The sequence below is a fragment of the Thermosphaera sp. genome (genome assembly GCA_038827615.1).
In the GTDB taxonomy this organism is placed as follows: Archaea; Thermoproteota; Thermoprotei_A; order Sulfolobales; family Desulfurococcaceae; genus Thermosphaera.
The window spans coordinates 337,662-395,332 of the sequence record JAWBNK010000001.1; the positions used below are offsets into that span (position 1 = coordinate 337,662).

At 45.2% G+C, this 57,671-nt stretch carries 56 protein-coding genes, 1 tRNA gene and 1 pseudogene (2 of these 58 cut by a window edge); 15 read left to right on the forward strand and 43 right to left on the reverse strand.

What is annotated here, in order from left to right:
• Nucleotides 1-313, reverse strand: the 5' portion of a protein-coding gene (locus QXH45_02055) for a UbiX family flavin prenyltransferase (GenBank protein ID MEM2078024.1). It extends 287 nt beyond the left edge of the window; 313 of the gene's 600 nt are visible here — the first part of the coding sequence; it begins with the start codon at nt 311-313; the stop codon falls past the left edge of the window.
• A gap of 116 nt (nt 314-429) precedes the next feature.
• Here QXH45_02055 and QXH45_02060 point away from each other — a divergent pair, with 116 nt between their 5' ends.
• The 4 genes from QXH45_02060 (at nt 430) to QXH45_02075 (ending at nt 3,199) form a co-directional block, all read left to right on the forward strand.
• A complete protein-coding gene (locus tag QXH45_02060; protein MEM2078025.1) occupies nt 430-717 on the forward strand; it encodes a hypothetical protein in 288 nt (95 codons plus the stop codon).
• Entirely contained in the window at nt 717-1,592 is an 876-nt protein-coding gene (locus QXH45_02065; protein ID MEM2078026.1) for a class II glutamine amidotransferase, read from the forward strand. The genes QXH45_02060 and QXH45_02065 overlap by 1 nt, the downstream gene beginning before the upstream one ends.
• Before the next feature lie 31 nt (nt 1,593-1,623).
• Complete coding sequence (locus QXH45_02070; protein ID MEM2078027.1) at nt 1,624-2,736, forward strand: ATP-NAD kinase family protein; 1,113 nt, start codon at nt 1,624-1,626, stop codon at nt 2,734-2,736.
• 64 nt (nt 2,737-2,800) lie between these two features.
• Nucleotides 2,801-3,199, forward strand: a complete 399-nt coding sequence (locus QXH45_02075) for a translation initiation factor IF-5A (GenBank protein ID MEM2078028.1) — start codon at nt 2,801-2,803, stop codon at nt 3,197-3,199.
• 59 nt (nt 3,200-3,258) lie between these two features.
• On the opposite strand, the gene QXH45_02080 is transcribed toward QXH45_02075, so the two are convergent.
• Genes QXH45_02080 through QXH45_02095 form a run of 4 tightly spaced genes read right to left on the reverse strand, consistent with a single transcriptional unit; the run spans nt 3,259 to nt 9,178 of the window.
• Nucleotides 3,259-3,585: a hypothetical protein gene (locus QXH45_02080; protein ID MEM2078029.1), complete on the reverse strand. Its 327-nt coding sequence runs from the start codon at nt 3,583-3,585 to the stop codon at nt 3,259-3,261.
• Complete coding sequence (locus QXH45_02085; protein ID MEM2078030.1) at nt 3,560-4,495, reverse strand: carbon-nitrogen hydrolase family protein; 936 nt, start codon at nt 4,493-4,495, stop codon at nt 3,560-3,562. Before QXH45_02085 ends, QXH45_02080 begins: the two co-directional genes overlap by 26 nt.
• 5 nt (nt 4,496-4,500) lie before the next feature.
• Nucleotides 4,501-8,382: a reverse gyrase gene (gene rgy / locus QXH45_02090; protein ID MEM2078031.1), complete on the reverse strand. Its 3,882-nt coding sequence runs from the start codon at nt 8,380-8,382 to the stop codon at nt 4,501-4,503.
• A 46-nt stretch (nt 8,383-8,428) separates the two neighbouring features.
• Nucleotides 8,429-9,178 carry a KaiC domain-containing protein gene (locus tag QXH45_02095; GenBank protein MEM2078032.1) on the reverse strand — a complete coding sequence of 250 codons (750 nt, stop codon included), beginning with the start codon at nt 9,176-9,178 and terminating at the stop codon, nt 8,429-8,431.
• A 75-nt stretch (nt 9,179-9,253) separates the two neighbouring features.
• Here QXH45_02095 and QXH45_02100 point away from each other — a divergent pair, with 75 nt between their 5' ends.
• Together QXH45_02100 and QXH45_02105 are read left to right on the forward strand one after the other, a co-directional pair.
• Nucleotides 9,254-11,488, forward strand: coding sequence for a CDC48 family AAA ATPase (locus QXH45_02100; protein ID MEM2078033.1), 2,235 nt, complete (start codon nt 9,254-9,256; stop codon nt 11,486-11,488).
• A 23-nt stretch (nt 11,489-11,511) separates the two neighbouring features.
• Complete coding sequence (locus QXH45_02105) at nt 11,512-13,920, forward strand: tRNA(Met) cytidine acetyltransferase TmcA (GenBank protein ID MEM2078034.1); 2,409 nt, start codon at nt 11,512-11,514, stop codon at nt 13,918-13,920.
• A 169-nt stretch (nt 13,921-14,089) separates the two neighbouring features.
• On the opposite strand, the pseudogene QXH45_02110 reads toward QXH45_02105, so the two are convergent.
• Nucleotides 14,090-14,857, reverse strand: a pseudogene (locus tag QXH45_02110) (KaiC domain-containing protein).
• A gap of 75 nt (nt 14,858-14,932) precedes the next feature.
• Here QXH45_02110 and QXH45_02115 point away from each other — a divergent pair.
• Entirely contained in the window at nt 14,933-15,994 is a 1,062-nt protein-coding gene (locus QXH45_02115; protein MEM2078035.1) for an L-threonylcarbamoyladenylate synthase, read from the forward strand.
• 106 nt (nt 15,995-16,100) lie between these two features.
• Here QXH45_02115 and QXH45_02120 read toward each other — a convergent pair.
• Both QXH45_02120 and QXH45_02125 read right to left on the reverse strand, forming a co-directional pair.
• Nucleotides 16,101-16,175 (reverse strand) — tRNA-Val (locus tag QXH45_02120).
• A gap of 191 nt (nt 16,176-16,366) precedes the next feature.
• Entirely contained in the window at nt 16,367-20,542 is a 4,176-nt protein-coding gene (locus tag QXH45_02125; GenBank protein ID MEM2078036.1) for a S8 family serine peptidase, read from the reverse strand.
• 152 nt (nt 20,543-20,694) lie between these two features.
• Here QXH45_02125 and upp point away from each other — a divergent pair, with 152 nt between their 5' ends.
• Nucleotides 20,695-21,360, forward strand: a complete 666-nt coding sequence (gene upp / locus QXH45_02130; GenBank protein MEM2078037.1) for a uracil phosphoribosyltransferase — start codon at nt 20,695-20,697, stop codon at nt 21,358-21,360.
• 3 nt (nt 21,361-21,363) lie between these two features.
• On the opposite strand, the gene QXH45_02135 is transcribed toward upp, so the two are convergent.
• Together QXH45_02135 and QXH45_02140 are read right to left on the reverse strand one after the other, a co-directional pair.
• Nucleotides 21,364-22,104, reverse strand: a complete 741-nt coding sequence (locus QXH45_02135) for a nucleotidyltransferase family protein (GenBank protein ID MEM2078038.1) — start codon at nt 22,102-22,104, stop codon at nt 21,364-21,366.
• Nucleotides 22,105-22,149: 45 nt separating this feature from the next.
• Nucleotides 22,150-23,502, reverse strand: a complete 1,353-nt coding sequence (locus QXH45_02140; protein MEM2078039.1) for an MATE family efflux transporter — start codon at nt 23,500-23,502, stop codon at nt 22,150-22,152.
• Between the two features lie 147 nt (nt 23,503-23,649).
• Here QXH45_02140 and QXH45_02145 point away from each other — a divergent pair, with 147 nt between their 5' ends.
• Nucleotides 23,650-24,564 (forward strand): cation transporter, encoded by a 915-nt coding sequence (locus QXH45_02145; protein MEM2078040.1) that lies wholly within the window; start codon nt 23,650-23,652, stop codon nt 24,562-24,564.
• Here QXH45_02145 and QXH45_02150 read toward each other — a convergent pair.
• The 8 genes from QXH45_02150 to QXH45_02185 all read right to left on the reverse strand — a co-directional run bounded on the left by QXH45_02150 (nt 24,557) and on the right by QXH45_02185 (nt 31,533).
• The gene (locus tag QXH45_02150) at nt 24,557-26,272 is read right to left on the reverse strand and encodes a type II secretion system F family protein (protein MEM2078041.1); all 1,716 of its coding nucleotides are present in this window, start codon (nt 26,270-26,272) and stop codon (nt 24,557-24,559) included. The two genes, QXH45_02145 and QXH45_02150, sit on opposite strands and share 8 nt — an antisense overlap.
• Before the next feature lies 1 nt (nt 26,273).
• Nucleotides 26,274-27,974 carry a type II/IV secretion system ATPase subunit gene (locus QXH45_02155; protein ID MEM2078042.1) on the reverse strand — a complete coding sequence of 567 codons (1,701 nt, stop codon included), beginning with the start codon at nt 27,972-27,974 and terminating at the stop codon, nt 26,274-26,276.
• A gap of 9 nt (nt 27,975-27,983) precedes the next feature.
• Nucleotides 27,984-28,694, reverse strand: a complete 711-nt coding sequence (locus tag QXH45_02160) for an ATPase domain-containing protein (protein ID MEM2078043.1) — start codon at nt 28,692-28,694, stop codon at nt 27,984-27,986.
• Nucleotides 28,681-29,211 (reverse strand): hypothetical protein, encoded by a 531-nt coding sequence (locus QXH45_02165; GenBank protein MEM2078044.1) that lies wholly within the window; start codon nt 29,209-29,211, stop codon nt 28,681-28,683. The genes QXH45_02160 and QXH45_02165 overlap by 14 nt, the downstream gene beginning before the upstream one ends.
• 9 nt (nt 29,212-29,220) lie before the next feature.
• Complete coding sequence (locus QXH45_02170) at nt 29,221-29,697, reverse strand: flagellin (protein ID MEM2078045.1); 477 nt, start codon at nt 29,695-29,697, stop codon at nt 29,221-29,223.
• Nucleotides 29,676-30,590: a hypothetical protein gene (locus tag QXH45_02175; GenBank protein ID MEM2078046.1), complete on the reverse strand. Its 915-nt coding sequence runs from the start codon at nt 30,588-30,590 to the stop codon at nt 29,676-29,678. Before QXH45_02175 ends, QXH45_02170 begins: the two co-directional genes overlap by 22 nt.
• On the reverse strand, nt 30,583-30,858 hold the full coding sequence (locus QXH45_02180) for a hypothetical protein (GenBank protein ID MEM2078047.1): 276 nt from the start codon (nt 30,856-30,858) through the stop codon (nt 30,583-30,585). The genes QXH45_02175 and QXH45_02180 overlap by 8 nt, the downstream gene beginning before the upstream one ends.
• 63 nt (nt 30,859-30,921) lie before the next feature.
• Nucleotides 30,922-31,533 (reverse strand): archaellin/type IV pilin N-terminal domain-containing protein, encoded by a 612-nt coding sequence (locus QXH45_02185; protein ID MEM2078048.1) that lies wholly within the window; start codon nt 31,531-31,533, stop codon nt 30,922-30,924.
• 180 nt (nt 31,534-31,713) lie between these two features.
• Here QXH45_02185 and QXH45_02190 point away from each other — a divergent pair, with 180 nt between their 5' ends.
• On the forward strand, nt 31,714-32,070 hold the full coding sequence (locus QXH45_02190) for a hypothetical protein (protein MEM2078049.1): 357 nt from the start codon (nt 31,714-31,716) through the stop codon (nt 32,068-32,070).
• Here the strand turns inward: QXH45_02190 and QXH45_02195 are convergent.
• Nucleotides 32,035-32,682 (reverse strand): hypothetical protein, encoded by a 648-nt coding sequence (locus QXH45_02195; protein ID MEM2078050.1) that lies wholly within the window; start codon nt 32,680-32,682, stop codon nt 32,035-32,037. The two genes, QXH45_02190 and QXH45_02195, sit on opposite strands and share 36 nt — an antisense overlap.
• A 289-nt stretch (nt 32,683-32,971) precedes the next feature.
• On the opposite strand from QXH45_02195, the gene QXH45_02200 reads away from it, so the two are divergent.
• Nucleotides 32,972-34,510 carry an amino acid permease gene (locus QXH45_02200; GenBank protein MEM2078051.1) on the forward strand — a complete coding sequence of 513 codons (1,539 nt, stop codon included), beginning with the start codon at nt 32,972-32,974 and terminating at the stop codon, nt 34,508-34,510.
• On the opposite strand, the gene QXH45_02205 is transcribed toward QXH45_02200, so the two are convergent.
• The 4 genes from QXH45_02205 to QXH45_02220 form a co-directional block, all read right to left on the reverse strand.
• Nucleotides 34,496-35,077, reverse strand: coding sequence for a hypothetical protein (locus QXH45_02205; protein ID MEM2078052.1), 582 nt, complete (start codon nt 35,075-35,077; stop codon nt 34,496-34,498). The genes QXH45_02200 and QXH45_02205 overlap by 15 nt on opposite strands.
• Entirely contained in the window at nt 35,067-36,182 is a 1,116-nt protein-coding gene (locus tag QXH45_02210; protein ID MEM2078053.1) for a signal peptidase I, read from the reverse strand. The genes QXH45_02205 and QXH45_02210 overlap by 11 nt, the downstream gene beginning before the upstream one ends.
• Complete coding sequence (locus tag QXH45_02215; protein MEM2078054.1) at nt 36,179-37,468, reverse strand: hypothetical protein; 1,290 nt, start codon at nt 37,466-37,468, stop codon at nt 36,179-36,181. Before QXH45_02215 ends, QXH45_02210 begins: the two co-directional genes overlap by 4 nt.
• A 182-nt stretch (nt 37,469-37,650) precedes the next feature.
• Entirely contained in the window at nt 37,651-38,253 is a 603-nt protein-coding gene (locus tag QXH45_02220; protein MEM2078055.1) for a hypothetical protein, read from the reverse strand.
• 98 nt (nt 38,254-38,351) lie between these two features.
• Here QXH45_02220 and QXH45_02225 point away from each other — a divergent pair, with 98 nt between their 5' ends.
• Entirely contained in the window at nt 38,352-39,146 is a 795-nt protein-coding gene (locus QXH45_02225) for a hemerythrin domain-containing protein (GenBank protein ID MEM2078056.1), read from the forward strand.
• On the opposite strand, the gene QXH45_02230 is transcribed toward QXH45_02225, so the two are convergent.
• The 19 genes from QXH45_02230 to hsp20 form a co-directional block, all read right to left on the reverse strand.
• Nucleotides 39,143-39,421 carry a transcriptional regulator gene (locus QXH45_02230; protein ID MEM2078057.1) on the reverse strand — a complete coding sequence of 93 codons (279 nt, stop codon included), beginning with the start codon at nt 39,419-39,421 and terminating at the stop codon, nt 39,143-39,145. The genes QXH45_02225 and QXH45_02230 overlap by 4 nt on opposite strands.
• A 46-nt stretch (nt 39,422-39,467) precedes the next feature.
• The gene (locus QXH45_02235) at nt 39,468-39,911 is read right to left on the reverse strand and encodes a DUF1616 domain-containing protein (GenBank protein ID MEM2078058.1); all 444 of its coding nucleotides are present in this window, start codon (nt 39,909-39,911) and stop codon (nt 39,468-39,470) included.
• 77 nt (nt 39,912-39,988) lie between these two features.
• On the reverse strand, nt 39,989-40,477 hold the full coding sequence (locus QXH45_02240) for a DUF1616 domain-containing protein (protein ID MEM2078059.1): 489 nt from the start codon (nt 40,475-40,477) through the stop codon (nt 39,989-39,991).
• On the reverse strand, nt 40,474-42,108 hold the full coding sequence (locus tag QXH45_02245) for a DUF58 domain-containing protein (protein MEM2078060.1): 1,635 nt from the start codon (nt 42,106-42,108) through the stop codon (nt 40,474-40,476). Before QXH45_02245 ends, QXH45_02240 begins: the two co-directional genes overlap by 4 nt.
• The gene (locus tag QXH45_02250; GenBank protein MEM2078061.1) at nt 42,089-42,922 is read right to left on the reverse strand and encodes a hypothetical protein; all 834 of its coding nucleotides are present in this window, start codon (nt 42,920-42,922) and stop codon (nt 42,089-42,091) included. Before QXH45_02250 ends, QXH45_02245 begins: the two co-directional genes overlap by 20 nt.
• Nucleotides 42,909-44,657 carry a hypothetical protein gene (locus QXH45_02255; GenBank protein ID MEM2078062.1) on the reverse strand — a complete coding sequence of 583 codons (1,749 nt, stop codon included), beginning with the start codon at nt 44,655-44,657 and terminating at the stop codon, nt 42,909-42,911. Before QXH45_02255 ends, QXH45_02250 begins: the two co-directional genes overlap by 14 nt.
• Nucleotides 44,658-44,695: 38 nt before the next feature.
• Nucleotides 44,696-44,950, reverse strand: a complete 255-nt coding sequence (locus tag QXH45_02260; protein ID MEM2078063.1) for a hypothetical protein — start codon at nt 44,948-44,950, stop codon at nt 44,696-44,698.
• Entirely contained in the window at nt 44,947-45,633 is a 687-nt protein-coding gene (locus QXH45_02265; protein ID MEM2078064.1) for a hypothetical protein, read from the reverse strand. The genes QXH45_02260 and QXH45_02265 overlap by 4 nt, the downstream gene beginning before the upstream one ends.
• Nucleotides 45,630-46,280, reverse strand: coding sequence for a hypothetical protein (locus QXH45_02270; protein ID MEM2078065.1), 651 nt, complete (start codon nt 46,278-46,280; stop codon nt 45,630-45,632). Before QXH45_02270 ends, QXH45_02265 begins: the two co-directional genes overlap by 4 nt.
• A 4-nt stretch (nt 46,281-46,284) precedes the next feature.
• Nucleotides 46,285-47,226, reverse strand: a complete 942-nt coding sequence (locus QXH45_02275; protein MEM2078066.1) for a MoxR family ATPase — start codon at nt 47,224-47,226, stop codon at nt 46,285-46,287.
• 7 nt (nt 47,227-47,233) lie between these two features.
• On the reverse strand, nt 47,234-48,904 hold the full coding sequence (locus tag QXH45_02280; protein ID MEM2078067.1) for an archaeosortase/exosortase family protein: 1,671 nt from the start codon (nt 48,902-48,904) through the stop codon (nt 47,234-47,236).
• Nucleotides 48,905-48,995: 91 nt separating this feature from the next.
• The gene (locus QXH45_02285) at nt 48,996-49,445 is read right to left on the reverse strand and encodes a hypothetical protein (GenBank protein ID MEM2078068.1); all 450 of its coding nucleotides are present in this window, start codon (nt 49,443-49,445) and stop codon (nt 48,996-48,998) included.
• A gap of 79 nt (nt 49,446-49,524) precedes the next feature.
• Complete coding sequence (locus QXH45_02290; GenBank protein ID MEM2078069.1) at nt 49,525-50,154, reverse strand: hypothetical protein; 630 nt, start codon at nt 50,152-50,154, stop codon at nt 49,525-49,527.
• Between the two features lie 102 nt (nt 50,155-50,256).
• Nucleotides 50,257-50,556, reverse strand: a complete 300-nt coding sequence (locus tag QXH45_02295; protein MEM2078070.1) for a hypothetical protein — start codon at nt 50,554-50,556, stop codon at nt 50,257-50,259.
• A 12-nt stretch (nt 50,557-50,568) separates the two neighbouring features.
• Nucleotides 50,569-51,423: a hypothetical protein gene (locus QXH45_02300; protein ID MEM2078071.1), complete on the reverse strand. Its 855-nt coding sequence runs from the start codon at nt 51,421-51,423 to the stop codon at nt 50,569-50,571.
• A gap of 1 nt (nt 51,424) precedes the next feature.
• The gene (locus QXH45_02305) at nt 51,425-52,375 is read right to left on the reverse strand and encodes a PfkB family carbohydrate kinase (protein ID MEM2078072.1); all 951 of its coding nucleotides are present in this window, start codon (nt 52,373-52,375) and stop codon (nt 51,425-51,427) included.
• A complete protein-coding gene (gene udp / locus QXH45_02310) occupies nt 52,372-53,235 on the reverse strand; it encodes a uridine phosphorylase (GenBank protein ID MEM2078073.1) in 864 nt (287 codons plus the stop codon). Before udp ends, QXH45_02305 begins: the two co-directional genes overlap by 4 nt.
• Nucleotides 53,236-53,259: 24 nt before the next feature.
• Nucleotides 53,260-53,775 (reverse strand): metallophosphoesterase, encoded by a 516-nt coding sequence (locus QXH45_02315; protein MEM2078074.1) that lies wholly within the window; start codon nt 53,773-53,775, stop codon nt 53,260-53,262.
• Nucleotides 53,776-53,785: 10 nt separating this feature from the next.
• A complete protein-coding gene (gene hsp20 / locus QXH45_02320) occupies nt 53,786-54,340 on the reverse strand; it encodes an archaeal heat shock protein Hsp20 (protein MEM2078075.1) in 555 nt (184 codons plus the stop codon).
• 89 nt (nt 54,341-54,429) lie between these two features.
• Between hsp20 and QXH45_02325 the strand changes: the two genes are divergently transcribed.
• Nucleotides 54,430-54,852: a secondary thiamine-phosphate synthase enzyme YjbQ gene (locus tag QXH45_02325; GenBank protein MEM2078076.1), complete on the forward strand. Its 423-nt coding sequence runs from the start codon at nt 54,430-54,432 to the stop codon at nt 54,850-54,852.
• Nucleotides 54,849-56,024: a nicotinate phosphoribosyltransferase gene (locus QXH45_02330; protein ID MEM2078077.1), complete on the forward strand. Its 1,176-nt coding sequence runs from the start codon at nt 54,849-54,851 to the stop codon at nt 56,022-56,024. The genes QXH45_02325 and QXH45_02330 overlap by 4 nt, the downstream gene beginning before the upstream one ends.
• Before the next feature lie 5 nt (nt 56,025-56,029).
• Here the strand turns inward: QXH45_02330 and QXH45_02335 are convergent, their stop codons facing one another.
• On the reverse strand, nt 56,030-56,701 hold the full coding sequence (locus QXH45_02335; protein MEM2078078.1) for a hypothetical protein: 672 nt from the start codon (nt 56,699-56,701) through the stop codon (nt 56,030-56,032).
• A 66-nt stretch (nt 56,702-56,767) separates the two neighbouring features.
• On the opposite strand from QXH45_02335, the gene QXH45_02340 reads away from it, so the two are divergent.
• Nucleotides 56,768-57,671, forward strand: the 5' portion of a protein-coding gene (locus tag QXH45_02340) for a hypothetical protein (protein ID MEM2078079.1). 74 nt of this gene lie beyond the right edge of the window; 904 of the gene's 978 nt are visible here — the first part of the coding sequence; its start codon is at nt 56,768-56,770; the stop codon falls past the right edge of the window.

The following is a 57,671-nucleotide window of genomic DNA, read 5'->3' on the forward strand; positions in this document are numbered from 1 at the left end:
TACCGTTCGAAATCTTTGCTATCGTGTTGAGTGATGCTGGAACTATCACCATGTCCGTGTTTATGAGCCTGCTACTGCTAGCAAGGGGGGAGTCGATTTCAAACTCCGTGTAAACCTTGCTTATACTCGGAGTGTTATCGAGTAATTCTCCAAGTTTGATCCCTAACTCCTCCTCGGCAACCTTCTCAGCCGACTGTGTATATATCACGAATATTTCCGAGTATTTTTTCTTCAACAAGTCAACGCTTTCAATTAGTTTCAAACCATAGATTATGCCGCTGGCCCCTGTTAACCCTATGACGAGATTTGGCATGAGACATCAATCCTGCGCGGGTTCATCACTCAATCAGACCTTTCGAGCCCTATCATCTATGACTAATCTATAAGCATCCGAAAATATAAAATCATGAGTAGTGAGGTGTCGACGCTTTGATCACGCCTAAGGGGATCTCCGTTAAACTTTTAAATAAAATCCTGGAGGAACTCAATCAGAGGGGAATATACGCAGAAAGACACTCATACAGTATTAGAATGATGTTCAAGGGTAGATTCGTTGCAAGCCTCCACCTGTACCCTGGCTTTAATCAAGGCGTCCTAAGGGTTTATGGAGATAGTGAAGAGATAAATCAGTTCATTGTTAACGTAGTTGGGGAGTTGCTTAATAAGTATCTAAAGGAGTTAGAGCTGATCGTGGAGAGAAAACACCTTGTTTATTAGTGAGGACTTCATTAACTATCTCGGTGAAGGATATGTGCAGAATTCTCACCGGATGGCTTAAGACCGGGGACTTCGAGTCCCTAAGAATTATCCTTGACTCTTTCATCAAGGGTAGCGAGCACGATGGGTATCTTGAAAAGGCGAGTGGGGGTAGGTATTCATCACACGATGATGGATGGGGTATCGCGGCGGTCGGTTTAGCCGGGGGGAAGCCCAGCGTTGTCTATCACAAAATGCTTAACCCGATTTTCGATGCTGACAGCATTAAGATGATCAACCTCATAGAAGCCAGACTGAAGCGTTATGATGAAGTAGCCTTCATCGTTCACTCGCGTAAGTCTTCGAGGTTTGAGCCTTATGGCGGGGATTACCTTCACCCATTTATTCGGCTATTCGAGAATGGAGCCGGATGGTTTGCGCACAATGGGGGAGTAGACAAGGTTAGAATAGCTGGCATGCTGGGAGTTCATCCATGGACTAGGGTGGACTCGGAGCTCTTAGCCTATTATCTAATGAATAGTGTCGAAGAATGCTTACTCGAGGAAAAGGATGTTGACAGATGCGTAATCAAGTCTTACGAATCATCCCTTGACTACGTACCTCCGTGTAGCGGCTTGAATACGGGATTACTTCTATTGCTTGGAGATAAACCATATCTATACACGACTCATTTCATTGGGAGACCTTGTGAGAACCAGTCTTTGATTGACTACTTCAGGATGCTTTTACTACAAGTTGGAGAATCCTGGGTCGCCGCATCCATCACTCTTGCAGACTACCTGCCTCAGCACGCAATGATCGCCAAGACGATAATTGTTGATCCAGGTCTATATAAGTTGTCCAGCGAGGGATGGACTAGACTGGTGAAATATTAGTCTGATAAGGGGATTAAGAGGATAAAGTCCCATGAAAACCTTCTCCATAGGGTTCATAGTGAACCCTATTGCAGGAATGGGAGGTAGAGTCGGGTTAAAAGGAACAGACGGCAATGCATACAAGCTCGCTGTAGCGAGAGGCGCTCAGCCCGAATCACCCTACAGAGCCCTCTTATTCCTCAACAAGATAACATGTAACAATTTTCAAATAATTTCAGCCCCGGGGATAATGGGGGCTGAGGAAGTCCTTCAAAGTAGGCATAGGGATAAGCTGAGGAAAGTCGTAGGAGATATCGGCGATGAGACCACAGCAGAGGATACGCGTAGAATAGCCAGGCTCATAGTTAGCGAAGGAGTGGATATCCTAGTTTTCGTTGGAGGTGATGGAACGGCAAGAGACATTTTAGATAGTGTAAATCAATCAGTCCCTGTCCTAGGAGTTCCCAGCGGCGTTAAAATGTATAGTAGCGTATTCGCGGTCACCCCAGTGGTAGCGGCAAACCTTCTCGACTCTTTCTTGAGAGGCGAGGCCAGCGTGGTTGAAAGGGAGGTCTTGGACATTGATGAAGATGCCTTCCGCAGGGATGAGCTTATCATCAGGTTATATGGTTACTTGAAGACGATTTTTCACCAGGGTATGACTCAGGGCGGTAAGACTTTGTATTCTAGCCTCGACGACGAGGAGAATAAGAAAGCCATTGCGGAATTCTTAATCGAAAACTTAATGGATGATGTCGTGTATGTTTTAGGGCCAGGTTCCACGGTGAAGGCGATATCTAAGGCGTTAGGTATAGATTACACTTTGCTAGGAGTAGACGTTGTATTGAATAGAAAGTTGATAATCAAAGATGCGTGGGAAAAGCACTTGTTAGATTTGCTTAACAAATACGGTAAAGTGAAAGTTATTGTTACACCCATCGGAGGTCAAGGCTTCATATTCGGGAGGGGCAACCAGCAGTTTTCTCCACGGTTCCTAAAACATCTAGATAAGGAGGACATTATAATTGTATCAACAGAGTCGAAGGTGAGAGAGTTAAAACATCTTCGAGTCGATACTGGCGATCCCATGGTTGATGAAAAGCTGAAGGGATTCTACAAGGTTATAGTAGACTACAACAGGTATATTGTTATGAAAGCAATTTGATGAAAACCTTTTAATAATCATAAATCAATAATATCCAAGGATTACACTGTTCGGTGAGCGAAGGATGAGCAAGAACTATGAAACCCTTGGGAACTTGAAACCGGGTAGTTTTATTATCATCGATAATGAACCGTGCAGGATTGTCGAGATTTCAAAGGCGAAAACGGGAAAACATGGAAGCGCAAAGGCTAACGTAGTAGCAATCAGCCTTTTCACCGGTAACAAGAAAACACTCGTTGCGCCCGCAGACTCTCAAGTAGAAGTCCCAATAATTGATAAAAGAGTGGGACAGATTATCGCCGACATGGGAGATATGTTTCAATTGATGGACATGGAGAGTTTTGAAACATTTGAAATTGAAAAATCCTCTATTGAGGAAGAATTACGTGGTAAATTAAAACAAGGAAGCGAAGTAGAATATTGGATCGTAATGGGCAAGAGGTTAATAGTGAGGCTCAGGTAGTCGTAGAAAAGTTGTTATGATATTAATAGATATCGATTCGGTCAGTCGATAGAGTTTTTCTATCTAAGATCGGGGATGAATCCCGGCCTTTCAGCTAGGCTAATAATGGGTATTGAGACACCTGGCTTTGGCTGTTTCGTGAATTCGAATTTTTCATCGCTTGTTGAGACTACGACGTAATTAGCTTCGCTCAATCCAGGATATTCCGTAGGATCTAATATGAAATAGTAGAATAACGGTATTCCATAATACTTGTAGTAGTCCCTGAAGACGCCTAGGATTCCCAAGACGATCTTCCCTTCTTCTCTGAACTTAACGATGTATGTCAGTGCTTGCGGGCTAATTGTCGAGACCGCTAATCTAATCAAATCGTTCAGTGAACTCACTCTTACTGGGAGCACCTTCTCTTCCATATTCCCACTCAAGCTTTAACAAATCTCTAAGGAAGCTAAATAATCTGTGCCTATACGAGTTTTTACCATCATTATAAGCTTTATGTGGCTCTTCTTTTAGGATGATAAGGGATGGAGTAGCTTCATCGTGCATCCAAACTAACTCTCCTTTTGAAATAATTACTGAAGGAGTCGCATGGATTACGTTTTCTTCACTGTTGATTACGAATCCGCCTGGAACGATTACTTTTTGGTCGAACACGTAGGATAATGCTTTGGCAACTTCTACGATTTTCTCAAAAGGACTGGGGAATGTTGAAGTCGAAAATATAATGGTTGAAGCCCCGAGAATTGAAAATCCTCTCATTAATTCTGGAGTTAGTATCTCATTCTCGTGCAATACGCCGCATGAGCAGGTGTTTAACTTAAATACGGATAATCTCTTGCCTGGGCTAAAACCAATCTTCTCCTCCAGCGGGCTTAGGAATATTTTCCTTTGGGCTATGGGGTACTCTCCTTCAGAGTCAGAAGAGTATAAGAGTGTTGAATGATAAATACTGTGCCCAGAGACTTCAACTATGCTAGGAAGGATGATATTGACTCCATATACGTTTGAAGCGGATTTGAACAATTTTTGCACTACGTGAGTTTTAGGAATCCCGAAGCGTTTCTTGACTTCCAGCTTGTTCAACAATGCTAAGCCTTGGAAAGAGGTGAGAGGTCCATATGGAAGCGAGTGGGGGAAGATTATAGTTTTTACATTAAGTTCGCTTGCATAAAACACGAGTCTTCTAGCTAGATCAATGTTACGAGTGAAATTTTCAACCATCACTGGAATATGTGCTATAGCCATCTTAGAGAAAGAGGCATCCTCGGCTTCTATTACTTGAAAGTCCGTGTTCAATCGGCTCACGCCCCTTTCCTGCAAATCTCAGCGTATTGTTTTTCAAGCTCATTGTTTATGGGGTTCTCAAGAATTTTATCGCGGAGTTCTCTATGCAGTCTTCCGAGAACATCTTGATAAGCAGTTTTCCCCTCTTCAATCTCTTTCATGTCTTTTTCTAGTTTTCTAGTGGTTTCAACACTGACTACGTCCCCGAAGTTTTTGACGAGAAAATCATGGATTAAAATCCCTCTTTCGGTTGGCCTCAGTGCCTTTAGTTTCTTCGTAGCCTCAACGTACCTCCTGTCGAGGAGAGTCTGAATTACTTTGGCATAAGTGCTCGGCCTACCGATACCTTGCTCTTTCATCCATCTAATTACATCGTGGTAACGAGCTAGAGGCGGCTTTACTTCAATAATTTCTTTAATAGTTCCAATGCCCTCTGTAACAGGGGTCTCGATTCTAATATAAGAGTATGTGTCGAGAAAACCGTTCTCGATGATTTCAATGTATCTTTCGATCAATGCTTCTACACCATTGAGTTCCACGCTAAGTATTTGTTTCCGTACAACAGCAGGCTTCATCTGACTCGCTATGAAACGCCTGAAGATTAAATCGTATACGAGAAAATGTTGCTTAGTAAACCTACCAGTTAAGACGATAACCCCCTCCCTGACGAGCTCCATTAACCTGTCTGCATCAATCGGTCTAGTAGGACGAATCGCCTCGTGCGCACCGCCTGCTCCCCATGTCCTCGGATTAAAAAACCTCTCGAAACCCGTACCGTACTTTTCCTCTAAGTATTGGCGAGCTATTAGAACCCCAGCTTCGCTCACCCTTGTGCTATCTGTTCTGTGGTAAGTTATCAAACCCATCTCGAACAGATCCTGTGCTATTTCCATGGTCCTGGTGGTTGTTAAACCCAGGGTTTTAGAAGCCTCCTCCAGCAAGCTGTCAGTAGTGAATGGTGGTAGCGGATTCACCGTTTCCGGCACCTCATCAACAACTCTTACTCGTATTGAAGGGAATTCCTTATTCCTTTTTCTTCTGAGATTAGGGTCTTCGAGAAAGATTGATATGCCTGAATTAACTGCTTGATCCCTATTTAAGGTGAAGGCCAGTTCGACCCCATCCTTCTCTAAAACTACTTTGTACTTGAACAACTCCTTCCTGCTTTTTTCGAAATATCTCTCTATAACATACCCGAGAACTGGTGTTTGAACCCTACCAGCGCTTAAATTCCTATTTTCTATGCAACAATCAAAGCCTTTATCCCTGAGGTGTTTTATGCAATAAGATAACCATCCATATTTTTGAACTTTCTCCGATAGCGAGAAGCCGATCCACCTGTCCTCAACTCTTCTAACAATCTGTGCCCCGACTAACCGTGTATCAAATGGTCTCGGATTTCTTATAGCATCTAGAATGGCCTTACGAGTTACTTCGTGAAACTCTATTCTTCTGATCTCCCTAGCGTATGGTTCTAAAAGAACTCTCAGATCCCACCCTATTTTTTCTCCCTCAGCGTCTGGATCGGTACCTATTAAAACCACGTCTACCTCCCTAGCTAGCTCTTTCAAAGCTCTCAATACGTCTAATTTTCTATTGATAATTCCTAATCCGCACCTTGGGCACGCATTCACTTCGTCAACAAATTGATGGCCGTTTCCACACCTTTTAATGTCAGTGTACACTGGAACATAAATAGAGTCGAATGCTTTTACGCCGTAGTTTTCATTAATATCGGTAACAAGGTCGTAGACGTGTCCACCGCTCGCAATAATCGTTAAAACATAATCACCTATCGTGACCTCATATGCTTGGAGATTTTTTCCGAGAACTCTAACACTTGGCTTCCCGAAAAAGTTCGCAATCGTCTTCGCTTTATTGGGTGATTCGACGATTAGAAGAGCTGATTTTATCAAATCAACCGTACCAGAGATCCGGTGTTCTCCACGTAGGATTTTCCCTACCATTCTTCTTTCTTCACTAATTTCTTCTGCGATTTTGGCAAAATCTAGTTCTTCAAGTTTTGATATAGATAATCCTTCGAAAATCCATCTCAACCTTCTATTAAGGCCGTTCAACAACCTTCTATCATCAACTATTATTATGGACAATCCCTTCGTAATGCCGCCGGGGTAAAGCCTCGAAGACCTTCCACTGGCTTGAATATAAGTGGCTATGTCTGGTATCAGTAAATACTGTCTATTATTCTCCTTGATAAACCCAATGTCTTCGAGTTTTGAAAGTTTTTCCCACGTCTCCTCCTTATTTAACAGATCACGGGCTATCTCATATGCTTTGAGAAGATCCCTTAGCAACGGTGTCTCCTCTACGGGCTCGCCTTTTATTTTTTTACTGAAATCTTCTCTTAGTCTGAATAAAGCTCCTTGGCTCAGCCTCCTAAGCCTGCTTGCCAGCCTCCCTATCAGCACCTCAACATCTCTTCTAGCTTCTTCGGGAAATACCTCCCGCAATGTTCCGAGTATCTTGACTAAATCCCTCGGGTGAATCTCCTCTAGAGAGGTGCTTATCTTATGTCTGGGGACCCCTAAGAAAACCACATATTTAACCCTTTCGGGCAGGTCAACTCCTCTAACCATCACCCCATAGTAAGTTGCCACTCCTACTAGACATTTGAGCTTCCCCGAAGCGAAATCGTTCAAAACCTCGGCACTTTTCCTAGCATGGAATGATTCGCATTCGAAACCAGCGTCGCGAAGCTTCTCCGCCACTTTCTCGGCATACTCTATTCCTTTGTCTATGGGTACGAACACAAGGAAACCGTCTTTCAAAACCTCAGCAATATTGATCAGAGACCTCTCGACATCCTCGGTTTCGACATAAGCATCTATTATATTTCTGATAGCCTCTGGTTTTGAACCAGCTTCAAAATCAAGGAAGACTTTAAACAGCTTGGGATATATTCCCCTCGGCCTCCCAGTGGCGCTGTTAACGACTAACGTGGTATTTATCCTAGATTTAATCTCCTCTATTTTTCTTGACAACACCTCTATTTCATTGATTATAGTGGGTTTTTCCTCGCTTGAAGCATATGCTAGTTTTTGGCGAAGCTTGATGAGGTTCAACCCGTCATCAATGGCCCCCTCAGGCACCCCTACGAGAGCGAGCACCCTTCTAACAGCTCTCCCGCTCTTAAGGACTGCGTCAACATCATCCATGATTATAAGACTGAAACCCTTATCCTTTAAGAAGTCAAAATACTTGTGAAAGAAAGCATTTGTCGACAGTAAAATGTCGAAATCACCATTTGTTAAACGCTGAATCAATGCATCCCGAAGTTCTTTCTTCAATTTCCCGTGTGGAACAAGGATTCTTATGCAGTTGTCGGCAGATTCTTCACTACATATATTCAAACCAACGTTGCTAGCGAAAAACCTCAGTTTCGACTCTGCTTGATAAAGAATAGGTAATGTAGGAAAGACCAGGTAGATGCGTCTGCTCTCCCCGTTTTCCTTTGCCTTGACCGTTAAGTACAAAGACATTATTATGGAGAAAACGGTTTTCCCCGTACCGGTTGGGGCAATTATGCTAAAAGATCTCTTCTTGAAGATTCTTCTCGCCCAACTTCTTTGCGCACTCCATAGAGTGTTTCCATTTGTTGCTTTTTCAAAAAACCTTTCAAAATCTTCCAGAGTCTTCTCCTCGCGGATTATCTCTGTTAATCCTAACGGTTCTTGCAGTTTTTCGTAGTAGGCTTCTATTACATCGCCGTAGCTATGTGTTTTTTTCTTACGGAGTTTCCTTAAGACCTTTTTGAAAGCAGTTTCATCTAAACACTTCTCACATGGAGCTTTATGCAAAAGCCTATAATCGCTTATTTCCCTCCCACAGTTAGGGCATGCGTGGCGGTAAATTCCATAAGGATGCTGTAAATCGCTCATGAACAATCATTCCATGTTAAAAACCACGCTGGAGAGGTTTTAAATCTTATTCTGAAACTAAGTAGTACCTCTTTGTCTTTAAGACTCTATCGGGGTATACAACAACTCCTTTATCTGTTATCTCGAAAATATGTCGCTTCATACTGTGTGCTGTCCCCCTCATCTTCCAAATTATCATGCTTCTAACTAGTTCTCCATCCACTTCATCAAGATCTAGCCTGACAATGCCGTCTGCCGCGTGTTCAACGCCCGGACCACCGAAACCCCTTTCAGTAACTGATACTTGCGACACCAGGATCGCTGTTGTCCCCATTCCTGATAGAACTTTTTTCAATTGCAAAACTACTGATCTAGCCACTGCCGGCTTGGTAAGATATAGCGTTGATACACTGTCAACGACGACTCTGGCAGCGTTTACTTCTTTAACAGCCGTCCTCAACACGTCAATAAGCTCGTTCACATCATCTGGGTCCTTCACCACATATTTTTCCCTTTTAGCCGCCTCCCCCACACCCCCTGTAAAGGCATCAATGATCGCAAACCTCCCCTCAGCTTCGAACTGTTTTACATCCCAGCCAAACTGCTTCATGTTAACTCTGACTTGAACGGGGTGTTCTTCAAGCGAGACGTATATACCATTTTCTCCCAATTGTAGACCATTCCAGAGATACTGTGTTGCCAATATTGATTTGCCCGTTCCAGGACCCCCGCTGAGCAGAACGACATTTCTCTTAGGTATTCCTCCGCCTAAAACCGTGTCAAAACCGGGGATTCCAGTTTTAACTCTCTCAACCATGGACATCATCATTGATAATATTATTGATGACTGTATTTAAGTATTGACAAAAATAGTAGAATATTGGTGTCATTAATGCCGACTCAGGGGAGGAGTGATAAGGAGATTCGGTTAAGAGTTGGTGAAGCGAGACAAAGGGATGTCGGGAGGAAGATCGCTAGAGTAGATACCTCAGTGATGAAGGCTTTGGGGCTTAGCGTAGGGGATTTCATAGAGGTGATAGGTCCTAAGGGTAGTGAGGTGTTGAAGGTTTGGAGAGCTTACCCTGAAGATGAGGGAGCCGAGTTAATTAGGATTGATGGATATGCAAGGAAAACCATAGGTGTTTCTCCAGGGGATTACGTAAAGGTTAAACCTGTAAAAGTCGAACCAGCCTCTAAGATTGTTCTTGCGCCTGTTGGTAGACTTCCAATAATGGGTGATTTATCGGAGTATATCAAGGACAGCAAGATTGGAGAACCAGTTAGAAGAGGGGAAATTGTCGAAATACCTATCTTTGGAATGACTGTAAGGTTCGTTGTAGTAAGTACTCAACCGGCTCCTATAGTCTATGTAACGGAGAAGACGTATGTTGAAGTGAAAGAGGAGCCGGTTAGACCTGAGGCGATAGCCGAGGGAGTGCCCAAGATTACTTGGGAAGATATTGGTGACTTAGAAGAGGCTAAGCAGAAGATTAGGGAAATAGTTGAACTCCCCCTTAAGAATCCCGAATTGTTTGAGCACCTGGGTATAGAGCCTCCGAAAGGAATACTGCTCTATGGTCCACCTGGGACTGGTAAGACACTCCTCGCCAAGGCTCTTGCGAACGAGATAGGGGCTTACTTTGTAACTATTAATGGACCGGAGATAATGAGCAAGTTTTATGGAGAGTCCGAGGAGAGGTTGAGAAAGATCTTCGAGGAGGCTCAAGCTAATGCTCCATCAGTGATATTCATTGACGAGATCGATAGCATTGCGCCAAAGAGGGAAGAAGTAACTGGCGAGGTAGAGAAAAGAGTTGTCGCTCAGCTTTTGACCCTGATGGATGGTTTGAAGGAAAGGGGTAGGGTCATCGTCATAGGTGCTACTAATAGACCAGAAGCCTTGGATCCGGCTTTACGGAGGCCTGGGAGGTTTGACAGGGAGATAGAAATCCCACCCCCGGATAAGAAGGCCCGGAGAGAGATCCTTGCGGTTCATACTAGGAACATGCCTTTAAGCGAAGATGTGGATTTGGACAAGATCGCTGAGATAACGCACGGGTACACTGGCGCGGATATAGCTGCGCTTGCCAAGGAAGCTGCAATCAGCGCGTTGAGAAGATTCATGCAGACGGAGGGGGTAGAGATCGGTCAACCGATTCCCGCGGATAAACTCTCTAAACTTAAAGTCACAATGAACGACTTCATAACCGCCATGAGAAATGTGCAACCATCTTTGATTAGAGAAGTATTCGTGGAAGTACCTGAGGTTAGATGGAGCGATATAGGAGGATTGGAGCAGGCAAAGCAAGAGTTGAGGGAAGCCGTAGAATGGCCTATGAAGTACCCTGCAGTATTTGAGAAAATGGGGATTGAACCTCCGAGAGGCGTATTACTGTTTGGTCCGCCAGGTACTGGTAAAACACTATTAGCTAAGGCCGTCGCCACGGAGAGCGGGGCAAACTTCATCACTATAAGGGGGCCAGAGGTTTTAAGCAAGTGGGTTGGAGAATCTGAAAAAGCCATCAGACAGGTGTTCAGGAGAGCTAAAATGGTCTCTCCTTCCGTTATATTCTTTGATGAAATAGATTCCATAGCGGGCCTGAGAGGTACGGATCCGAGCGGCGTTACGGATAGAATCGTCAATCAGCTTCTAACGGAGATGGACGGCATACAGCCACTTAGGAAAGTAGTAGTGATCGCTGCCACAAACCGGCCCGATCTTCTAGACCCCGCACTGCTTCGACCAGGGAGGTTCGATAGGCTTGTTTACGTCCCTCCACCAGACCTAAGCGCCCGGGTTGAGATATTCAGAGTTCACACCAGAAAGACCCCGCTGGCCGATGATGTTAACCTAGAAGAATTAGCGAGAAAAACCGAGGGCTATACTGGCGCGGACATTGCTGCCGTTTGTAGAGAAGCAGCCATGATGGCTATAAGAGAATCGCTAGCCAGCAGCGACAAGCCATCGGTGAAGAAAGTTGAAATGAGGCATTTCATAGAAGCTTTGAAGAAGGTGCCGCCATCTCTATCTAGAGAAGACATCGAGATGTATGAGAAATTGGCTAGGGAATTGAAGAGAGTTAGCGGTAGTGGACCCGTGAGAAGAGTTTCCCTTCCATACGGCTAGAGTCCTTCTAAAGGTGTCGTTTATTGCCTGAGAAAATACCTGCATCTTTTTTAAAAGTGCTTACCAGTCATGGAAGGATAGTAAAGATCCTCGTCGAAAACCGTGTGAGAGTGCTATACGTTCTCAGTGGGAAAAATCCTGAAAAAATGGCCGTCATAACTGCGAGGCTTATACAATATCATTCTAAGCAGTGGAAAAAACTAGCTGATAAAGAGTTAACTGGGTTATACATTTATCACGACGAGTTTCCAGATGCGGAGACGATGAGAAAAATCTTTGCGGAGTTAATGGAGGATTTCAAACCGGTAAAATTTCAATTCAGTGTTTACGAGAAAAGCGAGAAGTTCTTGGGAATGACTTTCAGTTTCCTAGTGATGGATTTAACTAAGGATCTGAAGCCCAACGATCTTGGAAGGTTAGTGGGCATCGTTGAAGGAGGCGGGCTGATAGTACTTCTAGCGCCTCCATGGCAGGGCTGGGAAGAGATGAAGACTATTTTTAAAGTAGGATTAACAACTCCTCAGTATCCGGAGCCTAGGCATGTATTTATTTCTTGGTTTAAAAAGCAGTTACTCAAGCACGGTGGGGTATGTATCTACGATGTTGATAACAACAAGCTAATTAAAAAACTAGACGTTAAAATAGATTCGCCGGCGGAGAGAGGGAAAATTCAGATACCCTCCGAGACCTTGTTTCCGAGAATTATCTACGAACACGCTCTAACTCAGGATCAAGTGAATGTGATAAAACTGATGGAAGCATTATATGAGAAGCCGAAGAAGAATGAGAAAACAGTCATTATTTTAACAGCTGATAGGGGAAGGGGAAAGAGCTGTTCTATTGGAATAGGAATAGTCGGCCTTATTCATTTATTACGGAAGGTTAAACCAAAGCCGAGGGTATTGATCACTGCTCCTGAAGCGAGCAACGTTCAATCGCTAATAATGCTCGCAAAGAAGGTTCTTGACTCCATGGGTTACAAGTATGATGAGATTAAGCGGGATGGCAACATAATCGAGTTGAGAAGCGATAAATTCAGCATTGAGTATTGGGAGCCTGTAAATATCCCCAAAATACGTGGAGACATTGTCATAGTCGATGAGGCTGCAGGAATTCACGTTCCAATGTTGCACAAAATATGGGAGGCGCATGACAGGCTGGTCTTCTCCTCGACTATTCATGGCTACGAGGGAGCCGGCAGAGGATTCACTATTAGGTTCTTGAAGAAGATAAGAAGCGATCCTAACACAAAGCTTATCGAGTACGAAATGGTCGAGCCGATTCGGTATGGGAACAACGACCCAGTTGAAAGATGGCAGTACGATACTTTGTTACTTGATGCCGAGCCCGCGGAGCTCACTGCCGAGGATCTTAGTGCAATAGAACGCGGCAACTTGGTTTACGTCAAATATGATGCAAAGGAGTTGTTTGAGAATGAAAAAGAGCTTCGAGAGCTTTTCGGCATATACGTTCTAGCCCACTATCGTAACGAGCCAGATGATTTGGGAATGATCGCTGACGCCCCCCACCACTTGATTAGAGCAATTAAAACTAAAACAGGTAAGATAGTGTGCGCCATTCAACTGGCTGAGGAGGGACCCGTGGATGATGCCACTGCCTCGGAATTGTTGAAGGGTTCGAAAATACCTGGAAACATAATTCCTGATAGATTTCTTAAACACTTGAGAATGATAGATTTCGCGAGAACAAGAGGGTGGAGAATAGTCAGAATTGCAACACACCCCAGTGTTCAGGGAAAAGGTATTGGTTCTTGGGGGCTTAGAGAACTGGTAGCAGAGGCGGAACGGATCGGGTTAGACTGGGTTGGCTCAGGGTTTGGTGTGAGCGAGGAGCTTCTCAGGTTCTGGATTAAAAACGGGTTCATCCCTCTACACATAAGCCCCGATAGAAACCCTGTGAGCGGAGAATACACGGTTTTGGTATTGAAACCGTTATCGAAAAATGTGGAGAGACTGGTCCTTCATGCAAGGGAAGAGTTCAAATGGAAGTTGGTTAACAGCTTGCCCGTTAACTATAGGGAGATGGAGCCCGAGATCGCTTATTTGTTCCTAAATAGTGAGCCATTTTACAATATTGATCTTAAGACGCTTTTCACACCGATACAGTTGGATAGACTGTGGACATATTGCCTCGGCCCAATGACTTTCGAAGCCGCTGCGGACTTAATGTTCCTCTTAGGCAGAAATCATTGGTTCATCCCGCCGGAAAAAAGGCCTAAACTGAATAGACTAATGGAGCTTCTCTTGATCGTTAAAACTCTCCAGGGAGCTTCGTGGGATGAAGCATCAGTCTTGTTAAAGACCAGTCCTAAACATCTTCAAAAAGAGGCTCATGAGATAGCTTGCATCTACTTCACCTATATCACGAACGTTAGAAAAGAAGATTATCGCCCAGGAGTTAGAATAGACTGAAGTTTAATGATGAAGTAGTTTTAAAACCGCATGGTTGATCTGGTTCTAAAATCGCCCTCGAGGAACTAGAGGATGGTCACGACGCGTTCCCTGAAGGGTTTTTACCTTCCCTCCATTGAACATCCTTCAAGACCTTACTCACAGAAGCGGTTTCCACTGTATGAGCAACTCAGTAGTGGAGTTCCCCATCGTAATAGTATGGTGAGGGACTCAATTTTCTTAAACTTTCCCCAGAGACTTCGACAGGACTTAATACAACAATGCCTTCCCCATCTCGTATATCTATTTCAAAAACTCTCCTATCATGGTTCGTCTGCCTCATTTTCTCTACTAGGATGAGCCTCCTCAGAATTCCGTTAATGATGGCCTTTCTAAACCGAAGTATCCCATCCGCAACATGCTCGATGCCAAATCCGAAGCCTAAGGCCGATGATACAGCGTATTGTGCAGTAGCCACTATTGTCAGGTCCCATTTAGCTAGCGCTCGTTTCAACATGTAACTATATTTTCGAGCCATCACAGGCTTATCCAGCCAGAAAGCACTCATCGAATCTATTACGAGCCTCGCATGACCTGGCCCGAGGTATTTCTTAGCTTCTATTATCTTGGAGACCAGTTCCTCTATATCCAGGTCCTTTATGCTCCACACATCTCCATACTCCCACATTAGGGCATCTATGACGACTAATTCTCCCCTCATCAGAGGCTCCTTGAAATCGAAACCAAGTCTCTCTGCCTGCAGTATAATACTGTCCCTAGATTCTTCCGTGGTTACATAGATGCATTTCTCGCCGAGCTCCAAACCTTTAGCTACAAATTGTATTGAGAAGATGGTTTTTCCAGTACCAGGCTCCCCCACGGCAGCAATGGTAAAACCCTTTGGAATGCCCCCTTCCAACAGCTCGTCGAGCCCTTTGACACCAGTCGATAGTCTCTCCGTTCTTGCTCACCCCAGTTAAATAGTTTCCTTAACACATTATTATTGTTAAACGGGGGCTCTGCATTGACGATAGTGTTTAAGCTGAGAATAGGATCTCCGGATTCATTCGCAATAGAGTATGCAGCAAACGTATTGAAAAAGGAAGGTCTCGTGGCCTTCCCCACGGAAACCGTGTATGGGTTGGGAGGAATAGTGTGGAGTGAGCGCGCAGTAAGAAGGATTTTCGAAGTGAAAGGTCGTCCAAGCGACAATCCACTCATAGTTCACATATCTTCAATGGAGATGCTTGAAAGAGTTGCTTCAAGAATTCCCGAAGAAGCATATATGCTGATAAAGAAGACATGGCCCGGACCTTTGACACTAATCCTGCATAAGAGCTCTGAGATTCCGAGGATCGTAACGGGAGGGCTTGAGACTGTTGCTGTTAGAATGCCTTCTCATCCGGTTGCACTAGAACTAATCAATCAAACCAACGAACCGGTAGCGGCCCCAAGCGCTAATTTATCTGGGAGACCCAGCCCCACGAGCGGTAGACACGTGGTCAATGATTTACTCGGGAGGATTGAAGTGATCCTTGATGCTGGTGAAACCCTATACGGGATTGAATCAACCGTTGTCAACATCGTCACAGACCCCCCGGTGCTTCTACGTCCCGGGGCGGTTCCCGTAGAAGAAATCGAGAAAATCCTGGGGAGGAGGATAGTTGTACCTGGTTTCGCTAGAGGGATGGAGGCCGTTGAAAAGGCTTTGTCTCCAGGCATGAAATATAGGCATTACGCTCCGGCGGCTAAAGTAGTCTTAATAGAGGCATCAAGCTATGAGAGAACGTGCCTCTCCAAATTAGCGGATATTGTGAGAGTTTTTATCGCCTCTAAGACCCTGGAGAAGCCATGTGTAGCTATACCGGTCGACTCCCTTGAAAACTATGAAAGGATCAGTGTTAAAATATTCACTATGGGGGATAGGAACAATATCTATGAAGTAGCTAAGAGCCTCTTCTCAGTACTGCGCGCAGCAGACGAGGAAAAGTGCGACCTACTCATCGTCGAAGGTATACCGGAAGAAGGGTTAGGATTGGCAGTTATGAATAGGTTGAGGAAAGCGGCCTCCGAGAGATTCATCGTAGAGTGTTGAACATTAGCACCACTTTAGGTAAAAGAAATTAATGATGCAGATCAACCTTCAGGAGTAGTATATAGTGGAATAACCCAGAATCTAAAGATCACTTAGATACTGCAAGTGGGCCCGCGGGGATTTGAACCCCGGTCCTCCGCCGTGTGAGGGCGGCGTCCATACCAGGCTAGACGACGGGCCCCTGAGACAGTTAAGTAATGGTTAAGTCTAATAAATTTTTCAAGCAAGATTTGTAATCCCGGTCATAGCAGTCAACGCTGCAGCACGTATATTATATTACCTCTTAGCGATCACGGGAACGCTCAAAGGAGGAAGAGTAAGTATGTTGGGGCTTATATGCTAGGGGAGGAAAAAAAAAGTTTGTTTTTCCACTTAAATGTCTAGTCTTAAGTATATGGGTATCTCGTACCATTCGAAGTACACGGTTGGCGTCGTCACATTCAGCCATCCTACCGTGGTCACTGGATACTTCATTAAAGCGGATAACGGGATGATGTAGGATCCTGGTGGAGTTTCACTCGTGTAGGATATCGTTGTTGTAAATCTGAACCTGTTCGGAGTCACCGATGGATATCCAACGTTAATGTCCAGGGATACAATGGAGGGGTCGCTCACATAGTACATGTTTTCCTCAGTTATCGGCTTGAATAATACCTCCCCATAGTAGTCGATCAATTCGGGTTGCAAGTCGAGTGGACCTGTGATTATCACTGTGTAGTGTATCTTTCCTGTAGCGGGATTGTGGATCTTGACTGAGGAGAGTGATACCGGTAAGAGTTGAATCGTGAAAGGCTCGATATATGAGACTCCGCTGAATTGAATGTTTCTCACGACAAGCCTGTATGATCCCGGACCGCTCATCGGACTTATAATGAACGATTCTCCTGGGGCAACGCTGTCCCAGAATCTTGATGGGTTGTAGCTACTGCTTCTTGTCGGGTCTAGTGATAACTCTGCTGCCAATTGCAAGCCGGGAGCAGTGAACTCGTAGACAGCAAATGTTTCATTGTCGACCATGTAGTATGTGTAGGGTCCATATAAGTGTACGTCGAGATTGCTTGCATATCTCGGGTTGTCATATGTGGGCCAGGAGACTCTAATACCTAGGGCCCACAAGTTCTTGAATGTCGGGGGCACTATGATCTTAAATACTCTCCAGTCGCCGGATTCATATCTCCATGTGTAGTCGAAAGCCCCTCTTAAATAAGTATTCTTCATTGGAGTAGACTCTTCGAACGGCGTTATCGAGACTGCTCTAGTGCTTCTAATCTCTATTGGTACAAAGAATGATATCGGGACGAGATATCTCAGTCCCCTGGTTTTTTCCTCGACAACAATGTACCCGCTATAGAATCCTGGCGTTGATGGAGCTTTTACCTGGACCGTGATCGTCCTAGACCCAGTAGTTAAAGTGAACCTGGAGGGGTTGAGGGATACGGCATCCCATCTCGTGTAATTATAACCTACTACTCTAGCCTTCACAGGTAGATCTCCTCTAAAGGTAGCTCCCGACACGCCGAGTCTAACGATAAGATATCTCGGGTACTCCTGCGGATCAACGTCCCTGTACGCCTTGGCGAGTCTTTCGATCTCGGCTATACTTCCCTCGAGGTCACCGTATTGAATTCTAACCGCGTTTGCACGCCTAATGTCATACATCATCCTAGCAGTTTCAGACCACGCGAAAACGCCATCCTTACTAAAATCTATCCAGTAGGCGAGCTCAACCACAGTTGTAGGAATCATTACGTTGAAGGCTCCTCCGCGTCCCCCGCTCTCGAAGAACTGGAATGGGAATACTACTTCAATCTCGAAATAGTCATACGATCTCAAAGTATCTAAGTCTAGTATCAAGTGACCGTACGAAGTAGCCGCGCTCACATTCAATACCAAGGACTCTCCGGTACAGTTAGATATTACTGTTGGGTTGAGGTTTGCAAGGCTTATATCACACAACCCAAGACTTGAGACCTGCTTGAGCACTATGGAGTATGCCTCGTATGATCCCGGGCCCTCTACAGTCAAGGGCCTAGAGGCTCTAGCGCCCGCCCTTATTGAAGGTATGAATATTTTCGGCTCGAACCATGTTTTGACAGGTAGGCTATCATACGCTATCGTGGGGTATGATGAAGATATCTCGGAGAGCATGTCGTTGAATATGCTTGTTGAATAGACTAATGGAGTATTGCCCTCCAACACGGATTTTACGGCTCTGAAGGCATTGACGAACCCAGCCCCCTGTGATAGCTCGTCAAACCCCATATCGGTGGCAGTGTTCATTAATACCGTCTTCAACAGGTGAGGAGGCACTCTCTCCCCGTACTTCGCCTTATAAGCGGACACCACTAGCGCCCCGACTCCAGCGCTCATAGGTGTAGCTTGGCTTGTACCGCTGAACAGGTTGTAGGCTAGTGTACCCGAGAGCATCCTAACACCATACACGTTGTTCAACGCATCCCACGTCCTACCAACCGCCCATGCAAAGGCTCCCACAGCCACTATGTCGGGTTTAACGACGCCTAGCTCCGTCGGGCCTCTATTGCTCCATGTGATTACTTGCCTACTTGACCCAGACCAGTTGTATCCGTATAGCGGTCTATAAGTGAACTCCGTGGCAGCCCCCACGCCTATTGCCAGCGTTGAAGATGCTGGAGTGGAGACCGTTCCGTAGCCTGGTCCACCGTTTCCTACCGCGGCAAAGTGCATTGTGCCTGAAGTCATTATAGTGTAGTCGAAGATGATGCTGGACGGGTCCATGCCGGTGTTCCATCCCCAGAGGGCCCATCCGCTAGAGCCGTATGAGTTGCTGGTTATGTCGACCTGGTGTTCCCCAATGTATTCCCATTTCCACGTGTAACCTTCGAAGGCTATCCACGGGTTGGCGAGCATAGCGGGCCACAGGTATATTGAGCCGTCACCGTATGGCGTGATGATGTCGAATCCGCTGAAGAAGTATATAGCGACAGCAACAGTTCCATAGTAGAGGGCTGGGGCAGCCGCGATCTTTACCCTGGGTGCTTGCCCAGCAATGCTTCTGACTCCATAGCCGGTCTGGGCGTAGAAGTCCCTTCCAGCCGCGGTGTTGGCACAATATGTGCCGTGGCTGTTGTAATCGTATTGTATCACCACATAGTCTCCTTCAGGGTCGAGACCCGGCCATACGTATGCGACTGGTTCACCCCTCCACGTCTCAGGGGCTAGATTAGGTATTGAGATGCCAAGAAGCGGGTCAAGCGGTAGAACGTTCGCCCTTATCGCTCCAATCTTATCAAGAATTATTGCAAATGATGCGTCGTAAACGTACCCAGCGAGTGTTCCGATGGAGAAGTCTGTAATTCCGTCGCCGTCTAAGTCCCTCGCTATTACTTCATTTCCATATCTTATTGCCTCTTCGTCAGCAAATGAGAAATCAGCCGTCGTTCCAAGGGTGCCGGGGAATGTTACGCTACACGGGGATGGTGAAAGGGCTTGCCTGACCAGGTAGAGAGCCGTTGTCGTATCAGCATACAGTGTATCATACACGCCATCTCCGTTGCTGTCGACAACTATTACTGGAACGGTTAGCCAAAGAGTGGTTGAGGAGCCGGCAACCGAGAAGGACATGTATTGTAGCATTAAACCGAATTTAACTTGGCCATACCTCATAATGTTTCCTATGTACCACGTCGAGTCGGACGGGAATGGAACCCAGATGCTCGCGCTTCTACAACCTGACACTCTCGCCCATAGTTGATTTGTCCACTTGAACACGTAATACGGGGGTTGGAAAACGTAAAGTTCTGAAGCATTCACGTAGATGTATCCATCGCCCACATCTTGCGCTACAACAGGGGTCAGTACTAGACCCAGGCTACTTACGTCGAATACTAGCGGAAGACCATACTCATCCCTTGCAATAGCTTCTAACCCGAGCCCGGGCGACCCATAGTCCACGCCAGTGTCGATTATCGCTAGCTTAACGTCTTCTCCCATGATGTTATAGTTGGACCAAACATCGATCGCTCCAGTAATGTTTAACGTGTAGTGATAGTTCGAGAAGTCCATCGGCTCGGAGTCCCCGCCCTGTAGAGGCGCCTCATCTATATAGGTCTCCATCTGTTTCATTTCCTTATTTATTAAGGCGTCGATCCTGACGTCGGGTAGAATAGCCAACACTCCAGGAGTTCTTGATAGAGGTTCAACCTGGTCCCTAACAATGACTGCAAACACTATGTTGTAAATATGCGTTGGGAATGCTCCTATAATGCCTCTGGTCTTTCCTTTCAACACGGTGAGAGGAGTGTTCTTCTCCAACACTATGATGACGCGGCCCGTATCTATTCCACGATTAACTATGGTAAACTCCTCTCCAACCGGTGTGAAAGACAGTAAATCCGAATCCTCCGCGTATGCTCCAATAGACCAGAACGAATCCTCGAACAAGACTGGACTCACATATGTTTTTCCAAATCCCGACGACCTTGGGACGATTGTTGAAGATGCCGGCGTCATCGGAGTGATTAATCCAAGTAGGAATATTATAGATATTAATACAAGTATTCTTTTCATGAATTATCCCTCTATACACCCACCACATAATTCATAGTAAACCTTGTAGTATTTAAGCATTAACCAAGGGATCCCTGCTGAAAACTCGGTTTTTCCGGCTACAATAGTGGAAAACTTTTTAATCTCTCAACTTGATACCCAGGGATGGGTTCATGTTCGAGGTTCAGCTGGTAAACAGGAAGTATGCGCAACACATCCTCACACTACTCCGAAATAAGGATTCATCCCAAATAGAGTTTAGAAAGGGATTGGTTAAACTCGGCAGGATCTTGGGGATGGAGATAGCGGAGGATCTCGAATCAGAGGAGGCCATCGTTGAAACACCTCTTGGAGTCAAAGTGAAAGGCGTAAGAATAAAGGACATGGATAACACCATTATTGTTACGGTCCTAAGGGCTGCTTGGCCGCTGACAGAGGGGCTTATAAAGGTATTCTATAATGCGAGACAAGGGGTTATAGCTGCTAAGAGAGTTGAGGAAAAAGGTATGCAAAACTACGGGTTTGAAATAGATGTCTCCTATGTGAAAATGCCTTCGGTAACCTCCAACGACGTAGTAATAATAAGCGATGTAATGGTTGCTACGGGCTCGACCCTGGCTAGAATTCTCGAGGAGATATTAAAGAAAGGAAAGGCGAAGAAATATTATATTGCCTCGGTACTCACGACTCCTCTCGCTGTTGCAAGGTTGAGAGATAAGGCAGATGAACTCGGCATCGATTTGAAAATGTATGCCATATGGATGGATCCCGAGGTTAATCAGAAGGGCTATATCGTCCCAGGGCTCGGCGATGCTGGAGACAGGGCTTTCGGATCTTGAACCTTAGATTTCGAAAAGTCTTGAAAGATGGTGGTTGTCTAGCTTTTTATACCTCTCCAAGCTCCCGACATCGAACCAGTCCCCGTCATAAATGTAACCTAAAACTCTTCTACCGGATTTGATCAACCATGGGACGAAATCACCCATAAAATCGAAGTCTAATCCTAGAATCTTCTCCAAGTCCTCGCTGAACAATTCGCTCTTAAGTACTCCGATACCCACTGTAGCGTTAAGGTTTAACTCAGGCTTTTCCACCATATCCACGATCAAATTATCTTCGCCGAGGGTTGCCACGCCGACTGATACTTTGTACTTCCTTGTTACCACGAGAGTTAGGTCTCCTTGTTTTTCCAAGTGATATCTTAGCAAATCCTCCACATTTAAGGGAGCCAGTATATCGCCATACCAGACGATTACATCCCCTTTGAAAAGCCCCTCTCGATAGGCTTTCAGCATCGAGCCCCCTGTGTTCGTGTATCCCTCGGGATCGTCAATAGAGTATTCAATTCTCACATTGAAACGGGACCCGTCTCCAAAGTAGTTTCGAATGTATTTCCACCTATAATTTACTAGAAAAATGAACTTATTCACTCCAAACCTATTCAGCCATCGCAGAATGTATTCTAAAACCGGTTTCTCGTCAACACCTATTGGGATCATCGGCTTCGGCACAACCTCGGTGTAAGGATGAAACCTCGTCCCCACTCCGCCAGCAAGGATTACCGCCGTTGTATTATTATTCAAAATGCCCTCCCATTACTTAATGATTCTCCTTAAAATATTTAAAATCTAAACGTGTTTAACGGCTAGTTTGGCAAACCTTTTATGGTAAATCAAGAACAAGATAATTCCTCTCGCATAGACATCCACGAACATTGATATCCATGGACCTAAGACCCCGAGGGGTTTGGACAGGATTATCGATGGTATCACCCTGAATAGGTAAAGGGACAAGGAGTTAATTATGAATGGTATTTTCGTGTTTCCCGCACCTCTTATTCCACCGCTCACTACCATCGACAATCCAAGACCCGGTTCACTTAAACCAGCGATTAGCAAGTATGTTGACGCCAAGCCGGCTATCTCTTCATCCGGTGAGAAAGGGGACGAGAGGAATCTCCCAGTCAAGGCTAGGAGCAACCCTAATCCCCCCATTACCAGGACCCCAAGCCTTACTGTCTCAAGTCCAAGCCTCTTGGCTTCATCTATTCTCCCTTCCCCGATTTTCTGCCCTACGAGCGTGGAGGCCGTAAGCGAGAAAGCAAACCCGGGCATGTACACCAGACTCTCGATTCTTAAACCAATATTGTGGGCAGCCATCACCCTGGGACCCATCCTGGAGATCACTCCAGCGTAGACGTTGTTGCCTAGTGCAAAGACAAACCTCTCCAGCATGGCAGGATATCCAAGCTTCATCGCCTTAAAGAGCACGCTATTATCTCTTCCGAGTGAGGGAGAGAGGCCTAGGACGCTGAGGTAGTAGAGTTGAAATGGTATGGTAAAAGTGCCCGAGACGACGGTCGCGACGGCTGCCCCAGCGACACCCATTCTGGGGAGTCCGAGGTAGCCGTAGATCAACAACGGGTCTAGGATCATGTTTCCAACAAGACCGATCGTGTTGACCAGCAAGGTTATCTTGGTCCTGGCTGTAGCAATTATCGATGTATCGAAACACATCGAAAGATAGAATAGTGGGAGTCCGAGAACCCTTACGGATAGGTACGTTAGTGCGTGATCATATGCTTCACCCGTTAGACCCGATTGAACCGCGAGTATAGTTGGCGAGAATGTATAAAGTACTCCCGTGATGACTAGAATTATTAGTCCGCCCTTGAAGCAGATCTCCCCTATAATGCTTCTAGCTTTGTTTTTCAACCCTGCTCCAATAGATTGTGATACGAGTATCATTATGGGGGTTTGAAACAGAGCTAGCAAGACATTGTAGAGCCAGAGGATGTAGCTCGAAGCCCCAACGCCCGCTAGAGCACTATCCCCGAGTCCGCTGATAAAGTAGGTATCGATTAGAGAGTAAAGGCTTGAAACCATTTCCACGAATACTAGGGGAATGCTGGTTGCCAAGGCTCTCTGCAGATGGTTCTCGGTCTTTTTAAACTCCATCGATTGGTCCACCTTCGCCTGCATCCCCGCCTCACATAGATATCTACGGCGCGGCTTAAAAGAAGGGAGAGCTTCCCCCAGCGCACGAGTATATAAGCTTTATTGAGATAAAAGATTTTGTTGAACATTGTTCAATGTTTGCACAGTTTTTAACAACTTCAGGTGGTCTTTATGAGTTACGGAATCAATACGCGCCTACTCCAGGCGAGGAAAGCCTTCGTTACATCTGCCCTGTTAAGCCTCTTGGGAGCGTTTTTGGAAGGAGTTGCTTTGACCATTTTCCAGAGCATAATACTCGTAACCGACTTCTTCCACTGGACTCTCGACACAATTGTCGAGTTCATGATGCTTTTTTCAATATACTATGCGAGTAGAGTAGGCAAGAAATTCCCTTGGAGCATATTGATCATTGAATTCTCAACTAGTATTATCGTTATGTTCATTTTGCTCGCGTTTTACGGATGGGTTATGCTCGACTATGTTAACGGTTTAATTGCCACTTACGAGGCTACAACGAATTCAATACTGGTTTCATTGATAACAGCTGTTGGAGGCTCGATCACTTTCACAGCGTTCCTATTCCAGAGGAGAAATTATCGTAGATATGGCCTTGAGATTTTGAAAATTGATTCAACTCATGCATTAATGGATACTCTTTCATCATTTATTGCTACAGCAGGGGTTATTCTAACAGTAATTACTGGAAGCTACTCGCTCGAGATGCTCTTCACCATGATTCTCCTCGTCTTCATCCTGCACAGCGTCCTAGAGTTATTCAAGGATAGTTTTAAAGTACTAAGCGGAACAAACATTGACGTCGAGCTAACGAGTAGGCTCAGATCGGTACTGGAGAAGGAATTATTCGACGTTAAAATCAAAAGTATTGAGGCACGGAAAGTAGGCTCATTCTATATAGTCACGGTTGAGATATTCTTGGATCCTAAAATGCCGATATATAAAGCCTATGCCGTGAAGAGGAAAATAGACAAGATATCGAGGAGGGAGTCTGAGCTGGTTTATCATGTGGACGTCAGGATCTATCCTGATGAATCATTCAAGAAGAAAGCAAAGCGGCCTACTAAATAGCGCCTCCAAACTCCATTGGACCGAGGAGACCGCTTATTAGACCATTTATGACGATGGAACCTGCGTAGACGGCGCCTCCAGTAATCAGTAACATTACGCAGAGATAATAGTATATCGCGTATCTTGAGCCGGGGTTGACCGAGTAGACTGCGAGAGTGTTTGCAATAGTTATCATGAGAAGCATTAGATTCGTTAGAAGTGAGACATCTTGTGGTGACACATTGAAGAAGCTCAGAATACCCGAGTACTCGTATGGAATGCTTCCTGCGAAGCTCGCGATGATCTCTGTGAATAAGTTTATGAAGTTGCCTATGAAGATCAAGAGGATTATGACTATCAAGTGCATGAGGTATAGTGTTACTTCAAAAGTCTTGAATACTTGGACATAGTTTGCTCTCAGCCTGAAAAGCTCGTTGGCATGGTCTGAGATTAAGGCTCCAGCCTCACCTAAGTCTCCTCCAACCTCCACGGTGTCTACGAATATTCGTGTCCCCCTATTGACGAGCTCGCTGGACGACTCCTCGGCGAAGAATCCCCAAGCAATCCTAGGGTCTACTCTATTCAACAGCCTGGCATATACTCCCCTTAAGAGTGTCCTCAGCTTTCCAAGCTCCGCTATCAGTAGTGGTTTCAACGAGTCAATCATGTTTGGAAGAACAGCCATGTGCTCCCCATAGCTTCTGATAAACGCTGGAAAGAACATGTCGTACTCGGCTATTCTACCCTCGTGAATCTTTACCAATATCGCAGCGGGTAATAATGAAACACCGGTCAACAGGAGACTAAGCGCTACGTACTCCATGTTGAAAATATTCATGGAGATTACTAAGTAAACCGAGATTATCGCGAAAATTAACAGGCCAGTTAACCCTAGAGTAGAGATCATGATAACGATTTTATTCTTGTGCCGCGGCTTAGACTCGAAAATGGGTCTCCGCACGAAAACGTAGAGAAGCAGTGCCATGCTTATCAAGGCAAAACCCACGCCGATAACTCCCGTTGTTATCAACTCAGTTACATTGCCGAATATCATGCCGAGTAGCATTAGGTTTGCAAGCATGAAGGTTAAAGCCCCTAGTAGCGTAGTGTAAACACCTAGGACAACCTTTAAAGTATCAATCATTCTAGTGTAGGATGAAACGTACTCGGAGAAAAGCGTGTTGTATTCTATTCGCAAATATTCCTTTACGTCTCCTCCAGTAGCCACGATCGCTGACAACCTTTGAAGAAACATTTCGTCGACCTTAGAGGAAGCCTCGCGCGAGACGAGCTTTAGGGCTTCCGGGGCGCTGTACCCCCAGTTCCTGATCAGCCCTCGCAGCTTTTGAAACATGTCAGTGTATTTTTTCCTGTAGAACGAGGCTTCACCGATCCTTCCGAAGAGCGTAGTGAGGGGCGGATTCCCTGTCACCAAACACCTCATGTGGACGAGGATGAATATTAGGTCGTCTGAAACCGGCACGATCCCTATTCTCTTAAGGATGTTGAAATAATACAAAAGGAGGAAGGATCCCAGGATGACGAAACCCCCTAGGACAACGTTGACGAAGTATGGGATGGCGATTACTATGTAGTATACTATTATAGAATCCGCTATAGCCACGCCTAGCGTTGCCCATTTGTTTACAATAGCCCTGTGTACGAGTCCCTTGAAGAATTCGACTGCTCTCTCCTTCAATGTAGTAGTGGTCGGCGATTTTTCGCTCAACCTACATCAATTCCCCCTTCATTAATCTCTTATATGCTTCCTCGAGGCCTAGCTCGTATGCTTTAACGATCGCTTTGTAAACATCATTGTAGTCAAGAATATTCTTCTCAGCGAGGAGCCTGAGGTATCGCGCTCTTAATTCAAGCTCATCGTATATTAATCTAATATCGCGTCTGGGTATTCCTCTCATGACAGCTATTTTCTCCTCCAATAGGTAACTAGCTCCCCGTCCCGAAAACCTGTGGACATCGCTCACGGGATCCCACGTGAACACCGGAATGGCTGCTATTGAGTCGGAACGGGGGTCGTAGCCTATGATTTCGTTGATCGTGATCATTCTACGGACGAGCATACCTCTTTTATCGTAAACCGATGACTGGAACCATGCTATGTTGAGGGTATCCAGGTTGGTTTTCGGCACGCTTATAGGCGGATTGGTCAGCCTCTGTAAGAGTCTTTCGAGATTAGCTGCGTGGAAGGTCGACAACACAGGGTGGCCGGTCTGCATTGCTTGGAAGGCTATGTTGCCCTCCGCGCCTCTGATCTCTCCAACTATTATGTAGTTCGGACGCTGGCGTAGCGCAGCCCTTAAAAGGTCGAACATCGTCACGCTACTCTCTTGTTTGCCGGTATCTCTTGTCAGCTCTCTCACCCAGTTCTTGTGTGGTAGGACGACCTCAGAGGTGTCTTCAATGGAGACTATCTTGTAATTGGGGCGTATGAAAACCGCCAGCGCGTTCAACGCCGTCGTCTTACCGCTTGCGGTCTCTCCACAAATGAAGGCGCTCATCCCCTCTGCCAGCATCATCCACATGTACGCGGCGGCATATTCGTTGAAGGTGTTCCACTTGATCAACTGTGTCACGCTGATGGGAGTCTTAGCGACCTTACGTATTGTAAAATTACTTCCAAACAGGCTCACGTCACTACCGTAGACTATGTTTATTCTGCTTCCATCGGGGAGCGTGGCATCCACTACTGGTCTTGCCCTAGATATTGGTTTGCCGATCTTCTCCCCAAGCCTTATGATAAACTCGTCAAGCTCGTCTTCGCTGTGAAAACCGATATTTGTTTCCAGCGACCCGAATATCTTGTGGACTACATAAATGTTTCCAACGCCTTTTGAGCTAATGTCTTCGAGATAAGGGTCTCTGAGAAAGGGCTCTATAATGCCGACCCCTATCTTGTCACGTATTAAATGATATTTAATGTAATCAACGTCTCCCGCATACACTGGGACTCTCAGCAGACCAGGCTTTATCGACGCGTAGTTCACCGGCTTCTCCTTAACGTCGAAAATATCCTCCAACAGCTCGAGCAGTATTTTTCTCCTCTCCTCAGCCGACTCAAGGGCGTGTTCAGGCTTTATTTTTACCGCGAGGGCCTCCTCGAGCGCTTTCAGCACGTTGGTTGGAGGCCTGGGGGGTTCGATAGAAATGTATTGATTGTATCCTGATGCAGTCTTAATGAGGTTGGTCACGTGTATGAAGACTCCGCCGCCAACCGGGTATATAACGTTGATTTTCGACCACATCTTCATGTCTCCCGTGAGCCTCTCCACGAATAGGGGAGTCTCACCGTGTTGCCTCCCGAAGGACTCCATGTAGGTTGTCAGGTACGGAGGCTTTCCGCCGAAATCGGGCTCTTTAACCTCTCTCTCCTTCTTACTCCTGAAAAGTCTTATGCTCAAGAGCTTTGACATTGAATCACCTTATACTTTTGCTAACGCCATGGGGACGAGCTTGATGCCAAAGGCCGGATCGACATCAAATGTTATAGTATTCTCGAAGGTTGTAGGCACCCCCTTCAGTTTTATAATGTTCATAACTTTAAGAGCCCTGCCTCCCATTTCAACGTTTTTAAGCTCGATGTATCCATCGGCTATAGCTTTAAGCCCGGCGTGCAATGATTCGCTCAACCCCTCAGGATGTATTGTGAGAATTACAAGCTTACCCTTATCGACGATTTTCTTGCCGACAGTGAGAAAGTTTGCAACATCCTCTCTCCTCGAGCCTTTAACAAGGATGCTGAATGAGTCAATCACGTAGACGTCATATCTCTCGACGGTTGAAACCATGTGGCGTAGAGTGAGGGAGAGCAGGTCCCTGCTGGTAGAGCTAACCCACTTAACCCTTGGTATTTGGGTGGAGTAAACGTTCAACCGGCCTTTAAGGTACTCGTCCAGCACGTTGAACCCTACATTGATCATGCTTCTTACGTACCCAACCGTGGTGGTTTCGGTTGTTACAACCGTAACTCTTAACTCGCTTTTCAGCGCACCGTAAATGAATTGTTGGGCTAAAACGGATTTCCCAGTCCCGTGTAGTCCCTCTATAACGATCAAAGCAGGGAAGGGGATGCCGCCAGCAATCTTAGTGTCTAGCTCATCGTTACCTGTGGATATCATTTTAACTCTCAACATTAATCAACACCCACTTGGTAGCTGAAGCTCCGAGGTCGGTCGTGAACACTATTCTGACAGGTTTGGAAACGTCGATATCGCTCACAGTGATCGATACTCTTATTAAACCAGCTTCTCCCTGACCAATGGAGGGGTGTTCGGCGAATTCAACGCTGTAATCCTCGACGAGGTATACCCTCTCCACTAACCATTCAACCGGGTAGTTTAGTCTGAGCGATCTAAATACGCCGGACGCCGAGTAATACTCAATTATTAAGTCACAAGTGTTAAACCTGTATACGGGTTGTGAGCCATCGTTATATACGAGGATTTCGCCTCTAAGCATCCCCCCATCGTATTCTAAGCTCGCCCAACTTATTAGTACCCGGTTCAACCTTTTTCGATAACTCTCATAAGCCTCTCTCAACGTGTTAACCGTGAATGAAAGAGAAGTTGTGATCACCCCAGTGATTGACAAGGTAATCATAAGTAAAAGGATAGTTGCTGTGAAGCCTGGAATAATGACCTCCGAAGGCATTTCAAACCCTCATCCCACAGTGTAAACTGTAGAGTATCCGTTTGAAAGAACCATTTTCACCTCTAAAGGTAGTTTATACGCGGTCTCGATCTTTATTTTGAAGAGAACGGTCTCTCCCTTTTCAAAGACTCCTTGCTGTGACCCGTACTCCGTGATCTCCACGGACTCTGGGGATGTCTGTCTTGTTGAATAGTATAACGTCTTTCCGTCTGAATCGGTAATTATAAAATCGATATTTCCAAGGTCGCTGTATGAAACGTCTCCAGTGTTCTTCGCGTAGAGGTATATTATTCCTGTCTCCTTATCGATTGATGCGTGAACTATCGTGATGCTGAGCCTGTACGAGTCCGACTTGCTCTTCATACTAATAGATATTACATTTAAAACACTATTGAGCTGACCTATAACTGCCGCCGCGAAGAGAGACGCCATGAGTATGGCGACTATCGTCAGTATCGCATGTGTTATAGTTGTTGACTCTCCCATTTATCGCTACCACCCTGTGATACCTCCCCCTCACTGCTTCTCCGGGATCTTCTCTCGCTCTTATCATTCTTCTCCGACTCCGCCGCAGGCTTGGCCCTAGTCCTCAGGACAGAGGCAGCGTTCAGCACCGTCTTCATGACCTCGTTCTCAATGGATTCCTCCCTTATTCCCAGATTCTTTAACAGCAGGTACATTAAGAGCGTGTTTTCCTCGGGCGTGATGTTCTCCTGGAGGGATTGTTCGACTATGTTGATTGTGGTTCTCAGAATGCCGGCCTCCTCCTTAGACACGATTCTCAACTGCTCCATTAAATCCAAGATCCTCTCTACGCTTGACTTAGGGTAGAGTCTTCTAATCTCATAGATCATCTTCATAAGGGAGATGGTCTGCTTCAAACTCATTCCTGTCAGAGCCTCCCGCTCCTCCCTCACGACCCTGCCAGCTTCGCTCAAAATATCCACGAGATCCTCAAGCCCCTTGCCCTGGGCCTTCTCGGTTTCAACCTCCTGCCCCCTCCTCCCCTCTTTACCCACGCTGCCCGCCGGCGAGCCCTCAGCCGATATCGCTGGTTGCCTAGCAACCTGTGGGGGTTGCTCAGCCTCCTCCTTCGGCTTATAGTAGCTGTAGGGTCCGGTTAAATCCGCTAGCGCAGCCTTTATCTCGGCTACAGCGTTCTTCAGCTCTGATACAGTGGATTTCAACTCCTTCAACTCCCTGCCAATATCCAGCTCCTGGGACACTATCTCCTCACCCCTCTCCCCTCCTCCACGGGTCTCAACCTCCTCCACGTACGCACTCTTAATGAAGTATGAGAGTATCGGTCTAGTGAAAAGCCTGCAGAACCAGCAGTTGCAGGGCCAGACCGCGTCCAGGTACATTCCAGCGTCAAGCACATACCTCCAGCCCCCTCTCCCTGAAGTAAGAAGGGCTCCGCAAGATCAAGGCAGAATCCACCACGACGTGGAGTATAAAGGATGCAAAGGGTAACAGTGCAAATCCCAGCGCCACGGACACTCCCAATCCGAGAGGGTTGGGTAGCATCGTTAAAATCTTTTCCACCGTGAGCGTGAAGCCAGCGAGTAAACCAGCAAGTATGCAGGTAGATGAAGCCAAAACCACTTTCAAACCCCTCCTCAAAACTCCTTCCTTAAAACACCCCATGCAAACCCCCTCGAAACAACGCGGTAAGTGGAGTGAAGGGAAAAAAAGAGTTGAGCAATTAGATCACCCAAGGTTTACGAAGCTGCCTGCAGACAGAGTGGGAGGCACCGTCCTCTCGATGACTAGCGGAGCTCCCTGCAAAGGCCTTATTTCGACGGTGAACTTGTCGTACTGTCTAAGACTCAATCCGGATATGACGAGCAGGAACTTCTCACCAGGCTCCAGCACAGTGTCGTTGTCTCCCTGGATAATGTAGATGTTCGCAACGACAGATTGGCTAGAATCGACTCCTAACGTAGTAAGATTTACTGGAGACCCGGTTGGATTTTCTGGGCTACTTCCGGAGTTGATCTTTACATAGGCTCCATCAGGTAGATTTATCATGACGTCGATTTTCGAGGGGTGGAAGTCTACTGCTAATTGCCCTGGTGAGACCTTCAACGGTATGTAGATCTTCTCTACGTTTGTTTCAGTATTTACATATCCTAATACTGAACCGTCCACCTCTAGAGCGGTTGTCGCCTCGTTCAATCCTTGCTGCATTACTTCTTTACTCTTCTGTGTAGTGTACATTCCCATGTTTATTACTACGAATGCTAGGGCTGCCGCTACTATCACGAATGCTATTAGGACGATTGCGGCTTCTATTCCAACGATACCTTTCTTGCCGGGCATACCTGACACCACGAGTCTTCTCTCCTGATGGTTATTTAAAACCCCTACTGCGGATTCGCCGAGCCGCCGACGCACAGGTCTCTGCTAATGAGACGTCGAGCCGACGAAGCCGCTGGGCGAGTCCGCGCGCGGCGGGGCAGGTTTTTTAGAATTCTAGGGTAAATAATTATTGGTGGTTTTGTGGAGAAGAGCCTGGCGTGGGAAGGATTAAGCGTCGTTGTCGACGGCGTTATCGTGAAATCCGCGGTTGTTGCAGGCTTCTCAGAGGGGATTATCGCATACTGGCCTCCAAGCATTAGCGACATGGTCATCGCCCTCTTCAACAAGCTCTATGTTCAGGTTCCTGGTCTTGCCTACCTTGTTCTCTACAGCCTTCGGCTTGATTCGAAATTCCTCGTAATATTAAACGGTGAGAGGATGCTGGCCCTCGAGATCGATAAGAGGGTTAATGGTGAAAAAATGGGGGAGAGGCTTCTCAAATCTTTCAAAAGACTCAACAGGTTATTCGGTGTCGATAAAACCAAGCCTCGAGAATAGTAGATTGAACCCGAGGATCAGTGCCGAGGACCCTGCTCCCACGATTAGGAGAGCCGGGCTTTCTAGAAGTAGAGCTAAAATAATGGAGACCAACGAGGCGCCTCCCAGGGCGGCGTTTGTTTTACCGGCAATCTCACTCATCCAGGGAGACCCTGTCAGCCTCACCATCAGCTTGTACACTGGGTTTGAATGATAAGCTCTGTAGTGCGGAGTTTTCTTCAACAACTCCACGCCCTGCTTGTCGAGAAGTAGCACGTCCTCCCCCTCAGCCTTAGCCATTTTGAAGAACCTAGTGGGGTTTCTAGTGAAGGATTCGATTATAATGTCCATATTCCTCTCCCCTTCGAGAATAATTCTCGGGGCGTCGCGTAAGGGCACATAACCCCTCCCAGAGAGCCCCGCGTGCACTATGAGCCTGTAGAGGTTTATGGATGTGACTAGTTCCTTTGAAATATTCAGTCTGACGGGAGTGTCCAGCACCTCGCTCTCGGGGGTTTGCGGCGGAGAAAGAACCTCTAAGAGCTTCTTCACGAACTCTCTCCCCGTCTCGCTTAACCCCACGTAGAGCTCCCCGTTTATCTCGATTTTTTCGATCAGGTCTTTTTTTCTCAAGCTTCCTTAGAGAGTCGAGTATAGACTTCCTGGTGTCGCCGGTGATCCTTGCAAGATCCCCGACGGAGACGAGCTCTGACCGCTCAGCCAGGTAGAGTATGATCGCGAATTGATTGCTAGCTCTTGAGAAATCAACAACGCTGTCGAGGTCCTTCAGCAGCATCAATCTCGCCGATACTCCTACAGTTTTTCCAACGAGCATTAAACCCCTTAGATATGATCCGGTTACTTAATGTTTTAAACCAGGGGCTACCGTATACGAGATCGTTTTGAAAGACAGGCGAGATGAATGGGGAGGGTCTTTAAATGGTATGACATAGCTTTATGGGGGATAGCGAACTCTGCGGCATCTGGATTGCTGATCTACAGTGTTCAAAACCTCGGGAGACCTGGAGTATTTGGTGCAGACATAAGCTTATCCTACATCCTGGGCGGCGTTGCTTTTCTACCTATCGTATTATCCATGATTCAGGTTGGAATGTTCGTTAGAGATGTTGGAGGACCCTACGTGATTATTTCAAAAGCGGTATCTCCATACGTGGCCTTCATATCCATTATATTTTACATGTTCGCGAGCGGGGCGGTTTTGACGACCGGCTTCCTCTCCTCTCTCTCAGTCGAGTTTATATCAGTGCCCATTTACCTCGCAGGGTACTACTCGGGAAACGGTTTCCTAACGGGGCTTGGAATGATTTTAAACTCCACCACCTCGGTAATGGTTTTTTCAGTCCTAATTGTGTCTTCAATATGGATCGTGAATACGGGCGGTTATAAAGTCGTAAGGAGGATGCTATATTTCACGACCTTGTTCCCGCTTGGAGTTCTGCTCGTGCTCTACATGGTCGCGCTGGTTTATCCATCGGCTCTATCGCTCTCGGGGAGCGATTTAATAGATTTCGAATCTATTAAAGCAATGGTTTTCAACGCTCAAGAGGCTTTGAAAAACAATATTCAGCCGTTGCACCATGCCGAGGCTAGAATAGCAACTCTGAACTACGCAGTAGTGGCCTTCTGGTCCTACCTCGGCCTCGAGATCGCCGGGTTCCTCTCCGGGGAGACCAGGGAGCCTGAGAAATCATTCATTGTAGGAGGGTTGACATCTTACATCGTCATCGTTGCCTCCTACTTGCTTGCAGGCAGTGTTGTTCAGGCGGCCGGATACGACTACCTGGCATCCTACAGTTACTTATACATGCACGATCCGGATTTGCTGTTGCGCTTCACAGTATTCGAAATGGTTTTGAGACCATCGCTCTTCCTCCCCTACTATCTCGCGTTTCGTCAACCAATCCTGGTCTTAGGGCTCGGATTTGCGGGTTTCCTGTTTTTCTACAACACAGTGTTGACATCCTGGGCATCCTCCCTGAGAGCAGTCCACGCGATATCGGTTGATGGACTATTCCCAAGAAGCCTCGGCGAGTTCGACCCAGATAAGGGAGTATATCCTAGTGCCAACAACGTTGTTTATGCAGGAGCACTAGCTGGATTGATACTTGGGTTGATCTCGAAAGAAGTACCCCAATTTGGTCTCACAATGTTGCGAGTATTCAACTTCTCGTATGGAGTGATGCTACTCTTCCTAGGGCTTGCACTATCTATATTCGGGATAGTAACCTTTGCTGGTTCTGGAGGAGGCGGGGTAAAATATACTAGGCCGAAGGTAGCTTCATCAGTGATAACTGGATTACTGTGTTTCGTTATCGGATTGTTCATCGTGGCGAGCATAGGGATCGGAGCTTCTGTGATAGACCTTGTCGCAGTAGTCACCGCCGGGCTCGCGGTTTCTGCCCTGCTGGTTCTCCTCATAAATCAATCATTTAAACGCTAAAGCCCTGTAGACGCGGTACGTCCAAAGCGTCGAGAATGACGCATTCAGGAAGGAGATTAGTAAAACAGGTAGCGGCGATAATAAAATATTCGAGAAGACTGAGGGCTGCACGATTATGTTCCCGAGAAATATGGTTCCAGCCGAATTGCTCCTCACGTACTCTCCTCCTATTGAATCGAGAATATCTTTGATATACACTGCGTGTGTAAGGTAGAAAAACGATGTTGAAAAAACAGATGAAAGCCCTGTTGCAAACATCAACCGGGCTACTATTATGACATGTCTCCTGCGCATCCAGTTAGTGATTGCATTGAGACCGAGGCTCAGCGTTATTAGCGCGTGAATGGTTATGGGGATACTTAGGCTTGCGGCTTTATCCAACTCGGGTATCTTCAAGGTGGTGTTATACATTCTCAAGTAGTAAGAGGAAAATGACACGAATCCCTTGACTATGCCGTCGATAAAGTAGAGTGGCACTATCAGGATGAGAAGTATGATTATGCTAAACAAGATGGAAGAGATGCCCGCTAAGAATTGATATGTTAACAAGGCTTCATCATCCTTCAAGCTTCCCCACCCATGTGTAAACCCGGCGCGCGAAAACATAGCTTACTTCCACGTAAGTAGCCCCACCGCTTGTTTCACTAACGCTGATCTCCCTGGTCTCAAACGGCTCTAGGGTGAAACCCGGAAGGGTGTTCTCTTGGACTTTTAGCGAGTATGCTCCTAGTCCAGCGGAGTAGACTCTTCTCAACCTCACGCCTAATATCTCTATGCGTCCAGGGCTTGGATTGTAAGCTATGATCCTTCCCTTGCTAGCTGTGAAGACGGGATGATTCCACTCTACCACCACCGGGTATCTTCCCAGCAACACTCCTTTGTCTAGCTTGATCTTCACCTGTGCGATGAAGGCTGAGAGATTAGAGTCTAAGAGCACTTCGTAAAACCCGTCAGGGGGCTGGATCACTATTTGATTATTTTCTGCCCGATACTCGGAGCATGGTGAGAAGATGTTTTTCGCCACGAGGACGCATTCTTCAATGCTGACTATATTGAGGCCTGAGGGGACATAATCTATTACGATGGAAGTCGAGTTTGTCCTAGTTGAGAGCCTCACAAGGGCCACATCCGGCGGAACTATTCGAGTTGGATAAGGCGGTGTTTGAATGACGTAGATAGTTAAGAAAGCCAAATCCAGGATTAGCAAGGCTAAAAACACAAACGTTTCAATGACGAAGGCTTGTTTCAAACCCTTCCAAGGCTTAATAGGGAAAAACATCAATGTGATCGATAAAACAACAAGTGGAAGCCAAATTATCAGGGGGATGGAACTAACTACCTTGAATCTTATCAGCTCGACAGGGATTGGCGGGTCAACTGAAGGGTTATAGTCCCCTTTTGTGACGGCAGTTGTTGCGTTTATTTGTACTAGTCTGTGAACAATGCACGTGAACTCCTCTTTACAATAAATAACGATGTCCCCTGTTGAGATAGGCGTTAGAGATGAGGACACCCCTACGACTAGGTCCCCTGGCTTAAGAGAAGGATACATGGAAAAACCCGAGACCGTGAACAACCCTAGAGGGGTGGGGAGGATTCTCGACCCGATGCTAAACCAAGTAATTAACACGATATAAGCAACCTGGATTAAGCGTTTCACCCAGTTTTTCAACCGGCTCCTCCTCCAGTGGAAGTGATCGTTATTGGGTTTGATACACAAACAGTTTTTTCCGGGGAACAATACTCAAGAGAGAATACAGCAGTGTAGTCAGGACTCGGCGCCGACGATACAAGAGTAACGTTCAACCCCCCTCCCCCCATTTTCACGAACGAGGTGCTCCATGACATTATTTCGTTGTCTACAACGCGTATTGGCGTAGAGGAGTAGGAGTTCGACGTTATAGCAACCTCGAAACTACAGACTCCACTGCTCTCCAGGCGGAGTAGGGAGAGTCTCACATCATACTCGCCTGCGTCAACAGGTATAACGCTTATGAGGCTAATACTCAGGTTATATCCCGTGATGTAAATATCGATGTAACCAGCCGTTCGCGTCGGGTCTACGAACCCATAGAAAGCATCCCCCGTTATTATGGAATACGTCTCCCCGCCTAGCAAGGGAGTCGACGTTTTAAGAACTACTACTCCGTAATTATTCTCAACTCTTATCTCCCCTCCATCGCCTACACCGATAACGTTATCAGTTACGACATTTACGCTCAAAGACTCGGCTACTGCAGTACCCTGTCCTACAAGCCTTCCCTCGTTATCGAAGACCCCTAGCCTTGCCCCCGGGTACAAGCCAGTGATCACTAGCGAGGTGGGATCATTCAGGGACAATATGAAGTCGTCGAAAACGGATTCCGCGCCATCCACCTCCAAACCCACGTATGCTACTTGAAACCTCCTACTACTCGAGCTCGTAGCTATCAGCGACCTAATCAACAAACCCTCCTCAGAGTATAGTTGCGCCCTTAGGTAGACCGCATCCGCCCTATACTCGTAGTAGACAGTGAGCGTATACCATTGAGGCGTGTAAGTGAATTGAGCAGAGAGGTTAAGCCTATTCCAACGGTTCGGAGTTTCCACTCTGTAACTCCAGATCTCCAACCATGCGGTGTTACCGGATCGTCTCACCGAGACCTCGTAAAGCCTGTCAAATTTGCTGTCTATAAAGGCCAACCCGGTGTATCCGCTTGTAGCTAAGTTCTTGAGTTTAACCGAGACGTAGAATTTAGGGTAAGAAGATACAGAGCTTGAGAAATAATATTGTGAAGCGCCCCCTATCCCCCCATCGTTGTCGACCCCGCGCACTCCCATTCCTCTATGTCCGTTAGCGATGAGAATCCATGAACCACTACGTGAACTCCATTGTTGACTAGGTTGTTCAAAATCGCTCCAGGTTATCGTATTCGAGGAACTCTTCGAGAGACTAATTGGGATTAAGGGGCTTTCCAAAACCATCAAATGAACAGGGGGTTTTGATGTGGCCAGGTTAACACTAAGATAGTTGAAAACGAAAAACAGAGAATCCAAACCAGTGAGAGTAAATATCAGGGCAGAAACAATGGGGAGAGCTTTAAGAATAACGATGGGAAAAAACGTTGAGGTTGAATTACTCTTGACAATAGTTCTCCACCTCACGGCGGGCTCTCAGTGTTTTGCGAGCTATATATGAGCTCTAACAGTATTGAGCCGCTTCCCGGGGGCGGCGTCTCATAGCTACCGCCTTGCGTTGTGTAAACGAACTCGAAATCCATTCTCAACTCTCCTTCAGCGTTTAGAAGTATCCAGTTGTCTGGTTGCAACTGAGTCGTCAACAAGTCCACTGTTCCCACAAGGACGCCTCCCTCGTACAAGTAAATTCTTGCGGACGCGAGATTACCGCTTGTCACCGTCTCGGCAACCTTTACTTTAACATAGTATGCGTTGTTAGGATCCTGGTTCCTTATTCTCAAAACATCCACATAGTAGGTCTTTTGATAGGTTGGGTGAAGGGTGAGAGACGCGCTCGTTCCAGTAGGATCTAATGTAACTTCAATAATCGCTCCGTAAAGGTCTCTCCCACCGCTGTTGCTTCCTTCCATGAACACGACGGGCGGTTTCGAGGGATTCACGTTGACTGCGGCAGGATAATACACGAACACGCTTGCGAAAGCTATGCTTACTAGTATTGTAGCAATGGTCATTCCTAGCATGAATCTTGAGGTTTTCACGATCTCAAACCTCTTCAGAGGATCCATGGGGCTCCGTTTTCCTTAAAAATGACAGGACATACTCAGTTAGGTGCGAGTTTAAAATCTCGAAATTGTTGAAAAGTAATAACTAGAGGGTAGAAGAGTTGTCAAATAGCGTTGAGAAAATACTGGTCTTGAATGATTCATGTGGACTACTGTTTTCACCAACACTTATAAAAGCCATGGAGAGGATCAGGCTTGCCCATCTTAGAGAGCTCTTGGAGCTTGAGAGAATTGAGTATGCTGGGCAAACGATGAGAGATTTGGCCTCAGAAATATCTAAGGCGGGGGGCGATGAATACCTTTTCCTTGATTATAGGGATGAGGCAGGGGTAAACTGCCTGATCATATCGAAGGGGCGGGTAGTGCTTAACTTCGAGTGTCTCGGGATGGGGGAAGATATCGATAAACAACTCGCCGCTCTAGCTGGATACTGTACGAAGGGGAAGGGAGATCTCAGAGTTTACAAGGTTAAGCCGATATTCATTGAGTGGAGTGAGAGATACAAGTTTGGGATAAGAATACTTGATCAAGCACATGAAGAAATGTTCATGAATTTCCAAAAGGTTTTCACCGCTATTATCGAAGGAATGGTCGACGAGGTTACGGGGCTTATAAAAAACGCCTATGAATCCGTTAAAAAGCATTTCGAGATCGAGGAGAATTTAATGGTTAAATATAATTATCCTAAAAGCAAGCGGAAAGACCATGAAACAACTCACGCCGAGTTTAAAACTGTTGTTGAAAACTTGGTCAAGGCTGCTGAAGAAGGAAGGTTCCTCGAGCTTTATATTCAGCAGTATCAATTCCTAATTACCTATTTGGATTACATGCTTAAGGAAGACAAGGAGTTTATAACTTTCTTACTTGAAAAATGCGGGGAGAATTGTAGCCCTTAATCCTTCTTCTCCTCTTGTTTTACCTCCTTTTCCAACTTTTTGAGTTCTTCCTCTATCTCCTTCTCTATCTCCTCTATGGGCTTCGGGGGAGGAGTTGTTGCCAGGGTATAGCCGATCCATCCAAGTATTCCGAAAACTCCGATGACGGCTATCATTAACGTCAGCTGCATTAGGACTAAACTATAATCGGTCATAAATAATACGTATCCATACAGTATGATAATAATGATGGAGACAGCCATCAGAAGCCATCCGATTGTCTGGTCCTTGCTCAATTTTAACACCCTTCGTTTCTGATATTATAGTGTATTATATAAAAATCTAACTCAGGCTTTTGTACGACCTGTACAATCCTATCATTGAGAAGGTTAGGGTAGATATTGCAATGCTTATCGTCACCGGGACTAGTCTAATACCCCATGGAGTGTAATTGAGGACAAGCCCTATTAAGGGAACTAGTGCAAGACTTAACCCGATTGAGAGAGCGAATTCTTCCAGCGGACGGAGGGACCTATCGGGATAGAGTGCCTTCAGCAGGGAGTATCCAGGTAGGAACAAGACGAAAACGCTTCCAAGCACGTATCTTGCAGGCGACGAGACTCTGTAATATTCGGTGAGTAGGACTAGTATTACTGTTGCGACTGTCAAGCCGGTTAAACTGTAAAACCAGGTCGAATAATCCGCTCGCGAGACGAACTCTGCGAAACTCTTTGGTTTCTCAGGGTCCTCGATTTCGAGCCTACCCTCCACCCATTCCCTATACAAATCTACTAGAAATCCAAGGTAAGCCCATTTTCCGAGCTTCTTTTCGTTAACGTATTCCTCTAGAGTTTCTTTACTGCTCAGGGCAGAATCACCTCTGTAACATTTAATCTAAGGAACACGTATCTCCCTGTATACTCCCAAAGCCCTGAATCAGGGTTGTAATAGTACAGTTCACAGACAAGTGTTTGATTCAACTTAGGATTTCTAAAAACAATTGTTAACGGTATTGTCTTGTTCTCTTTGTGAGGTAGAATGATGAAGCCCTCGTTTAAAACCTTTTTTCCAGTTAAAGGAGATTTTTCATTTGGTATCTCGCCGTCGCCTTCTTTAACCTGGTACTTGAAGAGTGCGGTGTAGCCAAGATGGTTGTATATGAATAAATTCAGCTTGACCTCCTGCCCGACAAACACCGTTGAAGGATACTCCCCAATTTTACCCTCCTCGTTAAGAAGTCCAAGAGCGGTGAAAGGCTCATCCATGCGCGGGATGGCAAGGGCTACTCCGATCGCAGACCCAACGATCGTTATTGCTAATATTACTGCGAAAACCTCTTCGTCAAGTATCACCGTACCTCCCTCATCAGCTTACTAATCATGTAACGTAAATCCGGGACCTCCTTAATGCGTATATCTGTTAATCCAAATTTAGAAAAGTTTTGAGCAATAATATGGTATTTCAAGTGATACGCCTTAGGATGGATCAATATGAACCCTGACTTCTTGGGGACTCTTTCTTCGAGGAACGTGAGGAGAGATATCGCGTAGCTCATATAATAATCCAACAGCTCTCTCCAAGCCTTTACATCGGATTCTCTCTCAATATTTAACCTGGGACGGTCGAGAGTTTCATAGTTAAATCTCGCCTGCACCTCCTCTAACAAAAGTATTTCGTTGAGAACTTGTATAATTTGTGTTAGACTTCCGCGAGTGAAAATCGTCGTCCCGCTTGGGAGCCTTAGAAGAAGGAAAATTTCCCTCTGGACTGCAAACAAGGCTGCATAAGTAGCCCTTATCAACGTATCCAGTTCAATAGGGTTGGACGCATCCCAATCGGCTACTATTACACCCCCTCCACCGCCTCCTCCCGGTTCAGGAGATTTTGAAAAGGTTTTTACGATTAATTCCCCTTTGCTCACGCTTTTCTTCCAATGAATGCTCCTCGGATGATCTCCAGGCAAGTACTCTCTAGCCCCCTCGTACTCTCCTGTTGTAGTCCGGGAGGCTGAGTAACCGAGCTCTCTTAATGGGGTGTGAAAAAGTGAGAGGGTGAAAATGATTTTGCCTTCAGCGGAGACTTCCCTTAAACCTTCAATCCCTTTGCCTGTTTCCACCGCCCCCTTACCGACTCCATGTTCTCTTTCAATAATCTCCTCCTCACCCACTGTCAAGCCTTTTGCGGAACCCCACCGTTGGACAACGAGCCAGACGGGGGGTGGAGTGGTAGTATAGTAGTATTTTCCAAGTATCTCCTTGAAAGTTCTTTGAATCACCGAGGATTTAGGTGTGACTTTAACCTTCAATACCTGTGGAGCGAGGCGTATTTTAGAGTATCCGCGAGGATCAGATATCTCGATGATTACATTATATTCATGTAATCCCGCTAGTCTTGGAGAGAACCTCAACTCTATCACTCCGCCTTTGTCTCGGAAACCTTTACTGAGGGTCTTGTTGTTTACTGTGACCTTATACGCGAATGCGGAGTCGGAGAGGATATCCAAATGGAATACAGCGTCTTCACCAAGTAGGATCGACTGGGTTTTTTCTCTAAGCAAAACCTTTATTCTCGACAACCTCAAGTACTCTCTGAAGCTCACTATTGTGGAAATAGAGAGGTATATTGTAGTGGGAATCAACGAGGGTGGGTTAACTAGGTACACCGGGGTTAAAACACCGGCTGTAATGAAAGAATCCCAGAGCTTGGACTTCTCGGAATACTCAACGATTAAGGGTGTTGATGCATGAACTATTAGCAGTGCCAGAGTCGTTAGAAGTAAAACGGCAGGGTTAGCCACAAAGCAGGAAGCGCTCCATGCAAGAACTACCACATCATACAATTCCCTCTTAACGTAGTAAAGTAGGGATGAAAAAATAAGCCCTATTATTGAGTAGAAAAGGTTTCCGGTGATGTAAGATGATATCATAGATGAAAAGAACATCAAGCCAGCGAGGTAGTGTGAGCTATTCCCTGCTACGCGCATGAAGCATCACCACCACTATTATGACTGCCAGGACTCCGGCGAAAACGATATTTCCCTGTCTTAATGCCAGGAACCTCAGGTTTTCAAAAGGTTTACTGAATGGCGTTGTTTGATCGATGTATAGAACCCTTTCTTTCCTTAAACACTCGAGGAATTCCTTGTTAAACTCAACCAGGTCATTTGTGAAGACCCTGGTTGAAAGGATGAAGAACACGACTCCATCATGGTATTTGTAAAGTATCCCAACGGGGAAAACCCTTATTGGCTCACCTAGGTCTAAAAACCCGTTTCCATTTGAATCTAAATATGAGAAGGGGGAGGTTTCGATCAAAACATTTTCTCCGCTCAAGTCAGAAGCATACGGCTTCCACAGTGAAACATTGCAATTGCAAACTCTGCTGTAACCTACAGGTTTGAAACGGTCTCCCCGGTTGTATACCATGTCGTAAACTGTTTTACCGCTCGATACATGCTTCAACCCAAAAGCCTCTGCAATAGAATTCATGTATGACGGGTCACCCGTGACTATTAAAACGCCCCCTCTCTCTACAAAAACCGCTAGGTTCTCGGCGACCCTAGGGGAGGCTGGGCCGGTATTAGAGGTTATAATGATTGAAGTCGAAGGATCCACGGATGAGAACTCAGAAGGGTTTACTACGATTTTTCCATTAAACTCCCTCACGAGTTTTGAGAACCCAGTATCCCCCTCATTGAAAACCGAATATTCAATTGTTGAGGGAAAGACGATAATGCTGGCTGCTCCGAGGAGAGTCGAAACGGAAAGGATTAAGACTAAGTAATCAGCCATTCTCATAGTTCAACACCTCCTCGACGAGCTCGTCCGCTTCTTCAATCTTTGGCTTTATCTTTCCATATAAATCCCTTTCGGCAAGGAGGAGCAGTTTTCGCAATATTTTTTTCAGTCCAGTACTAAGGGAGATTCGATCAAAGTGTTCCCTGAGAGTTTCAGCAATTCGGGGCGGATCAATGTTAAGCTTGTTTAAAGTCTCATAGTATATCTTAGCTATTAGCGACTTAGTCTCTAGGAGTCCTTTGAAATCACTAGTCTTCTCTGATTCTTGCCTAAGGGTTCCTCTGTTCCTCAAGGTCTTAATGTAGAAAGTGAAGACGGCCTCCCTCCTTCTAACAAACATGAATGCGAGTGTAAGTCCGTAACCCCAGATCACTGTTAATGATGGATTTATTATAAATAATGTAAATCGTTCCTCGCAAACATCAAAACTGGGGTTTTCGGGTGTTGCAACGATGCGGATCTCAGAGCTAATTACTGGTACCCATGGAAAGCTTATCTCTGCTTCGATGGATTGAGAAGTGTTCGTTTCTAATTCAACTCTTTGGGGCCTAACGATAGATATTTTGACTGGTAGAGAGGAAGGGTCTTCGAGTATTATTCTGAGTCTTATAGAGTTATGAAGAGTGGTTATGATTAAAGGGGTTTCAAGATGAATCGGTATTCTCTTTCTTGCTATTATTGCCGAGGATGTTATGTTTGCTGGTAGGGAAGCCTCGGTCATTTCCACACTTAATGTAATAGTTACCAATCCGGCCGAAGTATTGGAGGGATCTAGTGTGAGCACAACCTCGCGTTGCCCGGGAGTGAGGTTCAAGCTCGCTATCAAGCTGTTGTTGATAAATAATCTTCCAAAATACACGCCGTTAGACTGTATCTTTATTTTCAAAGAATCTCCCATGTATGCTAATGGCGGATCTATCGTCATGTAAACCATGGGCTTACTCAACCTTAATTTAAAGAATTTAATCCCAACCACTTGCGAACCGTTTAAAGAACCCCTAGTTATTATTAAAAGGTTGTTGTCCTCCTGAAGGCTTCTTAAATCAACCCTATTGCTCAGCTCATATAGAGATGGGATCTGAAACCATCCAGAATAATATCCCTCCTGGGGAATAAGTAACCCCTTTCCAATGATTTCGAATGTAGGCCAAAGAGCTATTTGAAACTCGTTCTGCATGATAATCTCCTTCTCCACCACGGAAATATTGGCGTAGATGATATCTCCTGGCGAGAAGGAGAGTTTGTTAAGGCTTATCGATATAAAGTTCGATGCCCACGTCTCTGAGCTTACTAGCTCAATTAGTATAGGGATTTTCTCCAGAACACTTTTGGCATGTATTGATGTTAAAGAGTTGATCGTCGAGAATAGCGTTTGATCGTTTATACAACTGCTTAACTGAACCATATACGCCTTGACTGCATCTTCGAACCGGGCGTAAAACTCGCGTAGATTTGCCACTATTTCTAGTGGAGTTTTACTGACGTTTTTGCCGTGAATGTATTCTACGCCTTCTAAATAGTTTAATAAGTAATTATATGTCTTAACGTGCCTTGATCTTAGCGGCTCTGGGAGGTTGATCCTTACCAGAATGCTTATTTCATCTCTTACACTGTAATCATCAGCGCTAACGCGTTCTAGCACGTTCCTCAACATTATTCCCAGAAACCTGCAGTCAACCTTTTCGTCAATTCCCTCAGCGGTAGCGCCATAACATAAAGCGGCGCACGCCATCATCAAGATCGATAAGGCAATAAAAAAGCGTGAGCTCCTTCTCATTTCACAATGACCTCTGAGATTCTAATACTTATTATAAGAATGAATAATGTGATTAAAGTCGCATGAAGAAGTTTCACGGGCAGAGCAGTACGCGGAAACGGTTTCACCAGCGCATACGATATGTAAAAGCATAATATATTTAGAGCTATGAAAGCATCTACTCTTTCTTCTCCTAGAAGAAGCAAAGCGGAGTTGAACAATGTAACCAAGGATACATACGTGATTAAAAATGTCGAATATCTAGCGTTCATGGCTGATCAACCACTTGGTAGATCAGCTCCATTGAGTCTGGCGAGGAGGTCTGGCGAACAAGTTTTACAGAGTTATTAACAAGTCTTGCAACCACTATACTTGTGATGATATTTGACATATTAATCGGATATTTAGCCTGGTCCTTCACGAACTCTGGAAGACCCTCCATTAATACCCTTATAATGGATCCATTTACATTAACCTTTACTCTCTCGCATAGACCCAGCTCGTCTGCCAATACTTCGAGAAGCGATGATTCGAGATCTGCTTGCTGATCTGTTGCCGTGGAAGTGTTCTCTAGGATGCTGGCTGTAGGAATAGTGAATACGGGCTGTCCCATTTGAACAGAGAGCCCGGGATATGGTTGTGGAGGGATATAGCTTTTTGAAACGACGACATAGTAATTACTCGGGGTTTTCAACACGGATATTTTCCCATCTAGCAAATCAGCCTCTTCAATAATCGTAGTTAGGCAACTAGTAGCTAGCTTGGCGTACTCTTGGAGAACGTTCAAGAAGTTTTCAGTAGTCGTGAAGCTGGAGTACATGATCGTTAAGCCGACTACAACGATTGACGCTGATACCCCTGTGAGACCTGAATCGCCGTATGTGACTGAATACAGCAAAAAGACCGTAGATATGAGTATTATTGAGAGGCCTAGTCCGAAAAGGCGCTTGTTCAAACAAACACCCCTGGGATGGTGATTTTAAACACCACGTCTATCGCTATGTAGTCTATCTTTTTAAAGTCCTTGAGATAAAGGACTACTTTTATGATTGATGCAGTGATATTATAAATCAGGAATGTGTTTGACACATAGAAAACGGGGGATAGGCTCAAAGCCGCCGCGAACAAGGCCTGCGAAAATAAAACTCTTGGCTGATAACCATGCAGGCTAGCTAGACTTCTACCGGCGAGGGAGTCCATTAATGCTAGAAGGACGAATCTTGCAGGGGTGGAGCATCCGACGAGACTGCTTATGAAGGCGCTTAAAAGTATCAATGGTGGTGTTGCATAGGTAAACAAACCTCTTAGAACAGGCATGTCCCAGAACAAAACTGTTAATGTAAAGAATAAAATTATTAATGATAGATCTTGCAGTAGACTATCTAAACCTAAATAATTGAATATTAAGTAGGAGAGGGCCGTCCAGAAGAGGGGAGTGTAGTAACTAACATACTCGCTTGGAGTTTTGAATAAAACCATATAGTTGACCGCGAATATGATCATCATTAACGTTAACACCATAATTAGAAGAACCTGATTAAACATTAATGTGAGGATGTCGATGATTATGATGGATAAAGCTATCAATACTAACTCGATCATTATCTCACTTTGGAACCGGCACTTTGTTCAATGCTTCATCAATGATCGAATCGATGTTAATCCCCTCCAGTTCGTATTCCTCCTTGATTCTTACCCGGTGTGATATCACGGGATCTGCTAGCTTCTTCACATCATCCGGTATTACATAATCTCTATTATCCATTAAGGCATACACTCTGCTTACCCTCATCAAGTGAATGCTTGCACGATGAGAAGGACCGAATGCGACAGCCTCATGGCTTCTCAAGTATCCTATTAGTGACGCGATATAGTTCACAATCAGCTTATCCACGTGTATTAATTGGGGGAGCGAGGCGGCAACCTGTACAAGCTCCTGGGGCTTAGTAACTTGGTCTATGGGGAGCTCCAAGATTACATCCGATTTTTCAATTATTTCCTCTTCTTCCTCTATGGGGTTATAATAGCTCTTGATAGATGTTGCGAACCTATCTAGGAGTGTTTCGAGGACTTGGTATGGTGCCGTCGCCAGTTTCGTCGGAACCTGTGTCCCTATGACCATGAAGGGTTTAGGTAGAGGGTATCTCACCCCATCAACAGTGACCTGGTTCTCTTGCATAGCTTCCAGCATGGCGGATTGTGAACGGGTTGGCGCCCTATTAAGCTCGTCAAATAACAAGATGTTCGAGAACACGGGTCCTTTGACGAACTCCCTAGACCCGTCAAGTCTGTAGATGTGAAAACCGAGAATATCCGATGGGAGAATATCAGGGTGTCCTTGGATGCGCGCGTATTCTCCCCCAATAGCTTTCGCCAGCGCTTTTCCGAGAAGGGTCTTTCCAGTGCCTGGATACCCCTCTATGAGCAGGTGTCCGTTTGCGACGAGAGTTGCTACGGATAGCTTCACTATCTCCTCTTTGCCCACATATACTCTCCTTATCTCTTTCACCACTTCGTTTACCAGTGATCTAGCGCTGTCGAAATCCAAGGAGTACTCACCGGCGGCTCTTTCGCCACGTATTTATGATAAGAGAAGTGACCATTATTAAAAAGTATGCGATCGCACTTATCGTTGTTACATAGTAAGCCAGGGTAGCGTAATGTAGCATTTCAAATTTTGTCGGAGAACTACCTCCCGAAGTAATCCATAAGGATGAAAACAACCTGACCGCCTCGTTTTCAACGATATCGGTATTCGAAGCAGGAATTGGCGCGAAGATGGATAGCCTGAAATATATTGGGATGTTTTCACCCTCCACCTTAATCATCACCTTTCTTAGAACATAAGAGAGCAGGTAATGATTTACGCCATCCCATACCCGTATGAAACTGATGGACTCCCCCTCGATACTTCTTGTCCAGGAATCAACAATCTTGAATCCTTGTAACGTTAGGCAGAACTGCCAAGTATGTAGCCGCGCCGGAGTATCCACTATTTCAATATATCCAGTGTAGGTGACGCTTTTGTTTACTAAAAACGTGATTCTGAACACTTTCAAAGCTCCTAAGACCCTTGTTAAAAAATCATCGTAACTCTCTTTGACAAAGGTCACATCCGAAGAGTTGAGGAGGTATTTGGATGGACTGTTAAGAAGGTCGTTGAGGCTATCTACTAAGATCTCTGCCTCGTTATTTGGATACGTGCTCACAGCCTCCACGTGCTTTAGGATGCCCATGTATGTGATAGATATAGTCATTGCTAATAGAAGGGAGGCTATCATCACTCGCGGGCTAACTCCTTCTATATGAAGCGGAATTTTAAATTGAAAAACCCTGGGCCCCAGGATTTTCCTGATGATGACTACAGCAGTTGCTGCTGACACAGACGCATATATTATAGAGGGTGAATAGTGAAATAGCGTCAAACCGGTCTCTGGATCAATCAGCTTTACAGCAATTATCACTAAAATTACTCTGAGAACGTTTCCCGCGAACCCGATTAGAAGTGAGGTCAGGAGAGAGGCCACTGATGCGTAAACCTTTTTCCTCGCGCCTCCGGTTGATGCAACAGTTAAGTAGAGAAGAATCGGAAAAACCGATAAAATGGTAGAGATCGTAACGATTCCAGTACACGCGACCTCAACACTGAGGGATACGGATCCCTTATGTGTTTCAACTACTATTTGAGAGAACCCGGGGCCCTCAACATACATGGACCCCGTAGTAAAAGCAGCGACCCAACCGACCACCCTTGATAAAGGCGGAGTGAAACTGTCTATGATGAAAGTAGGGATGGGCGTTAGGAAGAATATTGATGCAAGGGGGATCAGATCCACGGGCCTGTTTGGATCGTACACCAAGATCACGAGTGATAGAAAAAGCCATGAAAAACTGAAACCCAGAAGTTGCATCTGCAATTCAATCACGAGGTACGAGGTCAAGTAAAAGATGAGGGAAAGCGAGATAAAACACAGCGATAGTATAATTTTACTTATGCGCACGCTGTAGGAGAAACCAACTTGTCGTAGACTCAAGTAGAGCGTGTTTATAGTGGATACTATTACGGGAATGAGATAGCTATATTCCTCCACGAGCATGAGCTTGGTTATACCTTGAGAGTAGTTTTTGTAAATAGTTGTTAGGAAAAGGGAGAGTATCATCATGATTATGGAGAATCCTATAGTGACGTTCGCCCTGTATCTTAAAACTTCTTCTACTCTCGACATTTCCCAGCCATCCCGTGAATTTATATCATTGTTATTCCTTTCGACAGTCGATTGGGAGTTATACAGCTTTTTCCAATAAAGGCTTAATGAATTATTTAACTCTTGACCTCTTGACGATCCATTTCCTTCTTGTTTTAAACCAGACCAGGGCCCAGACTCGCGGGAGGAACACGTATGTTAGAATAGGTATTGAGATTAAACCTAATATTGTTACGGTTACTTCTAGGTTTCTCCAGAAGATGAAACTAGGATAATTCTCCTCTAATCTATCAATAAATATCCCAGCCAGGGTGAGATTACCTGTAATCCACTCTTTTTCCTCAATAGTTAGTTCGCCTTTATTCAGCAGGCTGAGGGCGTTGCTAATGTATTGTTCGGCCTCAGAAGTGTTCATTCCAACGATACTTAGTTTTTTCAATCTTCTAGCGTAGGATTCTATGATTGATAAATATTCTTGTTCATCACTGGTTACCTCTTCCCGGGGCAGGTAGGCGGAGATGCTACCGAGCAATATTAGACATAATAGTATACCCCGTATCAACCCTTATCCTCTCCTCCAATCACATGAAAACTACGAAGATCATTACATGGAATAAGGATTTTAATCTCACTCTCGAGGCTTAGTCAACGCATGAGTTATATATCTTGGCGAAGGCTTGAACCTGGTCTAAGAAGTCAACCAGTCTCTTTTTCTCTATTTTCTTCTTCATTTCTCTGAACTCCCTCTCAATATTCTCTCTACAACGAGGGTCTGCCTTGGCATGGAGGGCCTCATTAAGGTCTTTAATTATTTTTTTCTCTAACTCTTTCAAGTAGTATATTGATTGCTCGAATTGACATATTAAGGTTGAAATGTAGAGGGCGTGGATGAGCCTCACGATGGGTTTCGATTCCTGAAGAGGTAGAGATAAGCTCACCTTATATATTCGTGCATCCACGTTCTCTCGAGACGTAAGTATTTTGTTCAATTCTTTAAGGGTTTCCGCAAAGCCGTGAGCATCCTTACAGAAGGCATGGGTGATTTGAGAGCCAATAACCATCAGCCTGCAACCATGGGATACGCCGTGGATTTCTACGTAAAGAGGATAATTTCCCGACTCCTTCATTAAGAACTCAAGGATTTTCATCCCCGGTTGGGATAGATTTATTATTATCGAAAACTCAAGCCTCTCGCTTAGAGCATCGAATGGTAGAAGCTCGAAACACGTCTTAAAATTCGGTGCTAGAACTAATCTACTACTTTCAGCCAATTTGGACTCAACCTTAGAGTTAAATTTTATCTTTGTTAAATAAAAATATTTCAGGCAACTCTTTGTTAGAGTGGGTTGAAACGATCGTGAAACAATCTAGGATCATCGGCTCTTTATGAAATCCTCGCAACCATCCTGCATCTCGCTCTCAATCAATTGGGATTTGGCGAACCCCTTCTTTACATCCGGTAGAGTCTTGGATACGAGAATAATTGATTTCCTCGTTGGATGTATTGCAGTTGAAGCGTAAGCTCTTACCAGTGCTGCAACGACCGCTTCCTGCAATATAATCACCTGATCCTTCAGCTCGATGACAAACCTAGTGTGAACGTGTCCTGAAGGAATGCATGCTATTACTTTCTCAACGTCCTCGTTCCGGTAGATTTTGATCGGCTTTTCCAAGATGGTCACCCGTCACACGATTACTGTTCTATCCCTATTAGAGATAAAATTGGCGATGAAGGAGAATCTAGAGGGTATGTAGAAGAATATTTCAATACCCTGATTTAGAAGTTTCATAGGCAACGAGTTCATAATAGATACAGCATTTTCGTCAACGGATCCCAATATCTCTGAGGGGGTTACGAAAACAGCCTTCCGAGCCCAACTTTCCGAGCCCACGCTTTCAGAAATCATTTTTCTAACAACCACCTCTCCAATTGCAATATCCCTGTCACCCACTCTTCCAACATCGCGAGGAAGAACTCTCTCTAGCTCATCCGAGCCGAGCTTATCCCTTATTCTTTTCAATAATCTATTAAGCTTTTCCCACTCTAGCTGATACCTATTGTAGTCGTCTTCATCCTTGTATTCTCTTCTAATTCTTTTTATTTCATTTGATGCTTCAAGCAAATCGTGAACTAAAATGGCTAGCTCAATCTTATCGATCGTTGGGAGGCCTCGAGCTAAAAGATTCTTGTCTAGGTTCTCCATGATTTTGATGATTGATACGTTTCGATGATCGTATTTTTCATATATTATAGTTAGAATCCCTACAGGATGGATTTTGAGAAACACAGATAGCTTGGAAATGATATCAACAATATCTCTTATCGTTTCGTTGAAAAAAATTGGAAGAGTAGAGAGGTAGAATTTTCTTGGATTGCAATGGAAAACTTGAGATTGATCTGAGATCCCGAGTTGCCTCTTAATAGAAGCGTCTGAAATCAAGAGTTTGAGTTTTTCATTCTCTATTTGGAACACGTATCCTTCAAAGAGTCCTCTCTTCAGAAACTCCCCTATTTTTCTCGATAGCTCAACGCAAGACATTTTAATCTCTAATCACATCTGTTAAGTCCCCTGTAAAAGGCTTAACGATGGTTTTCAACAACTGTTTCCTAAGGACTCTCTTGTCCTTGCATATAAAGCTACCTCGGCACGAAGCCTTAAGAGTTCCCGCAGCGACCCCATATTTCAACGCCCTCTCTAAATCTCCGGTCTCAATGTAAACAGAGTTGAAAACTGCGTTGAAAGCATCCCCTGATCCAGTAGTGTCCACTATCTTCTCGACAGGCTCGGCAAAGGAGTGCCATGCCTTATTATTCGTGAATGCTACCGCTCCTTTACTTCCAAGCTTCACCGCTAGAATCTCAACATCGTAATCAAGTAATCTCGTAATAGATCCTTCAGACAACGTAAATGCCTCCTCCTTGTTCAAGAAGAGCAGGTTGACATGCTTGAGGGTTTTTAAGACCTTGGATTTTGCGGTTGCAACGAACCCCCCTGGATCATAAGATACCAGCGGGACATACTTCTTAGCTACACTCGCTATCTCGCAGGCTATGCTTGGATTAATAGAGGCCATGTGAACGACATTCGACTCTTTTAAAAGTTCGAGGGGTACGTCTCCAGGGGACAACGACCTGTTTGCACCTAAAAACCGAATCATAGACCTATTTCCATCAGGGTAAACCATTATGATAACCATGCCTGGAGCGTCGTCAACGGTTTTCACATAGGTTGTGACGACTCCTCTTTCATAAACTTTTTGAAGCGCTGTTCGAGCTAGCTCGTGGTTCGATATTGAAGATATGAGAAAAGATTTATGTCCAAACCAGACCGTAGCTACTGCGTAGTTGGCTGCAGCACCGCCTGGGCGGATCTCCAGGCTCTCCGCAATTAAGCTCTCGTCAGGACCTATAGGCCTCTCCACGTATGTGACAACATCTAAATTTAGGTTCCCAACGCTCACGTGAATATAGCTTTTTGATCTACCCGTCATCTGCCACCCTTCTTAAGGTAAGTCTCCACAATGAGAGAGGGCGTTATTATTTTTCTACCCTTCCTTGCTAATTCTGCATCCCATTCGCTGAGAATTCTGACAGCTTCATTGGCAACCATTATAGCCTCCTTGACTCCTGCACCAGGGCTGAACTCGTTTGTCTCGCGATTAGCGATCGCTGCACATACGGCCCCGGCCCTTAAGTCGTAGATACTTGCGAGAGTGAAAATCACGGAAGCCTCCATCTCGAAGTTTAATACTCTGACACTTCTCAAGAAGTCTATGAGACCTCTTTGAAACGGCGGAAGGTATCCTTTGAACCCGGGCCGTTCTTGTCCCACGTAGAAGCTGTCGCTACTAGCGGTTATTCCAACGTGGTAATTAATCCCCAATGATTCAGCGGCCTCGATCAGAGCCAATGTTACATCAAGGCTTGCAATGGCGGGATACTCTGGCATGACGTAGTGTTTGCTCGTTCCCTCGAGCCTCACTGCTCCTGTGGAAATGATCAAGTCTCCAACTCCTATCTCTTTGATCAATGCTCCTGTGGTTCCAACGCGTATGAAAGTGTCGGAACCAACTCTTGCTAGTTCTTCGACGGCTATTGCCGTCGCGGGACCCCCTATGCCTGTGCTCGTGGCTGAAATGAACACGTCTTTGTAAAATCCGCTGTACGTTACATATTCTCTGTGGGCTGACACTCTCCAGCTCTTATCCCAGAAACCTGCAATCATCTCTACTCTTCCGGGGTCGCCTGGGAGGAGAACATATCGACTTACATCCCCAGGCTTTATTTCTAAATGATATTGTTTTCTATCTATAGTCTCAGGCGTACTTGCACTTTTCCAGCGCGTCTCCAAGCAAATCGCCATTTAGATACTTTATTATAGGTAGTATATTTTACTTTCCATTGAAGAAATATCGATGACCCCGTAGGAGGCGTGACCAGTCAAATACCCGCATCCCTCGCCAGGGTTCAAAACGATCTTCCCGTCCACAATTTTAATAAGGGCATTGTGAGTGTGTCCAAACAATACCGCGTCAACTCTTAAGGACTTAGCAAGCGCCTCAGCTAGTTCTTCTGTGAAACTAGCATTTCCAAATCCGTGGAAAAGGAATAATTTTCTTCCCTGAATTTCATATATTAAAGGCTCGTTGCTGAAAACCCAGCCGAATCTTTGAAAAAGAGTAGACAATAGGTAAACGTCTCCATCATTGTTTCCCTTTACGGCTACTACGTCCTTATTCCCCAATGTATCTTTCATTTTCTTCACTACGAAGGGACTAATGATATCGCCAAGGTGAATGATTAAATCTACACCATTATGTAAAAGGTTTTCAAGGATTTTCTCAACGAGAAAGATATTATCGTGGGTATCGCTTATTACTCCTATTAGCAATCGTAGCCCCTTATTCAACGCTAATCTTGAATCCCTTCTTCTCTTTACGAGCCTTCTTCATCTTAACTTCTAATACACCGTTTCTGTAGACAGCCTTAGCTGATGAAGGGTCAACTTCCGATGGCAACTCTACTTCTTTGTAATACTTTCTATTTGTATCACTCGCGCTTATCACAAGAGTTTTTCCATCCTCGCTTATCTTTGTTTCGATCTTCTCTTTCTCAACACCAGGTATCTCCGCAATAACTGTTATCTCATCACCGCTCTCGAATACATCCACCAAAGGTTCTCTCTCCTCGGTTATTATTGGTCTTCCTTTTACTCTTCTCACATTCCCGAACTCTTCGACTACGGGTTTTCCATCAGGCCCTATAGTTATCCTGAAGCCGTAAACATACGGTTTAATCCCCTGTTTCTCCAGTTCTTTCTCCAAATCTCTTAATCTCATAGGGTGGAACATCTCTTCAAACTCTCTCATAATGTCTTCGAACATTCTTTCAATGTCTCGCTCTATATCCCACCAGAAGGGTCTTCTCCTCTTTCTATAATCCCATTCATCCTCCATTAACAACACCTATATTACAAATCAATTTATCTCCTTAAATATTGTGTTATAAAACCTTTCATTCTTATAGTATTATCAAGGGGATATTTTTGAAAATCGCCATTAAAACTGTTGAATTATCTACCACTGAGAGGTTCCAGCTTGTTAATATAACTAAATATGTTGAGGTAGCGGTACAAGAAAGCGGAGTTTGCAGGGGAATAGTAGTGGTTAGCGTGCCCCATGCAACTGCCGGGGTAATCGTTAACGAGAACGAGCCAGGGCTCTTGGAAGACATCCTTCAGAAAGTAAGGGATTTTTCAGAGCCTGGTAGCAGGAAGTGGCGTCACAACTCGATAGATGACAATGCCCATGCTCACATATCTTCAGCGTTGTTTGGGCATGAAAGAGTAATGCCAGTAAACGACTGCAGACTCGTTAGAGGAACTTGGCAGGACATCTTTTTCTTGGAGATGGATGGTCCACGGGAGAAGAGACGTGTTGTAATAACCGTGATAGGTGAGAAGGAATGAGGTTTTACGTTGCTTCCGAGGAGGATTTATTGAATGGAATAGTAACAGATATCTATTTTAAGAGGACTGTGAAGATTCTAAGGACTAAAAATCTTCGAAAGAAGGTTAGAATGGAGTTTCATTCTATGAGCCTCCCGGGAGGATACGAGTGGGCAGTGTTCACAGGACTAGAGGAAGTATTGAAGCTTCTTGAAGGAAAACCGGTGAATGTATACGCAATGGATGAGGGAACAATTTTTAAAGCTGGTGAACCCTTGATGATTATTGAAGGATATCTCGATGATTTCATTTTATTTGAAACCGCCTTGCTGGGTATACTTCGCCATTACTCCAGCATATCTACCAAGGCAGCTAGATTGAAGAGGCTCGCAATGGATAAGACTCTCTTATTCTTCGGGTTGAGGGCTGTTCACCCTGCCCTAGCTCCAATGGTGGATAGGGCAGCCTTCATTGGAGGCATGGATGCGGTTTCTGGAGTTGCTAGCGAGAAATACCTTGGACTTACCCCGTCGGGGACAATGCCGCATGCATTGATAATTGCCTTTGGCGATCAGAGGAAAGCATGGAAGGCATTTGACGAGGTGATAGAAGAGAACATTCCCAGAATCATGCTTGTTGACACATTCTACGATGAAAGGATTGAGGCCTTGATGGCTGCCGAGACACTAGGGAAGAAGTTGCATGGGGTGAGATTAGACACTCCGAGTAGTAGAAGGGGGAATATGAGGAGGATCGTGGAGGAGGTTAGATGGACCCTAAACCTCTACGGATATTCAAATGTTAAGATTGTTGTGAGCGGAGGTATTGATGAAGAAGAAATAATTGAATTGAGAAATATAGTAGATGCCTTCGGGATAGGTACTAGCGTATCATTTCCCCAGAGCATTGATATCAGTGCAGACATTGTTGAAGTTTACGAAAACGGAAGATGGCTTCCTTTAGCCAAGCGAGGAAAACTACCGGGGGCTAAGCAAGTCTTCCGAAAAAGACCAGGATTGAATGATCTGGTGAGATTAATGGAGAATCCTGGCGAAGTTCCCGGTGATTATAGCCCGTTGTTGAAACCATATGTTATCGAGGGAAAAGTTGTGAGACAACCTCCCGATGTATTGAAGATTAGGGAGTACGTTTTAGATCAACTGAAAGAGTTGCCGGAACCGAGACCCATATAACTCTATCAATCTATTACAAATTTTTCTACCTCGTAGAGATTTTTGACTACTGGATACTTCATTACCGGGTCTTCCCACGGGAACATCCACTGCTTCCCAAATTCTCTTCTGACGAGAGTTAGACGAGGATCTTTTCCAAGCTTGAGATCTATTTTGAACAGGTTAATGGGCTTGTCATCAACGTATATCAGTCTTGAAGGATTGTATTTTCTTAAAAGATAGTCTAACGCTTCATCTCTTGACTCGAAGTCTTCTCCAACGATCAAGATTTCGTCGAAATATGGTTTGAAACCATCTACTTCGACCCTCCAACTCTTAAGCCCAGGGATGTCGTCCATATACCCGACATGGACGACTACAAAACCCTTACTCCGCATTGATTCCAGGGCCTTGAAAGAGCCCGGAAGTACTACGGTATTCTCGATCCTCCTCTCCCAATATTTAATTAATAATTCATTCATAGCATCGTGTGAAAGGTTTAGAACGCTGGGCCACCAATCTATTCTCAAAAGCCCCCATCCCTCAGAGAGATACTCCATATATAGAAGGTATCTTCCAAACACATCTCCAACGCCTGTGAGTTCCGGGAGGTCTTTCAAATAGAAGTCATCTATGCCAAAGTAGCTATCTACAAGCACTCCATCGTAATCTAATGCGACGACGGTCCCGCCTGTCAACTACTCCCCTCTCCCGGTCTCTGCATAGATAAGCTCATACAATCATAATTAATAAACGGTGATAAAATGGTTTTAGACCACTATTACGTTAGGACAACAGGTAACTGCTACGGGGTAATTGTTGGCAACGATCATGCGCCATTTTATTACATAGGTTACTTAAAGTATTGTCAAGCCAGCGTAGAAACCCTCTGGAAGGATTCGTACGGATTTTACACAAGACTCGTGAAGATTTACACTCCAAGTCAAGTCCACGAGAGTACTGGTTGGAAACAATATATCCCATACTATGATTCATTAATACCGATAATTCCATCTTCCGTGATCCTAGAGGTATACGATCCTATAATGAGGACACGTGAACTGTTTTCTAGACCAACTGATCCGCTGGAAACAGAGGCTTCACGCCTTCTTGACATACTTCACAATTGCACGGGATTGTCCACTGGAATAGGTGTCACGGGTTCTCTCTTGCCAAGGATTCACAATCCGTTTAAGAGCGATATTGATCTCGTTGTCTACGGGTGGAGAGAGTCTGTGAAAGCTATCGAATGTTTAAACGAGGTTGATTTGCTAAGACCATTTGAGGGGTCCTTACTTAGAGAGTGGGCTTTAAGAGTCTCAGAGAATACTGGAATATCTGTTAGGACTGCCGAAAAACTCTACCGCAAGTATAGAAGGGGATTGTTCCACTCGTTGGCCTATTCAATAATATTCGATAGGGATTACGGGGAGAGCATTCTATTGAAGCCATCATACCATACCCTAGGAGTAATAATAATAGTGGGCGTGATAGAGGGAGGGTTGGAGGCATTATCTTACCCGTCTTCCTCGAAATTATCTCAGTATGTGATCGTCAAATCATCGGTGAACCCCCCGTATCCTATCGATGAAATCGTTAGTTTTGACTCCTTATACATCCCTGTATTATTTGAGGGAGGTAAGGCACTGATCAAAGGCTTGCTCCAGT

Excerpts from the sequence above, each read along its gene's own strand:
- QXH45_02255 (MEM2078062.1), bottom strand. The coding sequence starts at position 44,657 with ATGATGGCGTGCGCCGCTTTATGTTATGGCGCTACCGCTGAGGGAATT.
- QXH45_02140 (MEM2078039.1), bottom strand. The coding sequence starts at position 23,502 with ATGCAGGCGAAGGTGGACCAATCGATGGAGTTTAAAAAGACCGAGAAC.
- QXH45_02100 (MEM2078033.1), top strand. The coding sequence starts at position 9,254 with ATGCCGACTCAGGGGAGGAGTGATAAGGAGATTCGGTTAAGAGTTGGT.
- QXH45_02305 (MEM2078072.1), bottom strand. The coding sequence starts at position 52,375 with ATGACGGGTAGATCAAAAAGCTATATTCACGTGAGCGTTGGGAACCTA.
- QXH45_02170 (MEM2078045.1), bottom strand. The coding sequence starts at position 29,697 with ATGGGAGAGTCAACAACTATAACACATGCGATACTGACGATAGTCGCC.
- QXH45_02160 (MEM2078043.1), bottom strand. The coding sequence starts at position 28,694 with ATGTTGAGAGTTAAAATGATATCCACAGGTAACGATGAGCTAGACACT.
- QXH45_02300 (MEM2078071.1), bottom strand. The coding sequence starts at position 51,423 with ATGTCTTGCGTTGAGCTATCGAGAAAAATAGGGGAGTTTCTGAAGAGA.
- QXH45_02270 (MEM2078065.1), bottom strand. The coding sequence starts at position 46,280 with ATGATCGAGTTAGTATTGATAGCTTTATCCATCATAATCATCGACATC.
- QXH45_02200 (MEM2078051.1), top strand. The coding sequence starts at position 32,972 with ATGGGGAGGGTCTTTAAATGGTATGACATAGCTTTATGGGGGATAGCG.
- QXH45_02280 (MEM2078067.1), bottom strand. The coding sequence starts at position 48,904 with ATGTCGAGAGTAGAAGAAGTTTTAAGATACAGGGCGAACGTCACTATA.
- QXH45_02330 (MEM2078077.1), top strand. The coding sequence starts at position 54,849 with ATGAGGTTTTACGTTGCTTCCGAGGAGGATTTATTGAATGGAATAGTA.
- hsp20 (MEM2078075.1), bottom strand. The coding sequence starts at position 54,340 with ATGGAGGATGAATGGGATTATAGAAAGAGGAGAAGACCCTTCTGGTGG.
- QXH45_02260 (MEM2078063.1), bottom strand. The coding sequence starts at position 44,950 with ATGAACGCTAGATATTCGACATTTTTAATCACGTATGTATCCTTGGTT.
- rgy (MEM2078031.1), bottom strand. The coding sequence starts at position 8,382 with ATGAGCGATTTACAGCATCCTTATGGAATTTACCGCCACGCATGCCCT.
- QXH45_02095 (MEM2078032.1), bottom strand. The coding sequence starts at position 9,178 with ATGGTTGAGAGAGTTAAAACTGGAATCCCCGGTTTTGACACGGTTTTA.
- QXH45_02165 (MEM2078044.1), bottom strand. The coding sequence starts at position 29,211 with ATGCCTTCGGAGGTCATTATTCCAGGCTTCACAGCAACTATCCTTTTA.
- QXH45_02155 (MEM2078042.1), bottom strand. The coding sequence starts at position 27,974 with ATGTCAAAGCTCTTGAGCATAAGACTTTTCAGGAGTAAGAAGGAGAGA.
- QXH45_02245 (MEM2078060.1), bottom strand. The coding sequence starts at position 42,108 with ATGCGCGTAGCAGGGAATAGCTCACACTACCTCGCTGGCTTGATGTTC.
- QXH45_02220 (MEM2078055.1), bottom strand. The coding sequence starts at position 38,253 with ATGGATCCTCTGAAGAGGTTTGAGATCGTGAAAACCTCAAGATTCATG.
- QXH45_02125 (MEM2078036.1), bottom strand. The coding sequence starts at position 20,542 with ATGAAAAGAATACTTGTATTAATATCTATAATATTCCTACTTGGATTA.
- upp (MEM2078037.1), top strand. The coding sequence starts at position 20,695 with ATGTTCGAGGTTCAGCTGGTAAACAGGAAGTATGCGCAACACATCCTC.
- QXH45_02180 (MEM2078047.1), bottom strand. The coding sequence starts at position 30,858 with ATGGGGTGTTTTAAGGAAGGAGTTTTGAGGAGGGGTTTGAAAGTGGTT.
- QXH45_02075 (MEM2078028.1), top strand. The coding sequence starts at position 2,801 with ATGAGCAAGAACTATGAAACCCTTGGGAACTTGAAACCGGGTAGTTTT.
- QXH45_02070 (MEM2078027.1), top strand. The coding sequence starts at position 1,624 with ATGAAAACCTTCTCCATAGGGTTCATAGTGAACCCTATTGCAGGAATG.
- QXH45_02145 (MEM2078040.1), top strand. The coding sequence starts at position 23,650 with ATGAGTTACGGAATCAATACGCGCCTACTCCAGGCGAGGAAAGCCTTC.
- QXH45_02185 (MEM2078048.1), bottom strand. The coding sequence starts at position 31,533 with ATGCCCGGCAAGAAAGGTATCGTTGGAATAGAAGCCGCAATCGTCCTA.
- QXH45_02250 (MEM2078061.1), bottom strand. The coding sequence starts at position 42,922 with ATGAGAATGGCTGATTACTTAGTCTTAATCCTTTCCGTTTCGACTCTC.